The sequence below is a fragment of the Priestia sp. HNGD-A6 genome, from assembly GCF_045784335.1.
In the GTDB taxonomy this organism is placed as follows: domain Bacteria; phylum Bacillota; class Bacilli; order Bacillales; family Bacillaceae_H; genus Priestia; species Priestia zanthoxyli.
The window spans coordinates 2,306,550-2,360,000 of the sequence record NZ_CP138621.1 but is presented as its reverse complement, the minus strand read 5'-3'; the positions used below and the strand labels follow the sequence as shown (position 1 = coordinate 2,360,000).

General features: G+C 39.1%; 42 protein-coding genes, 18 tRNA genes, 5 rRNA genes and 2 riboswitches (2 of these 67 running past the window's edge). Of the genes, 59 read left to right on the top strand and 6 right to left on the bottom strand.

What is annotated here, in order from left to right; translation table 11 throughout:
* From SCI76_RS11940 to SCI76_RS11850, 19 genes are all read left to right on the top strand, one after another.
* Positions 1 to 366, top strand: a 23S ribosomal RNA gene (locus SCI76_RS11940) (it extends 2,570 nt beyond the left edge of the window).
* 111 nt (positions 367 to 477) lie between these two features.
* A 5S ribosomal RNA gene (rrf, locus tag SCI76_RS11935) occupies positions 478 to 593 on the top strand.
* Positions 594 to 602: 9 nt separating this feature from the next.
* Positions 603 to 677 (top strand) — tRNA-Asn (locus SCI76_RS11930).
* A 3-nt stretch (positions 678 to 680) separates the two neighbouring features.
* Positions 681 to 772: transfer RNA gene (locus SCI76_RS11925), tRNA-Ser, on the top strand.
* 21 nt (positions 773 to 793) lie between these two features.
* Positions 794 to 868 (top strand) — tRNA-Glu (locus SCI76_RS11920).
* A 23-nt stretch (positions 869 to 891) separates the two neighbouring features.
* A tRNA-Val gene (locus SCI76_RS11915) sits at positions 892 to 967 on the top strand.
* Between the two features lie 11 nt (positions 968 to 978).
* Positions 979 to 1,055 (top strand) — tRNA-Met (locus SCI76_RS11910).
* Between the two features lie 3 nt (positions 1,056 to 1,058).
* Positions 1,059 to 1,134, top strand: a tRNA-Asp gene (locus tag SCI76_RS11905).
* A 15-nt stretch (positions 1,135 to 1,149) separates the two neighbouring features.
* A tRNA-Phe gene (locus SCI76_RS11900) sits at positions 1,150 to 1,225 on the top strand.
* Positions 1,226 to 1,250: 25 nt separating this feature from the next.
* Positions 1,251 to 1,326: transfer RNA gene (locus SCI76_RS11895), tRNA-Thr, on the top strand.
* Positions 1,327 to 1,336: 10 nt separating this feature from the next.
* Positions 1,337 to 1,420 (top strand) — tRNA-Tyr (locus SCI76_RS11890).
* 5 nt (positions 1,421 to 1,425) lie between these two features.
* Positions 1,426 to 1,499 (top strand) — tRNA-Trp (locus tag SCI76_RS11885).
* Between the two features lie 30 nt (positions 1,500 to 1,529).
* A tRNA-His gene (locus tag SCI76_RS11880) sits at positions 1,530 to 1,605 on the top strand.
* Positions 1,606 to 1,633: 28 nt separating this feature from the next.
* Positions 1,634 to 1,708 (top strand) — tRNA-Gln (locus SCI76_RS11875).
* A 5-nt stretch (positions 1,709 to 1,713) separates the two neighbouring features.
* Positions 1,714 to 1,788 (top strand) — tRNA-Gly (locus SCI76_RS11870).
* Positions 1,789 to 1,825: 37 nt separating this feature from the next.
* A tRNA-Cys gene (locus SCI76_RS11865) sits at positions 1,826 to 1,899 on the top strand.
* A gap of 14 nt (positions 1,900 to 1,913) precedes the next feature.
* Positions 1,914 to 2,002, top strand: a tRNA-Leu gene (locus SCI76_RS11860).
* Positions 2,003 to 2,032: 30 nt separating this feature from the next.
* Positions 2,033 to 2,114, top strand: a tRNA-Leu gene (locus SCI76_RS11855).
* Between the two features lie 72 nt (positions 2,115 to 2,186).
* Positions 2,187 to 2,260, top strand: a tRNA-Gly gene (locus SCI76_RS11850).
* 115 nt (positions 2,261 to 2,375) lie between these two features.
* On the opposite strand, the gene SCI76_RS11845 is transcribed toward SCI76_RS11850, so the two are convergent.
* The gene (locus SCI76_RS11845; RefSeq protein WP_033580874.1) at positions 2,376 to 3,041 is read right to left on the bottom strand and encodes a B3/4 domain-containing protein; all 666 of its coding nucleotides are present in this window, start codon (positions 3,039 to 3,041) and stop codon (positions 2,376 to 2,378) included.
* Between the two features lie 129 nt (positions 3,042 to 3,170).
* Here SCI76_RS11845 and queG point away from each other — a divergent pair, with 129 nt between their 5' ends.
* The 8 genes from queG to SCI76_RS11805 all read left to right on the top strand — a co-directional run bounded on the left by queG (position 3,171) and on the right by SCI76_RS11805 (position 12,553).
* Complete coding sequence (queG, locus tag SCI76_RS11840; RefSeq protein WP_033580873.1) at positions 3,171 to 4,307, top strand: tRNA epoxyqueuosine(34) reductase QueG; 1,137 nt, start codon at positions 3,171 to 3,173, stop codon at positions 4,305 to 4,307.
* A gap of 72 nt (positions 4,308 to 4,379) precedes the next feature.
* On the top strand, positions 4,380 to 5,267 hold the full coding sequence (locus SCI76_RS11835; RefSeq protein WP_028412692.1) for an amidase domain-containing protein: 888 nt from the start codon (positions 4,380 to 4,382) through the stop codon (positions 5,265 to 5,267).
* A gap of 64 nt (positions 5,268 to 5,331) precedes the next feature.
* Complete coding sequence (gene trmL / locus SCI76_RS11830; protein ID WP_016762878.1) at positions 5,332 to 5,805, top strand: tRNA (uridine(34)/cytosine(34)/5-carboxymethylaminomethyluridine(34)-2'-O)-methyltransferase TrmL; 474 nt, start codon at positions 5,332 to 5,334, stop codon at positions 5,803 to 5,805.
* A 458-nt stretch (positions 5,806 to 6,263) separates the two neighbouring features.
* Positions 6,264 to 8,159 (top strand): PrkA family serine protein kinase, encoded by a 1,896-nt coding sequence (locus SCI76_RS11825; protein WP_013055179.1) that lies wholly within the window; start codon positions 6,264 to 6,266, stop codon positions 8,157 to 8,159.
* Positions 8,160 to 8,483: 324 nt separating this feature from the next.
* Positions 8,484 to 9,662 (top strand): sporulation protein YhbH, encoded by a 1,179-nt coding sequence (gene yhbH / locus SCI76_RS11820; RefSeq protein ID WP_028412691.1) that lies wholly within the window; start codon positions 8,484 to 8,486, stop codon positions 9,660 to 9,662.
* Between the two features lie 104 nt (positions 9,663 to 9,766).
* Complete coding sequence (locus tag SCI76_RS11815) at positions 9,767 to 10,798, top strand: DUF3231 family protein (protein WP_028412690.1); 1,032 nt, start codon at positions 9,767 to 9,769, stop codon at positions 10,796 to 10,798.
* A gap of 143 nt (positions 10,799 to 10,941) precedes the next feature.
* The gene (locus SCI76_RS11810) at positions 10,942 to 11,838 is read left to right on the top strand and encodes a cation diffusion facilitator family transporter (protein WP_014461808.1); all 897 of its coding nucleotides are present in this window, start codon (positions 10,942 to 10,944) and stop codon (positions 11,836 to 11,838) included.
* 259 nt (positions 11,839 to 12,097) lie between these two features.
* Positions 12,098 to 12,553: a VanZ family protein gene (locus tag SCI76_RS11805; RefSeq protein ID WP_368078271.1), complete on the top strand. Its 456-nt coding sequence runs from the start codon at positions 12,098 to 12,100 to the stop codon at positions 12,551 to 12,553.
* Positions 12,554 to 12,720: 167 nt separating this feature from the next.
* Here SCI76_RS11805 and thiC read toward each other — a convergent pair whose 3' ends face one another.
* Positions 12,721 to 14,490, bottom strand: a complete 1,770-nt coding sequence (thiC, locus tag SCI76_RS11800) for a phosphomethylpyrimidine synthase ThiC (RefSeq protein ID WP_407545218.1) — start codon at positions 14,488 to 14,490, stop codon at positions 12,721 to 12,723.
* A 114-nt stretch (positions 14,491 to 14,604) separates the two neighbouring features.
* Positions 14,605 to 14,719, bottom strand: a riboswitch (TPP riboswitch).
* Between the two features lie 81 nt (positions 14,720 to 14,800).
* Positions 14,801 to 15,091 (bottom strand): hypothetical protein, encoded by a 291-nt coding sequence (locus tag SCI76_RS11795; RefSeq protein ID WP_014461804.1) that lies wholly within the window; start codon positions 15,089 to 15,091, stop codon positions 14,801 to 14,803.
* 458 nt (positions 15,092 to 15,549) lie between these two features.
* Between SCI76_RS11795 and SCI76_RS11790 the strand changes: the two genes are divergently transcribed.
* The 6 genes from SCI76_RS11790 (at position 15,550) to SCI76_RS11765 (ending at position 21,249) form a co-directional block, all read left to right on the top strand.
* Positions 15,550 to 16,374, top strand: coding sequence for an undecaprenyl-diphosphate phosphatase (locus tag SCI76_RS11790; protein WP_028412683.1), 825 nt, complete (start codon positions 15,550 to 15,552; stop codon positions 16,372 to 16,374).
* 273 nt (positions 16,375 to 16,647) lie between these two features.
* Positions 16,648 to 16,787, top strand: a riboswitch (cyclic di-AMP (ydaO/yuaA leader).
* A 105-nt stretch (positions 16,788 to 16,892) separates the two neighbouring features.
* Positions 16,893 to 18,152: a cation:dicarboxylate symporter family transporter gene (locus tag SCI76_RS11785; protein ID WP_025753247.1), complete on the top strand. Its 1,260-nt coding sequence runs from the start codon at positions 16,893 to 16,895 to the stop codon at positions 18,150 to 18,152.
* A gap of 213 nt (positions 18,153 to 18,365) precedes the next feature.
* Entirely contained in the window at positions 18,366 to 19,397 is a 1,032-nt protein-coding gene (gene ytvI / locus SCI76_RS11780; RefSeq protein WP_407545217.1) for a sporulation integral membrane protein YtvI, read from the top strand.
* A 160-nt stretch (positions 19,398 to 19,557) separates the two neighbouring features.
* A complete protein-coding gene (locus SCI76_RS11775) occupies positions 19,558 to 20,163 on the top strand; it encodes a DedA family protein (protein WP_013055189.1) in 606 nt (201 codons plus the stop codon).
* A gap of 24 nt (positions 20,164 to 20,187) precedes the next feature.
* Positions 20,188 to 20,979 (top strand): EcsC family protein, encoded by a 792-nt coding sequence (locus tag SCI76_RS11770; RefSeq protein ID WP_028412681.1) that lies wholly within the window; start codon positions 20,188 to 20,190, stop codon positions 20,977 to 20,979.
* 123 nt (positions 20,980 to 21,102) lie between these two features.
* On the top strand, positions 21,103 to 21,249 hold the full coding sequence (locus SCI76_RS11765; RefSeq protein ID WP_407545216.1) for a hypothetical protein: 147 nt from the start codon (positions 21,103 to 21,105) through the stop codon (positions 21,247 to 21,249).
* 129 nt (positions 21,250 to 21,378) lie between these two features.
* Here SCI76_RS11765 and SCI76_RS11760 read toward each other — a convergent pair whose 3' ends face one another.
* Positions 21,379 to 22,692, bottom strand: coding sequence for an APC family permease (locus SCI76_RS11760; RefSeq protein WP_028412680.1), 1,314 nt, complete (start codon positions 22,690 to 22,692; stop codon positions 21,379 to 21,381).
* A 321-nt stretch (positions 22,693 to 23,013) separates the two neighbouring features.
* On the opposite strand from SCI76_RS11760, the gene SCI76_RS11755 reads away from it, so the two are divergent.
* The 23 genes from SCI76_RS11755 to SCI76_RS11645 all read left to right on the top strand — a co-directional run bounded on the left by SCI76_RS11755 (position 23,014) and on the right by SCI76_RS11645 (position 49,161).
* Complete coding sequence (locus SCI76_RS11755; protein WP_223546639.1) at positions 23,014 to 23,559, top strand: hypothetical protein; 546 nt, start codon at positions 23,014 to 23,016, stop codon at positions 23,557 to 23,559.
* Positions 23,560 to 23,578: 19 nt separating this feature from the next.
* Positions 23,579 to 25,804, top strand: a complete 2,226-nt coding sequence (locus tag SCI76_RS11750) for an alpha-galactosidase (RefSeq protein WP_407545215.1) — start codon at positions 23,579 to 23,581, stop codon at positions 25,802 to 25,804.
* A 412-nt stretch (positions 25,805 to 26,216) separates the two neighbouring features.
* Complete coding sequence (gene bioB, locus SCI76_RS11745; protein WP_034264346.1) at positions 26,217 to 27,212, top strand: biotin synthase BioB; 996 nt, start codon at positions 26,217 to 26,219, stop codon at positions 27,210 to 27,212.
* A 244-nt stretch (positions 27,213 to 27,456) separates the two neighbouring features.
* Positions 27,457 to 28,035: a glycerol-3-phosphate responsive antiterminator gene (locus tag SCI76_RS11740; RefSeq protein WP_028412676.1), complete on the top strand. Its 579-nt coding sequence runs from the start codon at positions 27,457 to 27,459 to the stop codon at positions 28,033 to 28,035.
* 20 nt (positions 28,036 to 28,055) lie between these two features.
* Positions 28,056 to 29,171, top strand: a complete 1,116-nt coding sequence (locus tag SCI76_RS11735; protein WP_028412675.1) for an ABC transporter ATP-binding protein — start codon at positions 28,056 to 28,058, stop codon at positions 29,169 to 29,171.
* Positions 29,168 to 30,103, top strand: coding sequence for a carbohydrate ABC transporter permease (locus SCI76_RS11730; protein ID WP_028412674.1), 936 nt, complete (start codon positions 29,168 to 29,170; stop codon positions 30,101 to 30,103). Before SCI76_RS11735 ends, SCI76_RS11730 begins: the two co-directional genes overlap by 4 nt.
* Complete coding sequence (locus SCI76_RS11725; RefSeq protein WP_115652986.1) at positions 30,100 to 30,912, top strand: carbohydrate ABC transporter permease; 813 nt, start codon at positions 30,100 to 30,102, stop codon at positions 30,910 to 30,912. Before SCI76_RS11730 ends, SCI76_RS11725 begins: the two co-directional genes overlap by 4 nt.
* Positions 30,913 to 30,925: 13 nt before the next feature.
* The gene (locus tag SCI76_RS11720) at positions 30,926 to 32,266 is read left to right on the top strand and encodes an ABC transporter substrate-binding protein (RefSeq protein ID WP_042992356.1); all 1,341 of its coding nucleotides are present in this window, start codon (positions 30,926 to 30,928) and stop codon (positions 32,264 to 32,266) included.
* 86 nt (positions 32,267 to 32,352) lie between these two features.
* Positions 32,353 to 33,090, top strand: coding sequence for a glycerophosphodiester phosphodiesterase (locus SCI76_RS11715; protein WP_168761576.1), 738 nt, complete (start codon positions 32,353 to 32,355; stop codon positions 33,088 to 33,090).
* A 223-nt stretch (positions 33,091 to 33,313) separates the two neighbouring features.
* Positions 33,314 to 33,637 (top strand): DUF3870 domain-containing protein, encoded by a 324-nt coding sequence (locus tag SCI76_RS11710; protein ID WP_028412670.1) that lies wholly within the window; start codon positions 33,314 to 33,316, stop codon positions 33,635 to 33,637.
* A 93-nt stretch (positions 33,638 to 33,730) separates the two neighbouring features.
* Positions 33,731 to 34,897, top strand: a complete 1,167-nt coding sequence (locus SCI76_RS11705; RefSeq protein WP_063248119.1) for a DUF819 domain-containing protein — start codon at positions 33,731 to 33,733, stop codon at positions 34,895 to 34,897.
* A gap of 59 nt (positions 34,898 to 34,956) precedes the next feature.
* Complete coding sequence (locus tag SCI76_RS11700; protein WP_033580859.1) at positions 34,957 to 36,030, top strand: dipeptide epimerase; 1,074 nt, start codon at positions 34,957 to 34,959, stop codon at positions 36,028 to 36,030.
* A 32-nt stretch (positions 36,031 to 36,062) separates the two neighbouring features.
* Positions 36,063 to 37,076 (top strand): C40 family peptidase, encoded by a 1,014-nt coding sequence (locus SCI76_RS11695; RefSeq protein ID WP_048022256.1) that lies wholly within the window; start codon positions 36,063 to 36,065, stop codon positions 37,074 to 37,076.
* A gap of 373 nt (positions 37,077 to 37,449) precedes the next feature.
* A 16S ribosomal RNA gene (locus SCI76_RS11690) occupies positions 37,450 to 39,001 on the top strand.
* 225 nt (positions 39,002 to 39,226) lie between these two features.
* Positions 39,227 to 42,162 (top strand): 23S ribosomal RNA (locus SCI76_RS11685).
* Between the two features lie 62 nt (positions 42,163 to 42,224).
* Positions 42,225 to 42,340, top strand: a 5S ribosomal RNA gene (gene rrf, locus SCI76_RS11680).
* Together the 16S, 23S and 5S rRNA genes with 1 tRNA gene alongside form the textbook arrangement of a ribosomal RNA operon.
* An 11-nt stretch (positions 42,341 to 42,351) precedes the next feature.
* A tRNA-Met gene (locus tag SCI76_RS11675) sits at positions 42,352 to 42,428 on the top strand.
* Positions 42,429 to 42,566: 138 nt separating this feature from the next.
* The gene (locus SCI76_RS11670; RefSeq protein ID WP_033580913.1) at positions 42,567 to 43,172 is read left to right on the top strand and encodes a hypothetical protein; all 606 of its coding nucleotides are present in this window, start codon (positions 42,567 to 42,569) and stop codon (positions 43,170 to 43,172) included.
* A gap of 584 nt (positions 43,173 to 43,756) precedes the next feature.
* A complete protein-coding gene (locus SCI76_RS11665) occupies positions 43,757 to 44,254 on the top strand; it encodes a GNAT family N-acetyltransferase (protein WP_048020709.1) in 498 nt (165 codons plus the stop codon).
* Positions 44,255 to 44,502: 248 nt separating this feature from the next.
* The gene (locus SCI76_RS11660; RefSeq protein ID WP_048020707.1) at positions 44,503 to 46,275 is read left to right on the top strand and encodes a PHB depolymerase family esterase; all 1,773 of its coding nucleotides are present in this window, start codon (positions 44,503 to 44,505) and stop codon (positions 46,273 to 46,275) included.
* Positions 46,276 to 46,555: 280 nt separating this feature from the next.
* Complete coding sequence (locus SCI76_RS11655) at positions 46,556 to 47,833, top strand: LysM peptidoglycan-binding domain-containing protein (protein WP_407545214.1); 1,278 nt, start codon at positions 46,556 to 46,558, stop codon at positions 47,831 to 47,833.
* 208 nt (positions 47,834 to 48,041) lie between these two features.
* The gene (locus tag SCI76_RS11650; RefSeq protein WP_048020667.1) at positions 48,042 to 48,803 is read left to right on the top strand and encodes a D-alanyl-D-alanine carboxypeptidase family protein; all 762 of its coding nucleotides are present in this window, start codon (positions 48,042 to 48,044) and stop codon (positions 48,801 to 48,803) included.
* 229 nt (positions 48,804 to 49,032) lie between these two features.
* Entirely contained in the window at positions 49,033 to 49,161 is a 129-nt protein-coding gene (locus tag SCI76_RS11645; protein ID WP_013055210.1) for a YjcZ family sporulation protein, read from the top strand.
* 53 nt (positions 49,162 to 49,214) lie between these two features.
* Here SCI76_RS11645 and SCI76_RS11640 read toward each other — a convergent pair whose 3' ends face one another.
* Positions 49,215 to 49,751, bottom strand: coding sequence for an SH3 domain-containing protein (locus SCI76_RS11640; protein ID WP_033580693.1), 537 nt, complete (start codon positions 49,749 to 49,751; stop codon positions 49,215 to 49,217).
* A 161-nt stretch (positions 49,752 to 49,912) separates the two neighbouring features.
* Entirely contained in the window at positions 49,913 to 50,086 is a 174-nt protein-coding gene (locus SCI76_RS11635; RefSeq protein WP_328173920.1) for a hypothetical protein, read from the bottom strand.
* 147 nt (positions 50,087 to 50,233) lie between these two features.
* On the opposite strand from SCI76_RS11635, the gene SCI76_RS11630 reads away from it, so the two are divergent.
* From SCI76_RS11630 to SCI76_RS11620, 3 genes are all read left to right on the top strand, one after another.
* Positions 50,234 to 51,064 (top strand): GNAT family N-acetyltransferase, encoded by an 831-nt coding sequence (locus tag SCI76_RS11630; RefSeq protein WP_034268110.1) that lies wholly within the window; start codon positions 50,234 to 50,236, stop codon positions 51,062 to 51,064.
* A 477-nt stretch (positions 51,065 to 51,541) separates the two neighbouring features.
* Positions 51,542 to 52,993: a cardiolipin synthase gene (gene cls, locus SCI76_RS11625; protein WP_407545213.1), complete on the top strand. Its 1,452-nt coding sequence runs from the start codon at positions 51,542 to 51,544 to the stop codon at positions 52,991 to 52,993.
* A gap of 174 nt (positions 52,994 to 53,167) precedes the next feature.
* Positions 53,168 to 53,451 carry the 5' portion of a general stress protein gene (locus SCI76_RS11620; RefSeq protein ID WP_047751706.1) on the top strand. 208 nt of this gene lie beyond the right edge of the window, so only the first 284 of its 492 coding nucleotides appear in the window; the start codon lies at positions 53,168 to 53,170; its stop codon lies off the right edge, out of view.

The following is a 53,451-nucleotide window of genomic DNA, read 5'->3' as shown; positions in this document are numbered from 1 at the left end:
CGGTCCCAAGGGTTGGGCTGTTCGCCCATTAAAGCGGTACGCGAGCTGGGTTCAGAACGTCGTGAGACAGTTCGGTCCCTATCCGTCGTGGGCGTAGGAAATTTGAGAGGAGCTGTCCTTAGTACGAGAGGACCGGGATGGACACACCGCTGGTGTACCAGTTGTCTTGCCAAAGGCATCGCTGGGTAGCTATGTGTGGACGGGATAAGTGCTGAAAGCATCTAAGCATGAAGCCCCCCTCAAGATGAGATTTCCCATAGCGCAAGCTAGTAAGATCCCTGAAAGATGATCAGGTTGATAGGTCAGAGGTGGAAGCGTGGCGACATGTGTAGCTGACTGATACTAATCGATCGAGGACTTAACCAAACTTTTAAAAGCGTAAGCTTTACTCAGCAACCTGTTATCTAGTTTTGAAAGAACAAAACTTTTTCAAAAAAAGTCTTGCTTTCTTTTTTAAATCATGTATAATATAATATGTCTGGTGGCGATAGCGAAGAGGTCACACCCGTTCCCATACCGAACACGGAAGTTAAGCTCTTTAGCGCCAATGGTAGTTGGGACTTTGTCCCTGTGAGAGTAGGACGTTGCCAGGCTGTTATTATTCCACAGTAGCTCAGTGGTAGAGCTATCGGCTGTTAACCGATCGGTCGTAGGTTCGAGTCCTACCTGTGGAGCCATTTGGAGAGCTGTCCGAGTGGCCGAAGGAGCACGATTGGAAATCGTGTAGGCGGTTAACGCTGTCTCAAGGGTTCAAATCCCTTGCTCTCCGCCATTTTTATTTAATTAGCACAGTGGCCCGTTGGTCAAGCGGTTAAGACACCGCCCTTTCACGGCGGTAACACGGGTTCGAATCCCGTACGGGTCACCATTTATTTTTATATACATAATAGTGGAGGATTAGCTCAGCTGGGAGAGCACCTGCCTTACAAGCAGGGGGTCGGCGGTTCGATCCCGTCATCCTCCACCATATATTATCATCGCGGGGTGGAGCAGTTCGGTAGCTCGTCGGGCTCATAACCCGAAGGTCGCAGGTTCAAATCCTGTCCCCGCAACCAAGTGGTCCCGTGGTGTAGCGGTTAACATGCCTGCCTGTCACGCAGGAGATCGCGGGTTCGATTCCCGTCGGGACCGCCATTTTAAATTTAATAAGGCTCGGTAGCTCAGTTGGTAGAGCAAAGGACTGAAAATCCTTGTGTCGGCGGTTCGATTCCGTCCCGAGCCACCATTTTAAAAACATTTGTTTTTAAAATGCCGGTGTAGCTCAACTGGTAGAGCAACTGACTTGTAATCAGTAGGTTGGGGGTTCAAGTCCTCTTGCCGGCACCACAGTTATTGTGGAGGGGTAGCGAAGTGGCTAAACGCGGCGGACTGTAAATCCGCTCCTTCGGGTTCGGCAGTTCGAATCTGCCCCCCTCCACCATTTACAGGGGCATAGTTTAAAGGTAGAACTACGGTCTCCAAAACCGTCAGTGTGGGTTCGATTCCTACTGCCCCTGCCAATTATAAAATTAACATTGCATATATACGTGGCGATTGTGGCGAAGTGGTTAACGCACCGGATTGTGGTTCCGGCATTCGTGGGTTCGATTCCCATCAGTCGCCCCATTTATAAACGATATGCATATTCCAATATTGGGCTATCGCCAAGCGGTAAGGCAACGGATTTTGATTCCGTCATGCGTTGGTTCGAATCCAGCTAGCCCAGCCATATTTGCGGAAGTAGTTCAGTGGTAGAACACCACCTTGCCAAGGTGGGGGTCGCGAGTTCGAACCTCGTCTTCCGCTCCAATTTAATTTTAATAAAGTTATTTAGTCTTGAGTAAATGGCGGCATAGCCAAGTGGTAAGGCAGAGGTCTGCAAAACCTTTATCACCGGTTCAAATCCGGTTGCCGCCTCCATTTATTTACAAGCTGCCGGGGTGGTGGAATTGGCAGACACACAGGACTTAAAATCCTGCGGTAGGTGACTACCGTGCCGGTTCAAGTCCGGCCCTCGGCACCATTTATAATTTTAACTTGCCTTTTTTATTTTGCCGATGTGGCGGAATTGGCAGACGCGCACGACTCAAAATCGTGTTCCTTCGGGAGTGTCGGTTCGACCCCGACCATCGGTACTTTTGCTTTACTTGACAGGATGATTCCTGTTTTTATTTTTACTTATTGGTCGACAAATTTTGATAATATTTGCGGGTGTAGTTTAGTGGTAAAACCTCAGCCTTCCAAGCTGATGTCGTGAGTTCGATTCTCATCACCCGCTCCATACATATTGTTATCACAACGCAGTGTCTCGCTTTCAAAGCTGAGATGTTGCGTTTTTTATTTTTAGCGTAAATATAGCGTCTATCTTGAAAAGATAGACGCTATATTTACGTACATCAGTTAATGACTTGATAGGTTGCTTCGCCGCCGTGAATTTGAATGAACATGTCACTTAAGGATTTAGTTAGTTTATAAGCCTGTTCTTCTGAAAGTGAAGGTTTTAAATAGATGAACTGTACAGCTTGTGTTGTCTTTTCAGTTACGTACGCTCGGTTAGAATCGACATAAGGGCTTCCGAAAGCTCCTAGGGCATCTTTTGAAATGATTTTATTTTCTAAAGAAATGTTACGTTCATTTAGAGCTTCGTAAGACTCTTCTTTTTTACCGATAGTAAATTCAACGTGGCCCTCTATATTAGAAGAATCATAAATTCCAATTGGTACTTCATATTGCAATGAAAAAAAGTTATTAATGTCCACAGCAGAATTGATAGAAGGAAGATACGTTTGTTTTCCTATCCGTCGAATTAAAGCTTCTATAGAAGGACGGTATTTACTTGGGTCCGTTCCAAATGTTTTGAAAAGCTTTCTCCACTCGCTAACACCTTCAAATTCTGTTACTTTTTTTGACTCAAGGTCAAAATAAATGGATTCTTGAAAAAGGCGCAGACGTCCTTTTAGCATTTGAGGAGAATCGCCAACTTCAATATTTTTATACTGAATGATTCCCATTTTAAAAGAAGGGCAAAGCTGTTTAATAGCGGGTGATAATGTAAAGTTCATTTTTTTGATCCTTTCTATTATAATTAGTATTTGTTCGTTTATAGATACCATCCTATCATTTCATTGAGTGAGAAAACAGTTCAATGCATGAATATATAGAATTTCTTAGAAAGGAGGCTATTACTCACTATGAATGCGTATCAGTTGAAGGAAGAAATTATTTCATACAGCAAAGAGATTGGAATCGATAAGATTGGGTTTGCGAGTGCTTCTATGTTTGATGAGTTAAAGAATCGATTGTTAGCACAGCAAGAGTTAGGTTATGCTTCAGGCTTTGAGGAACCTGATATTGAAAAAAGAGTAGATCCCACATTAGTTGTTCCAAAAGCTAGATCCATTATTTCAATTGCACTTGCGTATCCTTCTAAATTAAAGGATGCACCAAAGAGCACAAAGGAAGATCGCCGAGGGATCTTTTGCCGTGCTTCTTGGGGACAAGATTATCATACGGTTTTACGTGATAGGCTTCAAAAGCTTGAAGCTTTCATAAAAGAAAAAGTACCTGCAGCTATCCTTCAATCGATGGTAGATACAGGTGAGCTGTCGGACCGAGCTGTAGCAGAAAGAGCTGGTATTGGCTGGAGCGGTAAGAACTGTGCCATTATCACACCTGAATTCGGTTCCTACGTGTATTTAGGGGAAATGATTACAGATATCCCGTTTCCTCCTGATAAACCGATAGAAGACGGCTGTGGTACTTGTAATAAGTGCGTGGATGTGTGCCCTACCGGTGCGCTTGTAACAGGCGGTCAGCTGAATTCGCAGCGATGTATTGCCTTTTTAACCCAAACAAAAGGATTTTTAGCTGAAGAATTTCGAAGTAAATTAGGCAATCGTTTATATGGCTGTGATACATGTCAAACTGTGTGTCCTGAAAATAAAGGCAAAGACTTTCATTTTCACCCTGAGATGGAGCCTGACCCAGAACTTGCGAAGCCTAAATTAAAACCGCTTTTAACGATGAGTAATCGTGAGTTCAAAGAGAAATTTGGACATGTTTCAGGGTCATGGAGAGGGAAAAAGCCAATTCAGCGTAATGCCATTATTGCACTTGCCCATTTTAAAGATCAAACCGCTGTTCCAGATTTAATTGAGTTAATTAAAAATGACGTTCGCCCTGTCATTAGAGGAACGGCGGCATGGGCGTTAGGCAAAATTGGTGATAAAGAAGCATTAGATACACTTATGAACTTAAGAGAAAAAGAAAAGGACCAAGAAGTAATTGAAGAAATGTCAAAAGGTATAGAGATGCTTCAAGAGATCTAAACCGTATTTTTATTGATAAAGTTAGCTAATGAGTCATAGCGTATAATAAACGCTTAGAAAAGTGGTGACATTATGCTAACAAAAAGGAATGTATTATATACTTTAATTAAAGCGCGTGCGGACAGCTATGTAAAAGGTGAGCTTCATGAAGACTTTAAGCCTTTCATTGAACAGCAGTGTGAGCTAAAGCGGTCTCTTGTAAAAAAAAGAGAAGTTGATGTTTTAAAATGTAATATGAAAGGTTCTATTCAATCTGCTCATACGGATCAGGAAGAAACAAGAGTATTATATAAGGTGCACATTCAGGCATTTTTAAAACAAAACGATTTTTTCTATATAGAAGAAGAAATTGAAGATCGTTTAGCTCTTTTTTATAAAGATACACTTATTCAAGATGAGCTGCTGGTAAAGGATTTTTCTGAAGATGAGGTTGAAATGGATGTAGAAGAAGTAGAGGAAGACGAAGAAAGAGCCTCTTATTATGATCGTCTTGCAGCTGTTCAGTATGCAGAAAAACATTGGGATAAACCTAATGAAAGTTATAAGCAGTTTGAGGTAAACTGCACCAACTATATCTCACAGTGTTTGCATGCAGGAAAGGCGCCGATGCGGGGGTATCCTAAAAAAGCAAACGGATGGTGGATGAGAGGGAACGCCTGGAGCTATAGCTGGGCCGTTGCTCATTCCATGCACAGCTATTTAAGTAACTCCAAATCAGGACTTCGGGCTGTGAGGAAATCCTCAGCAAGCGAACTTGTCCCGGGAGACGTTATCTGCTACGATTTTGAAGGAGATGGAAGATGGAATCATACGACGATTGTTGTAGCAAAAGACGGTCACGGTATGCCTCTTGTGAATGCGAACACGTATAATAGTCGAATGAGATATTGGGCTTATGAAGATTCAACGGCTTACACGCCAAAGATTAAGTATGATTTTTTCCATATCGTTGATCGGTAAGTCTTTCGTTTTAGCAAGTTAGTGGTATAATGATGAATAGATTTGTTAGCAGAGGTGAAAATTTGTGGGAGTACACGTAGTGTTATTTCAACCAGAAATTCCAGCAAATACAGGAAATATTGCGCGAACATGTGCAGCAACAAATACGACGCTGCATTTAGTTCGGCCGTTAGGCTTTTCAACAGATGATAAAATGTTAAAGCGAGCTGGATTGGATTACTGGGAATTTGTAAATGTGGTGTATCATGATTCATTAGAAGAAGTATTTGAAAAGTATCCTGAAGCAGGCTTTTACTTCATCACAAAATTTGGTCAACAGCCACATACAACATTTGATTATAGTGACTTAGAGCAGGATCATTTCTTCGTATTTGGGAGAGAAACAAAGGGTCTGCCAAAGCACATTATTGAAGAGAACATGGAAAGATGTCTTCGTTTACCGATGACAGAAAATGTTCGTTCTTTAAATTTATCTAATACAGCAGCTATTTTAATCTATGAAGCGCTGCGTCAACAAAATTACGCTGGTTTATCTTAAATAAAAAGCGAGGTTCAATAAAATTTGAACCTCGCTTTTTTATTTATGTCGACGATGATATGTAGTGGTTATTTTTTAACGCCCGGTTTATCATTGTATCCCGCTCTGAAGATGGATGCTAAAAAAGCAATTGTTACTCCTAATACTAAAAGTAAGCGCATTGATTTTCCTCCTCAATCTAATTAAAAGGATTATACAGCTACTGCAGTTAAAACCGACTTCCCATATCTCATGATGATAATAATGACAAAATAACTCTTCTAGAGACGTAAGTTCTCTAATAAAATTTAACCGTTCCTTCTTACTCTTTTATTATAGCTAATAAATACTTCACTGTGAATGCCTAGCAAGGACAAATTTCTGAATTTTACAATTTAAAAAGCATGTTCAAACATTTTGCTGCATAGATTGTATTAATCTTGTTCACTAGCACCATAACTAGTAGGGGAGGTCCTTTAATGGATATATTAAAGAAAGTTGAAAGATACCGCGAAGAAGAGAATCGTCTTAAGTGGGAAGGGACATTTGAAGAGTACCTAAAGCTGATTAAAGATGAGCCTTTAATTGCTCAGCCTGCACACTCTAGAGTATACAACATGATAAAGGATGCAGGAATTGAAGAGGTAAATGGTAAAAGACATTATAAATTTTTCAGTGGACAAATGTTTGGACTTGAAGATTCGCTAGAACGCTTGGTGGAAGAATATTTTCACCCAGCTGCAAAGCGTTTAGATGTTCGTAAACGTATTTTACTTTTAATGGGTCCAGTAAGTGGTGGTAAATCGACGCTAGTGACCATGTTAAAAAGAGGGCTTGAAGCTTATTCGCTTACTGATCGAGGAGCTGTTTACGCTATTAAAGGATGCCCAATGCATGAAGATCCGCTGCATTTAATTCCACATCATTTACGTAAAGACTTCTTTGAAGAGTATGGTATCCGAATTGAAGGAAACTTATCTCCTTTAAATACAATGCGATTAGAGGAAGAGTATGGCGGCAGAATTGAAGACGTCATCATCGAACGCATTTTCTTCTCAGAGGACAAACGAACTGGAATTGGAACGTTCAGTCCTTCTGATCCGAAATCTCAAGACATTGCTGACCTAACAGGAAGCATTGACTTTTCAACAATTGCAGAGTATGGATCTGAGTCAGATCCGCGCGCTTACCGCTTTGACGGAGAGCTTAATAAAGCAAACCGGGGAATGATGGAGTTCCAGGAGATGTTAAAATGTGACGAGAAATTTTTATGGCATTTACTCTCTTTAACCCAAGAAGGAAACTTTAAAGCAGGAAGATTTGCTTTAATTAGTGCAGATGAATTAATTGTAGCTCATACAAATGAAACAGAGTATCGCTCGTTTATTTCCAATAAGAAAAATGAAGCTTTGCATTCACGAATTATTGTAATGCCTGTTCCATATAACTTAAAAGTGAGTGATGAGGAAAAAATTTATGACAAAATGATTCGTGAAAGTGACGTATCAGATGTTCATATTGCCCCTCATACACTACGTATTGCGTCTATTTTTACTACGTTAACAAGATTAAAAGAGCCTAAAAAAGGCGATATCGATTTGTTAAAGAAAATGCGCTTATACGACGGTCAATCTGTAGAAGGCTATAATGATGCAGACGTAGAAGAGTTACAAAAAGAATATACGGATGAAGGAATGAGCGGTATTGATCCTCGTTATGTCATTAACCGCATTTCATCTACCATCATTCGAAAAGATATTAAATCAATCAATGCATTAGATGTACTGCGTTCATTGAAGGAAGGATTAGCACAGCATGCGTCTATTTCTGCTGAGGACCGAGAGCGTTACCTGAATTATATTTCTCTGGCGCGTAAAGAATATGATGAAATTGCTAAAAAAGAAGTGCAAAAAGCGTTCGTTTATTCTTACGAAGAGTCTGCTAAAACATTAATGGATAATTATTTAGATAATGTCGAAGCATACTGCAACAAAAATAAGCTTCGTGATCCGCTAACAGGAGAAGAGCTAAATCCAGATGATAAATTAATGCGTTCAATTGAAGAACAAATTGGTATTTCAGAAAATGCGAAAAAAGCATTCCGCGAAGAAATCTTAATTCGTATTTCCGCTTATGCACGTAAAGGAAAACGATTTGACTATAATTCTCATGAACGCTTACGTGAAGCGATTCAGAAAAAACTGTTTGCAGATTTAAAAGACGTAGTGAAAATTACAACGTCCACTAAAACACCAGATGAGCAGCAGCTGAAGAAAGTAAATGAAGTAGTGGCTCGATTGATTGATGAGCATGGATACAATTCAGTATCTGCTAATGAACTGCTGCGCTATGTAGGAAGTTTGTTAAATCGATAACTCAGTACTAACAAGAAAACATGGCACTTCCGATCTGTGCCATGTTTTTCTTATCTCTTAAAATAAACTCTGTATAATTAGGCTAGTGTGTAGTACGCATTGCACTTAACCATCATATGATAAGTCATAAACATATACATGACACTAGACACTATAAAATGAATAGTTAATAGTAAAAGAATTAGTTAGCAAGTATACCATTCTTGCGCATAGGATAAGAGTAACCAACCTTTGAACTAAAGGTATTTGTCAGAAACTTTCGGTATAGCTTATGCATGCCGAGTAAAAACGTGCAGGTGTTTTTTAAATAAGGAGGGGAATAGCGTGGGAAAAGAAGTAGATAAAAGTTTTGCTGTCTCAAAAGAAGACTGGTCCCTCCATCGTAAAGGCCACGATGATCAAAAAAGACATCAAGAAAAAATTAAAGAAGCCATTAAAAATAATTTACCGGACTTAATTACAGAAGAAAATATCGTGATGTCCAATGGAAGAGAAGTTGTTAAAATCCCGATCAAATCATTGGATGAATATCGAATTCGGTACAATTATGATAAAAACAAACATGTGGGTCAAGGTGATGGAGACAGTAAAGTTGGGGATGTAGTAGCACGTGACGGATCTGCTGGAGATGGTCAAAAAGGAGCAGGAAAAGGTCAAGGAGCAGGTGACCAGGCTGGAGAAGACTACTTTGAAGCGGAAGTGTCCCTCATGGAACTTCAAGAGGCTTTATTTGCTCAATTAGAACTGCCTAATCTTCAGCGAAAAGAATCTGATCAAATTGTTGTGGAACACATTGAATTTAATGATATACGACGTACAGGTTTGATGGGGAATATTGATAAAAAACGAACGATGATGAGCGCTTATAAGCGAAACGCAATGACAGGAAAGCCTGCTTTTCATCCTATTTATCCGGAGGATTTAAAATTTAAAACGTGGAATGAAGTTATAAAGCCAGAATCGAAAGCAGTCGTTTTAGCTATGATGGATACGAGCGGTTCGATGGGCATATGGGAAAAATACATGGCACGAAGCTTTTTCTTTTGGATGACACGCTTTTTACGTACGAAATACGAAACGGTGGAAATTGAATTTATTGCGCATCATACAGAGGCAAAAGTAGTGTCAGAAGAAGACTTCTTCTCCAAAGGAGAAAGTGGAGGAACCATCTGCTCATCTGCTTACCGAAAAGCGCTTGAATTAATTAACCAAAAGTATGATCCGAGCCGTTATAATATTTACCCGTTTCATTTTTCAGATGGTGATAACTTAACTTCAGATAACGCAAGGTGTGTAAAGTTAGTAAATGAATTAATGAAAGTGTCAAATATGTTTGGGTATGGGGAAGTGAATCAGTACAATCGACATTCCACTTTAATGTCTGCGTACAAAAACATTCAAGACGAAAGCTTTAGACACTTTATTTTAAAACAAAAATCAGACGTTTTTCATGCGATGAAAAGCTTTTTTAGAAAAGAGACCGAAGACCAAAAATATGCATAACCTAAAAGGCCTAGACTTGTTATCTAGGTCTTTTTTATGCGGTTTATTCAGCGCTTCTTTGGAGATAGTAAAAGTACGACCTTATCCAAAAGGAGAATAAGTGAATGAACGAAAATATAAAGAGTGAAATGCAAAAACATCAACAAAATCAGCGGTTGAATGCAGCCGAGTTAGGTTACTTATGGGCGCAATATTTAGGCGATACGCTGTATGTATGCGTTCTTGGATATTTTCTATCTGTTGTAAAAGATCCAGAGATTAAGGAACTTTTAAAAAAAGCACATCAGTTTTCACAAACTCATGTAGACGAATTGACGGAATTATTCAGTTCAGAAAAAATTCCAATTCCAGTAGGGTTTGGGGAACAAGATGTGAACAAAGGAGTTCCTGCTTTATTCGATGATATTTTTATGGCTATTTATGTAAACGAAATGGCCATTGGAGGTATGAAGAAATATGCCAGAGCGCTAAGCGCAGTGAGAAGGCAAGATATTTATGACCACCTATCTCGATGTGTAAAAGAAAGCGACATTCTTTTAGAGAATTCTAACCACGTTATTTTAAGAAAAAGCATGCTGATGAGACCTCCGGTTATTCCTTATCCTGTAAAAGTGAATTTTGTGGACGAAAAAACATTTATATCACCATTTTTCTCTCAAATGCATCCTTTAACTTCTTTAGAGGTTACCGCTATTCAAGAAATTGTTAATACAAATGTATTAGGTAAAACGCTGATGCTGGCCTTTAGTCAAGTAGCTACCACACAAAAATTACGCTCTTATTTTTTTGATGGAGTCAAGCTTGCAAGTAAGCAAATCAAGCACTTCACCGAGTTACTGTCTGAAGCTGATTTACCAAGTCCGAGGCTGCTTGATGCATATGTAACCAACTCAACGATTTCACCGTTTTCAGATAAGCTGATGATGTATCATACTTCTACAGCGGTGACGATCGCTATTGATAACTGCGGTGCTGGTTTGTCTATGGCCTTCCGTTCGGATGTCGCAGTAGAATTTTCTCAGCTAATTGGGCGTATAGGGAAGTACGGAAAAGATGGAATTCGAATTATGATTGAGCAAGGGTGGATGGAAGAACCTCCAATGGCAACTGATCGTAAGAAGTTGGCAGAGAAATAAGAAAGATATGTTGTGGATTATCAGTAATTTTGCGGTGCTGAAACATATATAGCTAAATGAAAATAGGTTGCTCTAGACCCACTTGAATGAACAGTGATAAGATAAAAAAGCTGATTTTTCAAGAAGTAAGTCGAGGTGTGCAAATGAATAATAGTATAAGGGAGTCCATTGCGAAAAAAGTAGCATGGATTAGCGTATGGAGCAATATTGCCCTTACGCTAGGAAAAGTAATAGTAGGATGGATTGGAAATAGTGATGCCGTATTTGCTGATGGTATTCACTCTGCAGCGGACGTATTTGCCTCTATTATTGTCTTGTTGGTTATACGAGTAGCAAATAAGCCAGCAGATGATGATCATCCATACGGGCATGGAAAAGCAGAAGTAATTGTCTCAGGAATTGTAGGAATTATTTTATTGCTTGTATCATTTTATGTGGTATTTGAAGGAGTCGTTGGTTTATTCCATCCGGTTGAATCTCCAAATATTTTAGCCATGTGGATTGCTGTTATTTCATACATAGCAAAGGTATTATTGTACCGTTATTCTTTAAACGTAGCCAAGCAGCACCACAGTAAGGCAATTGAGGCAATTGCGTTTGATCATAAAGCAGATATTGTTGCTTCTATTGCAGCGGCAATTGGTGTTTTATTATCCATTATTGGTGATAAAATGGATGTTCAACTGCTGTTATACGGAGATAAAATAGCAAGTATCTTTGTTGCTTATTTAATTTTTAACATTGCCAGACAAATGATGGGAGAGTCTTTTCAAATCTTAATGGAAGGCAATATTGATGAAGAGCTACTGAAAGAACTTGAAGAAAGTATTTATGAATTTGAAGATGTGAAGCGGATTGATCGCGTTCGAGCAAGAGAACATGGCCATTACATATTAGTGGATGTACGTATTTCAATTGACCACTTTAAAACAATTAAGGAAGGTCATGATTTAGGACGAGAAATCAAAGCTACACTTATGAAAAAGCATGATAATATTCAGGAAGTATTAATCCATTTGAATCCTTATTATCCAGATTAAATAAGAAGCAGCGAAGTGTTACTCGCTGCTTCTTATTATTTATATATGTAGAAATTAATGAAATGAGTAGCATAAAATAATGAGGGTTTTTATTTATAAAGAATCAAGTTTAATAAAATTGTATAAAGGGAATTGTATTTATTTATTGATGTGATAGGATAAAAAAGCATATAAATGCATTCACTACGAATGAAAGCAGTGGACGGGTACATATAGATAATAATAAATGGTTTTGGGAGTCAAAGAAGGTGATGTTGAAGTGAATGTAAGCATCGGGTCAATTGTTAAAAAAGTCATGTTCACTCTATTTATTGCGTATACGGCAGTGGTCATTTACGCTACGCTCATACGGGAAAACGAACATGTTTACGGAAAAGCAATGAACTTGGATTTATTTAGTACAATCCGTCTGATGTGGGACAGCGGTAATATAATGCTCACTCTGACAAATATACTGGGAAATATCGTGATGTTTGCGCCGCTTGGAATGTTTATTCCGTTGTTTATGAAGTGGTTTGACGGTTTTATTCAAGTCTTTACGACGGGTTTCTTAATCAGTTTTCTGATTGAAATTTTACAGTACAAGCTAACGGAACGAGTATTTGATATTGATGATATCTTTTTGAATACGCTAGGTACATTTATAGGCTGGGTTATTATTAAAATACTATATTGGATTAAGAACATGCTGAAAGCACGTTTCAAAAAAAGATGAAAGGACTTCTTTACGAAGTCCTTTTTGCATCTTGTTGATAGAAACACTTAATGCAGCGTCTTACGGAAGAATGTGAGGATTCAACGATAATGTGCTGACAATTTTGCTGAACAAATAATAACTTTCCTTCAAGCTGCTTAATTTGTTTTTTAAGCTGTTCTACTTCATTATTGATAGATATTTGAACCACTGTTAACAAACTCTTTAGCTTTTTCTTTCATTCCTTCTTTTCTTACTTCGTTTACATCTTTTTCATTTTCTTGAGCCATGTTACGAATATCTTGAGAAATACGCATCGAACAGAATTTAGGTCCACACATTGAACAGAAATGGGCTGTTTTAGCACCTTCAGCGGGAAGTGTTTCATCGTGATATTCTTTTGCGCGCTCTGGATCTAGTGACAGGTTAAATTGATCATTCCATCTAAATTCAAATCTTGCTTTAGACAGAGCATCATCGCGTTTTTGTGCTCCTGGATGGCCTTTTGCTAGGTCAGCAGCATGCGCAGCAATTTTATAGGTGATAACGCCTTCGCGAACGTCTTCTTTATTTGGGAGTCCTAAATGTTCTTTTGGCGTTACGTAGCAAAGCATAGCTGTCCCAAACCAGCCAATCATTGCAGCACCAATACCTGATGTAATATGGTCATAGCCTGGAGCGATGTCGGTTGTAAGCGGTCCAAGAGTATAGAAGGGAGCTTCCTGGCATATTTCCATTTGTTTATCTACGTTTTCTTTGATGAGATGCATTGGAACATGTCCAGGACCTTCAATCATAACTTGAACATCGTGTTTCCAAGCAATTTTAGTTAATTCACCAAGCGTTTCTAATTCACCGAACTGTGCCTCATCATTAGCATCTGCAATGGAACCAGGACGTAGCCCATCGCCAAGCGAAATAGCAATATCGTATGCTTTACAGATTTCACAGATTTCTTCAAAGCGAGTATATAAAAAGTTCTCTTCATGATGAGCTAAACACCACTGCGCCAAGATGGATCCTCCGCGTGAAACAATACCTGTCGTACGTTTCGCTGTCAGAGGAATATAACGTAAAAGAACACCTGCGTGAATAGTAAAGTAATCAACACCTTGTTCTGCTTGTTCAATTAATGTATCGCGGTATGCTTCCCACGTTAGATCTTCTGCTACGCCTTTTACTTTTTCAAGCGCTTGGTAAATAGGAACGGTCCCTACAGGAACAGGCGAGTTGCGGATAATCCATTCGCGTGTTGTGTGAATATCCTTTCCCGTTGATAGATCCATAATTGTATCGGCTCCCCAACGCGTTGCCCATGTCATTTTTTCTACTTCATCTTCAATAGCTGAACGAATAGCTGAATTTCCGATATTAGCATTAATTTTCACATGGAATTTGCGGCCGATAATCATCGGTTCGCTCTCAGGGTGATTGATATTATTAGGGATAATTGCACGTCCTCTTGCTACTTCTTCACGCACAACTTCAGGATCCATCTGTTCGCGAATAGCGATAAATTCCATTTCGGGCGTGATGATTCCTTTTTTCGCATAGTGCATTTGCGTTACATTTTGATTTTTTTTCGCGCGCAAAGGTAAACGATTAATAATAAAGCGCTCGTACTGATCTCTTGGATCACCATCATAATAACCGTTATCCTGTGGCTGAACCGTACGGCCTTGATATGTTTCTACATCGTTTCGTTCTGCAATCCACTTTTCGCGCAGAGCCGGTAATCCTTTTTGTAAATTAATTTCATAAGAGGGATCTGTATAAACACCGCTCGTGTCGTATACACGTACGGGACTATTTTCTTCTTCACCAAAAGACCCTGTAGTAGGAGACTGATGAATTTCACGCATAGGTACTTTAAGGTCTTGTCTGGATCCTTGGACATATACTTTGTGACTGTTTGGAAAAGGCTTTTTCATAGAAACTGATACATTTTGTTTTGACATTACATATTCCTCCGGTTTCGCATAAAGTGTAGCTATACCGAACCATAAAAAAAATCGGGTTCTGTGATAGACAGAACCCGATGGAATAGGCAAAAAAAGAATAAACATATACTATTCTTTTCAAGACTACTTCCCTCCGCTGGTATAACCCAAATCAGGTTCAAAGGGTTAAAGAGTTTTATTGCACTCTTCTCTCAGTCTGAGCTATCAGACACCCCTAGTAGAAATAACATTCAAATTATTCAATTTACGGCTTAAGTTTACCATCATTCGGTAAAAAATCAACCCTTAAATAAAAAAAGCTAGATAATTAGCGTTGTCTAGCAGCATCGATTGCAATCACAATAGCTGTAATAATATGCATGATAAATCCCAAAAATGGAATCCAAGCAACCAGTGAGGTAACAAGCCCTAGTATGTTTCCATAAGCAGATAACCCTCGTCTATTAGCTAAAATGAGTGTAATAGCATGAAGAATAAATCCAATAAAAAGAGGAGTATAGCTAAAGCCCATAACAATCCCCGCGCCAATTAAAGGAATTCCCAGCAAGGCTTCATACCCAGCAGTGACCCATTTCATTGTACGTACATTTCCATTCATAGTAAAAAGCCTCCTAAAAAAGATACTACTATATACGAGAAAAGAGAGAAAAAAGTTTCAAATTACTTAGGGGATATGTCGTATAAGTCAGCCCTATTGGATTAAAATGATAGATGACAGTAAAGGGGGATGGAAAAAACATAATGATTTAGTCATTTTTTCACACTAAAGAAAAATAGTCTAGATGATTCATTTTTAGCTAAGGGACCAGAATTTATACCGAACATAGTGACTGCTTTTTAAAATAAATAAAAGCTGATATCGTGTTTTTTGGTTGTAGCATGTAAGCTTTTTATTACAAATTATTAAAGATTCTTATCTTTTTGCAAATACACATTGTATTTCATAGTTTTAACAATTATGATAAAAAAGCAAGTGTCAAAATAGGAAAATAGTTGAGCATGTAAAACGAAGCGATAAGCTTATTAATTTGAAAGAAAGGCAAGGTACATAGCTTTATGTGGGAAATTATTGTAGCAATCATTTTAGGGATTGTAGAAGGTTTAACAGAGTTTGCTCCTGTTTCGTCAACTGGGCATATGATTATTGTGGATGACCTGTGGTTAAATTCAAAAGAATTATTTTCATCTCCAGTAGCTAATACATTTAAGATTGTTATTCAGCTAGGGTCGATCTTAGCAGTAGTTGTTATTTTTAAAGATCGTTTTATTAATTTATTAGGATTGGGAAAAAAACCAGCTGCTGCAATTGGACCGACAAATCGCTTAAATTTAATGCAGGTAATTGTTGGTTTGTTACCCGCAGGAGTGTTAGGACTTTTGTTTGATGATTACATTGATGAACATTTGTTTTCTTTAAATACGGTGCTAATTGGCTTAGTGGTCGGAGCTGTATTAATGATTCTAGCAGATTTGTTTGGACCTAAACGTCCGCGTGTAGAGACGGTGGACCAAATGTCTTATGGACAAGCACTAGGTATAGGACTGTTTCAATGTATTGCTCTTTGGCCAGGTTTTTCTCGTTCAGGCTCAACGATTTCAGGAGGGGTTCTTCTTGGAATGAGCCATAAGGCAGCCGCAGATTTTACATTTATTATGGCAGTGCCAATTATGGCAGGAGCAAGTGGACTTTCATTGGTTAAAAACTGGCAATATTTCACATCAGATGCACTACCGTTTTTTATTGCTGGTTTTATCAGCGCCTTTATTTTTGCGCTTATATCGATTCGCTTCTTCTTAAAATTAATCAACCGCATTAAATTAGTTCCGTTTGCCATTTATCGAATTGTCTTAGCGGCTATTCTATATTTTGTATTTTTATAAAATAAATAAGCGTATTTTATAGCCATTTAAACTTCTGATAAAGACTTAAAAAGCAAGAAAAAGCTATTGCAACATTGCAATAGCTTTTTTGCATAAATATATATTATTGTCTTTTGAAAGCGTTTTATAAACATGGGTATTGACAAAACGTGTCGAAAAATAGTAAATTAATATTTGTGCAGTATAAAGTTAAGTAAAAGTAAGACTTCTGTTTAGTTTTATTGACTGTAAAAAACGTATGACAACGTATAGATCGTTTTAATTTTATAAAAATTGAATAATAAGCTTAATCGTATAGAGCGGGGGAATCATTATCGGCAGTAAAGCTGCCTTGGGGTGAATCCTTACAAAAGGTAGGAAACTCTCAATTCCGAATCCGACAGTTAACCTCGTTTGCTTTATTGAGAGAAAGAGCCCAAAATAGCGTAAGTAAAAGGCTGTTCTTTCTTAAGAATAGTCTTTTTTGTTTTTTCAGAAAAGTATATACAAATGTCATACATCTTTGGGGAGGTACATCTATGAAAAAAATTCGTTTTGGTTTGGCTACGCAGATTTTTACCGGTTTAATCCTCGGTGTTCTTGTAGGAGTAATTTGGTTTAACGATCCGCGTGTAGTAACATACCTACAGCCGCTAGGAGACCTATTTTTAAGATTAATTAAGATGATTGTTATTCCAATTGTTATCTCAAGCTTAGTCGTTGGAGTTGCAGGAGCAGGAAGCGGTAAACAGGTCGGAAAGCTCGGCGTTAAAACCATTCTCTATTTTGAAATTATTACGACTTTTGCAATTATAATCGGTGTATTGGTTGCTAATATTTTTCATCCTGGGCAAGGTGTAGACATTCATTCAGCACAGAAGAGTGATATTTCACAATACGTTGAAACATCCAAACAGCAAGAAGGAAAGTCAGTGGCTGAAACATTCTTACACATTGTTCCGACAAACTTTTTCCAGTCAATTGTTGAAGGGGACATGCTAGCAATTATCTTCTTTACAGTATTGTTCGCACTTGGAGTAGCGGCAATTGGAGAAAGAGGAAAGCCTGTTGTTCAATTCTTTGACGGCGTTTCTCACGCAATGTTTCACGTGGTAAACCTAGTAATGAAAGTGGCTCCGATTGGAGTATTTGCTTTAATTGGTGTCACAGTTTCGAAATTCGGTTTAGAGTCACTCCTTTCATTAGGAAAGCTTGTTATCTTAGTTTACTTAGCGTTAATTTTCTTCCTACTTGTTGTATTAGGAGGAATTGCGAAATGGGCAGGAATTAACATTTTCCACTTATTCCGCTATATGAAAGATGAACTGTTGTTAGCATACAGTACATCTAGTTCTGAGACAGTTCTTCCGCGTATTATGGAAAAGCTTGAAAAGATGGGCTGTCCAAAAGCTATCGTATCGTTCGTTGTACCAATTGGTTATACATTTAACCTAGATGGTTCTGTTCTTTATCAAGCGATTGCAGCGTTATTCTTAGCGCAAGTGTATGGTATTGATTTAACGATCGTTCAACAGCTGACGCTCATTCTTGTATTGATGGTTACATCTAAAGGAATGGCTGCAGTGCCAGGAACATCATTTGTTGTATTACTAGCTACTCTTGGAACAATCGGCGTTCCGGCAGAAGGATTAGCCTTCATTGCGGGAGTAGACAGAATCATGGATATGGCACGTACGGTTGTTAACTTAGTAGGAAACACACTAGCAGCAATTGTGATGTCTAAATCTGAAGGTAAATTTGACCCTAAAAAAGGTACAGAGGTCATGAGAGCCGGCTAATTTATAAATTAAAAAGCTACTTATTCTATTCAAAAAATTAGAATAAGTAGCTTTTTTCATAATAATTCCTTTATTATTATGGAAATTGAACCTATAATATGTAACATCAGGTATAAATATATCCAAATTTTATTCTTACATAAAAGCAGTCACTGGTTCCTTTCTTTATCAATAAATATAGAGATAGCTTAGCTAGTTGGGGGATAGTAGAGTATGTGGAAAAAGCGAATATGGGTCATCGCCTCGATAGTAATCGTATGTTTGTTAATCCCTTACAGTTTACCGATTGTGTTTGCTTTATTAACAGCATTAGCACTTGAGGGTATTGTTCAAAAATTATATCAATCTTTTAAAATGAAGAGAGTCTATGCAGTGCTTATGACCTTCATTTTATATGTTGTTTCGCTCATACTTATTGGATTTTTTATTGTTCGGACAATCGTTACGCAAGTGGTAGCTCTTTCAAAAATAGCGCCTTCATTTGTAAAAGAAATCTATGAAACCGCAATTTATCCAACTATTATTAAGTGGAAGTACTATTCAAACGCTCTTCCTACGGAAGTGATTTCTTCTATCGAGCGCACGCTTGAAAAAACCGTAAATTCATTAGATTCTCTATTAAAAAGTACGGTAGAAATCATCATTAGCTTTGCCGCTACTGTTCCTGGGTTTCTATTAGAGTTTCTTATTTATTTAGTAGCGCTTGTATTTATCAGCCTTGAGCTGCCTGCTATTAAAAATAAAATTAAGTCATTTTTAACAGAAGAAACGAAATATAAGCTACAAGTTGTCATCACTCAGCTTATCCAAGCGGGGGTTGGTTTTATTAAGGCACAAATTATTTTAAGTGTCATGACGTTTGTAATGGCTTATGTAGGGCTTTGGCTATTAGATGTTCCGTATACCGCGCTGCTTAGTTTATTAATTGTAATTGTCGATATCTTACCAATCCTTGGGACAGGCTCGGTGCTCGTTCCATGGGGGATTTTTGCTCTTACGCAAGGACATGACTCATTAGCAATCGGCTTATTTATTCTATTTGGAGTCATTACGGTAGTAAGACGTGTAGTAGAACCAAAAGTATTTTCTACAAATATGGGTATTTCACCTTTGGCTGCATTAGTTAGTTTGTACATTGGATTTAAACTTTTAGGTTTTGTCGGGTTGTTTTTAGGACCGGCTTTAGTTATTTTATACGATGCTCTTCGTAAAGTAGGTATTATTCAAATTAACTTTAAACTATAAAAGCGCTGGATAAAACTAGCGCTTTTTTTTATTGAAACTTTTGTAGTACGTCATACGTAAAGAGGGAAAGGAAAAAACTATGTCGCGTTGGTTTTTATCTATCAATCGGCTAAATTATAGTTTTGCAGTCTTAGATTTAATGACATGAGGAGGAGAATTTTTGTTAGAGTCGGTTTTACTTTCTTTAATTGAAGCGCTAAAACAGCTCTCTTATTTTGGCGTAATTTTAGCATTAACGTTTGAGTTTGTCCCCGCAGAGCTTGTTTTACCTTTAGTAGGGTATTGGGTGTACCAAGGTGATATGAACTTGTATCTGGCTATCCTTGCAGGTACAGTAGGCGGTGTGTGTGGACCGTTGACTCTTTATGCACTGGGACGTTACGGTGGACGACCGCTAGTTTTAAAATATGGAAAATATTTTTTGGTGAAAGAAAAAGAAATTGACGCTGCCGATCGCTTTTTTAATAAGTACGGCAGCGGGGTCGCTTTTTTTGGACGGTTTATTCCAGGAGTGCGTACGGCTATCTCTTTTCCATGCGGGATGGCAAAAATGAATGTATGGCTGTTTTCTATTTACACATTTGTTGCGATGCTTCCAGTAACGGCTATTTACGTATATTTAGGATATAAGTTAGGACCTAAGTGGAAAGAGGTGGGTCCGATTGTGTCTCAATACATGCAGCCTATTGGAATCGGAATTGTTGTTTTAATTGCGTTGTTTTTTATCATTAAATATGTGCGGAATAAACAAGTAGGACAGAGCTGATAAATCGAGGAAAAGAGTGAGGATATGTCAGAGCATGAACAATTGAGAATAGAATTACGAAAAATTGAAAAGTGGGAGAAAGACCAAAAAGGACTTTTTTTCTGGGAGCGGCTGGCTCGCTTGCCTTTTTCAGCTTTAGATAAAGTAACGCCAAAGTTCATTCATCAAAAAATAGAAAAATTATTAGATGAAATTGCTAAGTATGTTGATAATGGAGGCCAGTATTTAGCTAATACGTCTGCCACGCTAGAGAAAGCATCAGCCCAATTACAAGAAAATAAGCAGCTGTCAATAGAGGATGTTCAGCATTTATCTCTGCAGGAAATGGATGAGTTGGCGGAGTATTTTATTGAAGTCCGAAAAAAGAATGCGCAGCTGCAAGGAGCTACAACCGGAGTAGGTGGAATTTTCACACTGGCGATTGATATTCCTTTTGTATTGGGACTTACGCTTAAGACACTGCAAGAAGTGGCTGTTTCTTATGGTTACGATCCCACTGAGCAAGAGGAACGCATTTTTATGGTCAAATGCATGCAGTTTTCATCCTCTGATATTGTAGGAAAGCGTGCGATTTTAGAAGAATTAGCAAGCGGCAATCGAACGCAGAGCTTGCAGCAGCTCCAAGGTTGGAGAGAAGTGTTTCTAACCTATAGAGACAACTTGGGATGGAAAAAGCTATTTCAAATGATTCCTATAGCAGGGATGGTGTTTGGGGCGTATATTAACAAACAAGCGATTAGCGATATAGGAGAAGTTGGAATGATGCTTTACCGTAAAAGACGCATTTTAGAAAAAGTCTCACAATCTAAAAAATAAAAATAGGCTGGTATGAAAGTATTTTAGTTGAAGAAAAATCCGAACGAGTTTGATTCTTAGTTGAGAATCAAATACGTTCGGATTTTTTTATTGATATAGTAAATGTAGCTTTCATGTATTTAGTTGCCTCTAGGTGTTGATTGGAGGCAAGGCGAAGACTCCTGCGGAAAAAGCGGAACAGATGAGACCCCGCAGGAGCGCAAGCGACGAGGAGGCTCAACGGCCGCCCGAGGAAAGCGAAGCCTTGCACGGAAATCAACAGCGGTGTAACGAGCGATTCATATTAGATCGTTTACCTTTTTGTGCGTGTGTAGATGGGATTGATTTGTTTATGTCTCGATTACTTTTTTTCGACATTATTTCTGGGGAAATATGTCGAGGTGTGTTAAGCCTATTTCCTTAATCAAAATGAAAAGTAGGAATGGTAATAGTATTTTTTCGTCTGGCAATCAGTAAATAAATAATTCCAATTATACTCCATACAATACCGATAAATAAGGATGTTTTTTCTAAGTTAAGCCACATAAAAAATAAAAATAAACTGCCGAGTAAAGGCATAAGTACATATGAAATATATCCACTGAGAGATCGTTTGTTTTGTTGAATAAAATAATGGATAAAAACCGCTATGTTAACTGAACTGAACGCAATTAAAGCACCAAAATTAATTAAAGAGGTAGCTTTTTCAAGAGACAGACTTAGTGAAATTAAAGAGAGACCACCAATAATGACTACGTTCCAAACAGGCGTCTTTGTTTTAGGGTGAATATAGCCAAAAATTCTCCGTGGCAGATAACCATCTTTCCCAATTGCGTAGAGAAGTCTTGATGCACTCATATGTGAGACAAGTCCAGAAGCAATAGTTGATGTTAAGGCTGCTGCTACAAAAATAGATTGAAACAGCTGGCCGCCAATTTTATAAGCGATTTCAGCCGATGCACCTTCTAAATCATGAAACAAAGAGGCTGAAGGGAAAAGAAGCTGAGCAAAGTAAGAAACCGTAATAAATAAGGCGCCTCCCGTACATGCAATAATGAGAATCCCTTTGGGAATGGTTTTCTCAGGCTTAAGTGTTTCTTCAGCCATGGTGGTTACAGCATCAAACCCTAAAAAAGAAAAGCATAAAATAGCTGCTCCGTTTAATAAAAGAGATATAGAAGCCGATTCACTTATAAACGGTTTAAATGATAGCTCTTGCCCTTGAGTTGTAGCACTTAAAATAATAAAGATGATAGCTACTAAAATTTGAAAAGCAACTAATAGCGTACCAAAAGAAACGGTTAAATGAACGCTAAAAATATTCATTATGGTCATGATGACCACAAAGCTGATAATCCATACGGCTTTTGGAACACCTGGAAACAGAGAGCTTAGGTAAATATTTGTCAAAAGTGCATTAATCATCGGTAGAAATAGATAATCAAGAAGAGCCGTCCATCCTACCAAAAAACCAATGCTTGGATTCATTACTTGCTGTGCGTATGTATAAGAAGAACCAGCTCCAGGAAAAGCTTTTACCATTTTTCCATAACTAATGGCTGTGAATAAAATAGCAATCAACGTGAATGCATAAGCACCTGAAACATGTCCATCTGTGGATTCAGTTACAATGCCAAATGTATCGAAAACGGCCATGGGTGCCATGTAGCCTAATCCTATCACGACGATATGCCATAATTTTAGTTGTTTAAGAAGAGAAGGTCCATGATTCATATTTGTCATCCTTTCTGTGTATAATCATTCTGCAATATTTATTATTATACTATATTGTTAGATTTGTCATCTTTTTTTGAAAAAGAAGAGAAAATTGCGCGCTAAGAGATAAAGAGCGTTTAGTTAATTACTAGATAAAGCAAAAAAATGCTTTTTTTCACTTTGATTTTTACCATTGAGTCTAGAAAGCATTTTACATAAAATGAAAGAAAGTAAAAAAGCTTTCGATTAGTATGATCTACTTGTAATAAATACGAAAACAAACTTTTGAATGCGGTTACATTTTTGCAGGTGTATAAACTTATAATGATGATAAAGGAGATGAAGGAAGTGATTGCTACACCCTATATAAACTTGGAGATAAACAAGGGACCAGGTGTGCATGTTGTATTGGATGAAACAAAAAAAGATGGTGTTTATTTTATTAAATTAACGGTCAAGTCGATTAAAAAAAGAAGTCTTCCAAAAATGGCGTTAAAATGGAGCGTTCCGTTGTTAGATATCCAGCTATATAAATCTATACAAACTAGTCAGGGAGATGTGAGTACCTCTTCTGTTCATTGTTTTATGAATAAAAATGGCTCTAACCGCTACACTATTGCATGTTCAGACATACTTCACCCTATTCGGTGTGCCCCCAATTGGAAGGAAATGTGTCTAGATGTGGAGATGAACTTATTTAGTGAAAGCACTTGGTCTCTTCATAGCTACGAAACTGAACTGCGAGTAGATACAAGAATGATTGAAACAGAAGAGTTATTCAAAGATTTAGCGAAATGGTATGAAAGAAAAGAGATTAATCTAGCATCTGCTGTTGAGCATGCAACGGCAATAGATGAAAAAGGAAATGTCTCGTTAGATATTTGATGGTGAGGAGAGAGATAGAGTGGGGATCTTATTTAATGAACGTACAAAGGAGTTTCACCTGCAGGGCCGCGATGTAAGTTATATCTTTTCAGTGTTGAGAAACGAGCAGCTTGGTCACTTGTACTATGGAAAAAAGCTTAAGCACCGTCCGTCTTTTCAGCATTTTTTACGTGTGGAAACAAGAGGAGCTAGCGCTTCGGTCTATGAAGGAGAACTAGCATTTTCTCTTGAAACAATCAAACAAGAGTATCCTTCTTATGGGACAACAGACTTCAGAGAGCCAGCCTACCAACTTCTTCAGCAAAACGGAAGCCGAGTCACCAATTTTGAATACGATAACCATAAAATTTACAAGGGCAAGAAGCCATTAAACGGCTTACCTGCTACATACGTAGAAGAAGAGAGTGAAGCCACGAGTGTAGAAGTTGAACTGATTGATAAATTGCTCAATGCATCACTTATTTTAACGTATACCGTTTACGAAGACCGAAATATTATTACGCGTCACGCACGATTTGAACATAGAGGAGAAGAACCAGTCGATATTTTGCGTATCATGAGCGGCAGCATTGATTTGCCCACATCAAACTATGAAATGGTTCAGCTTTCCGGTGCTTGGATTCGAGAGAGACACGTGAAAACAAGAATGCTTCAGCCGGGTATTCAAAGTATTTCTAGTGCGAGAGGTACAAGCAGCAGTCAGCAAAACCCGTTTTTAATTTTAAAGAATCCAGCTGCAACTGAACACAGTGGAGAAGCGTATGGTTTTAGTCTTGTATACAGCGGAAACTTTCTTGGACAAGTGGAAGTAGATCACTATAATGTATCAAGAATAACGATGGGTATTCATCCTTTTGATTTTCAGTGGCGACTAGAAAGTGGACAAACTTTTCAATCACCAGAACTAGTATTGGCTTATTCAAATAACGGGCTAAACGGTCTTAGCCAAGAGTATCATAAGCTTTATCGCAAGCGTCTCGCTAGAGGAAAATGGCGGGATTTAGAGCGACCAGTTTTAATTAATAACTGGGAAGCGACGTATTTTGATTTTAACGAAGAGAAAATTGTACACATTGCCAAAGAAGCACAAAAGCTGGGCGTTGAACTTTTTGTATTGGATGACGGCTGGTTTGGTAAACGTAATGATGATACAACTTCTCTTGGAGACTGGTTTGTAGATGAAAATAAGCTTCCGGGCGGTATGAAATCATTGGCTCAAAAAGTAACGGATTTAGGTATGGACTTTGGATTATGGTTTGAACCTGAAATGATTTCAAAGCAAAGCAACTTGTATGAAAAGCATCCAGATTGGTTGATTCATGTGCCAAATCGTCATCAGTCTCATGGACGAAATCAATATGTGCTTGATTTTTCACGAGAAGAAGTAGTGAATTATATTTATGAACGAATGGAAGCTATTTTAAGTGAAGCACCTATCTCGTATATAAAATGGGATATGAACCGAAATATAACGGAGATTGGATCTGTTGGGCTACCCGCGAATCGCCAGTTTGAAGTAGTACATCGCTACATTTTAGGAGTATATGATTTGTATGAGCGACTAACAAAGAAGTTTCCGGATATTTTATTTGAATCGTGTGCAAGCGGGGGCGCTAGATTTGATCCGGGAATGCTTTATTATGCTCCTCAAGCTTGGACGAGCGATAACACGGACGCGATTGAACGTCTGAAAATTCAGTACGGCACGTCTTTTGCTTATCCAATCAGTTCAATGGGAGCACACGTATCAGCCGTACCAAATCATCAAGTACGCAGAGTAACAAGTCTAGAAACAAGAGGAGACGTTGCGTATTTTGGCGCATTCGGTTATGAGTTAGATGTTACGCTGATGACAGAAGATGAAAAAGAAACGGTAAAAAAACAAATTCAGTATTATAAAAAATACCGATCTCTTATTCAAAATGGAAGATTCTATCGATTAAAAAGTCCGTTTGAACAAGATGGAAATGTGACGAGCTGGATGGTTGTTTCATCCGATCAAAAGCAGGCAATCATCGGTTATTATCAAGTATTAGCTAGATCAAATCCTTCTTATGAACGCATTGAGCTAAAAGGGCTTCATCCTGATTATGAATATACAGTGATGGAAACAGACCAAACAGCTTATGGAGATGAGCTCATGTACGCAGGAATTGCTCTAACTCATGAATATCCGGGTGTTGAAGCATACGATAAAAAATCTGGAGACTTTGTATCGGTTATTTACACACTGCAAGCGCAATAAGCAAAGAGGCTGGGACATAACGAACTAAATCCAATCGAAAGATGAACAAATGAGATACATGAGCTGGACTGCTTATGACACCGCAATTGATTTCCGTGCAAGGCTTCGCTTTCGCTCCTGCGGGGTCTCACCTGTTCCGCTTTTCCCGCAGGAGTCTTCGCCTTGCCCTCCAATCAACTTCTAGAAGGAACGAAACAAATAAAACGATATGCATCATCAAAAAAAAACGAACCACTCATCAAACAGGTTGATGAATGGTTCGTTTTTTACTTGGGCTCAACTACTTTTGTCCCAGCCTCTTTAAGTTAACTATTATTTATGAAGTGTTGACATAAAAGGCGTGATAATGGTAACTTTTAGTTATAATTGTTAACTTTATATTTTTTTAGTTTACTAAAGTGGAGGGGAATCGATGGAAACCACAAGTTTAAGAGATTGGAAAGCACTTGCTCAGTCTATTATTAAAGGGAAAGAAATTACATACAAAGAAGCGCTTCAACTTCTTTATGTACCGGATGAAGAAGTGTTAGAGGTCATGAATGCCGCGTACTTAATTCGTCATCATCATTATGGAAAAAAAGTAAAGCTTAATATGATTATTAATACTAAATCGGGTTTATGCCCAGAAGACTGTGGATATTGTTCGCAGTCGATTGTATCAGAAGCGCCGATTGATAAGTATGCGTGGTTAACAAAAGAGAAAATTGTAGAAGGTGCTTTTGAAGCTCAAAAAAGAAAAGCAGGTACATATTGTATCGTAGCGTCAGGCCGCCGCCCTACTGATAAAGAAGTAGCGCACGTAGTGGGAGCGGTAAAGGAAATTCGTCAAAAGACAGACTTGAAAATCTGTGCCTGTCTAGGATTTTTAACAGATGATCAAGCACACGAACTAGTCGAGGCGGGTGTTCATCGCTATAATCATAATTTAAATACTCACGCTGATAACTATGACAATATTTGTTCTACGCATGGCTATGAAGATCGAGTCGATACGGTTACTACATCTAAAAAAGCAGGTTTGTCACCTTGTTCCGGTGCAATTTTTGGAATGGGCGAGACAAATGAACAAGCCGTTGAATTAGCTTTTCAAATTAAAAAGTTAGATGCAGATTCTATTCCATGCAATTTTCTTGTTGCCGTTCCAGGAACGCCTCTAGAAGACAAAAAGGCGTTAAAGCCAATGCAATGCTTAAAGCTGTTAGCGATGATGCGTTTTGTAAATCCAACCAAAGAAATTCGAATTTCAGGAGGCAGAGAAGTTAACCTCAGATCACTTCAGCCGCTTGGTTTGTTTGCTGCAAACTCAATTTTTGTAGGCGATTATTTAACGACTCAAGGTCAAGAACCTACAGCTGACTGGGGATTAATTGAAGATTTAGGATTTGAAATCGAAGAATGTGCACTGTGAAGCCGTTGAGAAATCAACGGCTTTTTTTATCTTCAGCAGATTTACAGGAACTATACGTTTACTTTACAAAACTCAACAGCTTCTTTATATTGCCTTCACAAATAACCATTATTATAAAACATGTGAACGATAAGTGAATAGTTACTAAGGTTATGAAATTGAGAAACCACAAAAAACAATAGGTCTATATAAACATCCTATGCGTTTTTTGTGGTTTTTTTATAAATGAAAGGAAGGAATCGTTTTGAATAAGGAAGCAGATTTCTTACAACAGCTTGGACAAGATCGTTTAATTGCATCCATTAAAAGTCCGAAAAATTTAGAGCAATTTTTAGAAACAGAGATCCAGGCCGCCTTTTTATTAACGGGAAACATCAGTGTAATTAAACGCTATGTAGATTTACTCAAACAGCATAATCGAACGGTTTTCTTACACATTGAAAAAATTCCGGGAATTAGCTATGACCGGGAAGGGCTTAAATTTCTCGCTAAGTTTGTAAAGCCCACAGGTATCGTAACCACTAAAAGTTCACTCATTAATTACGCAAAACAGGAAGGGCTGGTTGCTATTCAGCGGCTGTTTTTAGTGGATACAGACGCAGTAGCACAGGGGTTAAAAACCGTTCAAGATATTAAACCGGATGCATTAGAACTAATGCCAGGATTGATTCCGGAGATGATAGAGAAAATCGTTAAAAAAACAAGTATCCCTATTATTACAGGTGGACTCATTCAAAATGAAAGCCATATCCAAGCTGCTTTAAAAGCAGGGGCTACGGCAGTTTCTACAGGAAAATCATGGCTATGGAAAAAATATGAATGAGCGAGAAAGGAGCGTTTTTAATGAAAAAAGTAGAGTTAGTTAACGTTGGAAAGTCATACGATCAAAAAACAAATGTCATTCAAGATATTAATGTCACAATTGAACCTGGAGAATTCTTCGTATTAGTAGGTCCTTCAGGGTGCGGGAAAAGTACAATGCTGCGAATGATTGCCGGATTAGAAGAAGTCACACAGGGAGAGTTGCTAATCGGGGATGTAAAAGCAAATAAACTGCTTCCAAGTCAGCGCGATTTGTCCATGGTGTTTCAAAACTATGCTTTATATCCGCATTTGACAGTAGAACAAAATATTCTTTTTGGTCTGCATACAAAGAAGATTTCAAAGCAAGAACAGCACAAGCGCTGCAGGGAAGCAGCAGAAATGCTTGGTTTAAGTGAATATTTAAAACGAAAGCCTAGACAGCTTTCGGGAGGACAGCGTCAGCGTGTAGCACTCGCACGTGCTATAGTTACTCATTCACCTATTTGCCTGATGGATGAGCCGTTATCCAACTTGGATGCGAAGCTGCGAGCAAAGATGAGATCAGAAATTCGCCAGATTCAGCGTAAGTTAGGTATTACGATGATTTATGTCACGCATGATCAAACGGAAGCGATGACGATGGCGGATCGAATGATGATTTTAAATGGAGGTAATATTCAGCAGGTTGGGCGTCCGCTCGATATTTACAATGCACCGGCAAACACGTTCGTAGCGTCGTTTATAGGTTCTCCCCCTATGAACTTATCAAACGTTTCTATAGAAAATAACTTACTCGTTTTTGAAGATAGAAGAGCTATTTCTATGAGTGCATCATACAACAACCTTAGCGGTAAAAAGGAAGTTGTGGTTGGAGTAAGACCTGAGCACGTTCAGCTTGCGACAAACGACAACACCAGCTTTATCGTAGAGGTAGATAATGTCGAAATTCTAGGAACGGAAACACTGCTTACATTTCAAATGGGAGACAAACAGTGGATGGCTAAGTGGAACGGTCAATGGAATATAAAAGTGGGAGAGCGCGTCCCTATTTTTATCGATCCAAAACACCTGTTTTTATTTGATAGTGATACAGGTTCATGCTTGCACTATGAACCATCAACGGAAGATTTAACTGTAAAGGGGGCATTTGTATGAGTGCTGTTACCAAAACAGCAAACTCGCCTGTTTCTGTTTCATCAAATCCACAAGAAAAGAAGTCAATGCCTAACCTATTGGTAGGATTATCTTACTTGCTGCCATCATTATTGTTATTTGGTGTATTTCTTTTCTACCCAATGATTAAGACCTTATATTTAAGTCTTTTTATTACAGACACACAGGGAAATCCCTTGAAATTTGTAGGATTACAAAATTTCTTTTATCTATTTACAGATCCAAACTTTTTACAAAGTATGAAAGCCACTTTTTTATTTGTACTATACACGGTGCCTATTGGCTTAATTATTGCATTATTCCTAGCGCTAATCGCAAATGAAAAGCTAAAAGGAATTGGTTTTTTCAGAACAATGTTTTCATCTACGATGGGAATGAGCGTAGCGGCTTCTTCTGTAATTTGGATGTTTATGTATAACCCGACAATCGGTGTTATTAATAAAGTATTAAATCTTGTAGGCATTCATGATGTGCAGTGGTTATTAGATCCTAAGTATGCGCTGATTGCTGTGTCCATCTCTACGATTTGGATGAACATTGGGTTTACCTTTTTAATTTTACTTGGCGGGTTACAAAATATTGATGAAAAGCTGTATGAAAACGCGCGTATTGCTGGAGTTAGTTATTGGTATCAGCTCCGTAAAATTACGCTTCCTATGCTTTCGCCAACGCTGTTTTTTATTATCACCGTTTCGTTTATTAACGCGTTTCAAACGTTTGGACAAATTGACATTTTAACAAAAGGCGGGCCTACAGATTCTACAAATGTCATTGTTTATTCAATCTACAAAGATGCATTTGTAAACTATAATGTTGGCTCTGCAAGTGCTCAAGCTACAATTTTATTTTTCTGTATTCTACTGGTTACCGCTCTTCAATTCAAGCTTGGAGAAAGGAAGGTACATTATCAATGAGCATCACGAGAAAATGGACAACTTATTTGTTACTCATTGCAGCTACTTTAGTATTGATGTTTCCTATTCTATACGCTTTTTCCATTAGTTTTATGAGTGGAGCGGAAGTGTTAGAAGGGAAGATTTGGCCGTCATCTTTTTCATTTGAAAACTATCGGGATGCTTTTGAAAAAGTTCCGCTGCTTCATTATTTAATTAACAGTTTTGCAGTATCTATTTTTGTCATGGCTGGGCAGCTGTTAGTTTCAAGTTTGGCCGCTTTTGCATTTGTATTTATTAAATTTAAAGGAAGAGATACTATTTTCTTTCTCTTTATTTCTACGATGATGATTCCATGGGAAGCAACGATGGTTCCTAACTTTTTAACAGCACAAAAGCTAGGATGGATTAACAATTATTTAGGATTAACGATTCCTTTTTTTGCTTTAGCATTTGGAACCTTTTTATTGCGTCAACAGTTTAAAACCATTCCAAATGAGTTATATGAAGCTTCTCAAGTTGCAGGGATCAGCCGCTTTCGTTTCTTTTGGAACGTGGTGCTTCCTGTGTCTAAAACAAGCTTAGTTACGCTTGGCGTATATAGCTTTTTAACAACATGGAATATGTATTTATGGCCACTATTAGTGACAAATACAGAGGATGTTCGTACCGTTCAGATTGGTTTAAAGCAAATGCAAACGCAGGAGATTTCAACTGATTGGGGAGTGGTTATGGCCGCTGTCGTTGTTGTGATCTTACCGACATTATTACTATTATTCCTAGGTCAAAAACGTCTTCAAAAAGGATTAACACAAGGTGCAATTAAATAGGAGAGTGAATGTGATGAAAAAGATATTGGCTATCGTAACGGCATGCTTGCTAGTCGTTCTAGGTGCTTGCTCAAATTCAACTGGTTCTTCGGAAGCGCAAGAAACTAAAAAAACAGCATCAGGTAAAACAGAAGTCGTTTTTTGGCACGCTATGAGCGGTGACCTTGAAAAATCACTCAATAAAATTGTCGATGAGTACAATAAATCTCAGGACAAAGTGGAAGTAAAGCCCGTTTTTCAAGGAACGTATGAGGAAGCACAAACAAAATTTAATACAGTAGCAGGAACAAAGGATGCACCGGCTATTATGCAGACGTTCGAAGTAGGAACAAAATTCATGATAGACAGTGGTAAGATCCAGCCTGTTCAAAAGTTTATTGATGAAGACCACTACGATACTTCGCAGTGGGAGAAAAACATTTCAAGCTATTACCAAGTAGATGGAAAGCAATATTCAATGCCGTTTAACTCTTCAACACCTGTGTTAGTTTACAACAAAGATGCCTTTAAAAAGGCAGGATTAGATCCTGAAAATCCTCCAAAAACGTATGATGAATTAAAGGCAGCTGCAAAAAAATTAACAGAGAAACAAGGAAATAAAACATCACAATACGGCTTTTCAATTCTAAATTACGGATGGTTCTTTGAAGAGCTAGTTGCTTCTCAAGGCGGTTTGTATGTAGATCACGAAAACGGCCGTAAAGGTGATGCTGAGAAGGCAGTATTTAATGGAAAAGAAGGACAAAACGCATTTAATTTAATCAATGATATGTACAAAGAAGGTACATTCTACAACGTAGGACAAAACTGGGACGATATGCGCGCAGCATTTCAATCTAAAAAAATTGCAATGTTCCTAGACTCATCAGCAGGTATTAAAACACTAGTAGACAATGCGCCATTTGATGTAGGCGTATCAGATCTTCCTGTTCCAAAAGAAGAGGATCGCCAAGGAGTAGCTATCGGGGGAGCATCTTTATGGATGTCTAAAGGAATTAGTGATGAAACATCAAAAGCGGCGTGGGACTTCATGAAATATTTAGCAACACCAGAAGTTCAGGCAAAATGGCACGTAGAAAGCGGCTATTTTGCGGTTAATCCTAAAGCATATGACCAAGACATTGTAAAGAAAGAGTGGGAAAAATACCCGCAGTTAAAAGTGACGGTTGATCAGCTTCATAAAACTAAATCAACTCCGGCAACACAAGGCGCTTTGATTTCGGTATTTCCTGAATCACGTCAAAAGGTAGTAACAGGAATGGAAAGTCTGTATCAAGGAGTAAAGCCGAAAGAAGCACTTGATCAAGCTGCAAAAGAAACAAATAGAGCATTAGAAGTAGCGAATCAAAAATAACCTATGATTACGAAGCTCGTCTTTCAAGTTATTTTGAGGACGAGCTTTTTATTTAGTGAATAACTAGTTAGGGGAGATAGAAGACAATGAACACTTCAATTGATCTTTATGCGCATCGCGGCTTTAGCGGACGGTATCCTGAAAATACAATGATTGCATTTGAAGAAGCAAGAAAAATGCGAGTTTCAGGTATTGAATTGGATGTACAACTAACCAAAGACGGAGAAATAGTAGTGATTCACGATGAACGAATTGACAGAACGACGAATGGAATGGGATATGTTCAAGAATTTTCATATAAACAGCTGCGGTTATTCGATGCTGGAAGCTGGTATGATTCTCGTTTTTCTAAACAATCAATTCCCACGTTAATAGAAGTGTTTGAGTGGATGATGGACAAAAAGACAGAAATGACCGTGAACATTGAATTAAAAAATGACCAAATTTACTATCCAAAACTTGAGGAAAAAGTTCTTCGTCTAATCGATGAGTTTGATTTAGAAGATCAAGTTATTTTGTCATCTTTTAACTATGATAGCTTGGCTAAAGTGAGATCTCTCCATTCATATATCCCAACAGGATTTTTATTTGAAGGGGTGAGTGAAGATGCGATTGGAAAAGCAAAATCGATAGGTGCGCACCTGCACTGTGATATGTCGTTTGCTCTTTCTTCGTACGGGAAAAAAGCAAAGCAAGAAGGATTAGACTTACGAGTATATACAATTAATGAACTGAATGACTTTTTGAAACTCCAGCAGGCTTCAGTAAAAGTAGTGATGACAGATTACCCTAACCGTTTTTCCTCTACAATGTTCAAAGGATGACGCAGAAAGGCCGTATGTATTCGTACGGCCTTTTTTATAGGGTAAATATTATTTTATTCTGAATAGTATAAAAGTTATATTGTGAAATTGTTTTATAGATGATATATTGAGAATAGATTATAATGTTCCTTATGAAAGCGAATACATGTTGCGTAGCTCCGCAAACGTTCATTTGCCGGTCCCTAGCATCGTCTGTTATCTCTTTTAGGAGGAATAAAAAATCATGTATGATCAAGATACTATCTATATTATTGGAGATGCCAAAGCTCCTCAAAGCAATCCGATTACTAAAAAGTTCAATCAGTATTTTCTAGGATTGGTAGTTGATAAAACAAATGGAAAAATTATTGATGTGGAATGCTCAGCGACGATTGAGTTAACCGTTCGATTTGTTCAATCAATTTTTATTGGACGTCATATAAGTGATCCCACCCTTATAGACGACATTAACAGCCGCTACTTCGGGTCTTCCCAAAAAGCGCTGGTGGTAGCGTTTCATGATGCACAGAAAAAATATCAGCAAATAACAGCTGCTTTGTCTACATAGACCTAGACGAAATCCAGCCTGACGTTTTCAAACGTTGGGCTGGATTTTGTTTTGCATAAAAACATTTTCGGGGAGATGAAGGGGGAAGAATAAATGATTCAAGATGGATTTATGTATGTGAGTGTGTTAACTGCCTTTGCTGCGCTCATGGTAGGGATTGAAAAACGATTTAAAGGCAATGGATTTTTTAAGTTTATTCCAGGTATTGTACTTATTTATATAGGAGCGGCTCTTATGCAAACGGCAGGATTATTTGGGGATAGCGAGTCAAATGCCGCCATGTATGCAGGCGTTAAAAATGCACTTCTTCCTGCTATGCTGATGCTTATGCTGTTAAAGTGTGATGTTCGAAGTGTAATTAAACTTGGTCCAAGAATGCTGGGAGGATTCATCGTTGCGGTTTTTAGTATAATGATAGGCTTTATCCTCGTCTATGCCATCTTTAAGAATTTCTATGTAGAGGATACGTGGAAAGCTTTTGGTGCTTTATCAGGAAGTTGGACCGGGGGGTCAGCTAACATGGTTGCCCTTCAAGGGATTTTGGATGTTCCAGAAAATATATTTGGCTACGCTCTTATGATGGATACGATTAACTATGCCGTATGGGTTATGTTTATGTTTTGGCTTGTACCATTTGCATCTAAATTTAATAAATGGACAAAAGCAGACGTCAGCTTTATTGAGAATAGTATAGATGAAGTCGCAGCAACATCTGAAAGCGAAAAAGAAGGTCCTCAGTTTCAGCATCTTCTTTATTTGCTTGGGCTAGGTTTGTTCGTTTCGGCATTGTCTACATTTATCGGAGGGCGTTTGCCTGAAGTGGGAGCCGTTATTAATGCAACGAGCTGGACGATTATGATTGCTTCTGTCGTTGGTTTAGTGCTTGCTGTAACTCCAGCGGCAAAAATTCCAGGTACGCTCGATGTATCAAACGTTATGTTATACATCGTTGTAGCGTTAATTGCTTCTCAATCAGATTTTTCAAATTTAGTTCAGGCTCCTATTTACTTAGTATCTGGTTTTCTCATTATGTTCGTCCACTTAGTGATCATGCTGTTGCTAGCTAAACTATTTAAATATGATTTATTTACGCTCGGGGTAGCCAGTTTAGCTAATATTGGCGGAATGGCGTCTGCTCCAATGCTTGCAGCTGCTTATAACCGTGCACTGATTCCGGTAGGAGTCATTATGGCTCTAATGGGTTCCTTCTTAGGTACTTATTTTGGTATGATGATCGCCAAAATTTTAGGGGCGATCTAAGAATAAACCAAAATAGGTATAAAAGAATATGTGTGCTGAATCGAAAGGAAGCGATTGAAATGATAATTAAAGACATAACTGTAAAGCATCAAACCGTTCCACTGCTCGTTCCGTTTAAAACAGCGCTTCGAACAGCAACAGAGATAGACAGCATAAGTGTAGAGATTCAGTTAGAAAACGGAATAAAAGGAAAAGGAGCGGCTTCGCCAACATATGTTATTACAGGCGATTCTTTAGAAGGCATTCAAGCTGCACTTCAAGGACCTATTAAACTAGCGCTAATAGGGGAGGATATACGTCAGTTTCAAAAACTCTTAAAAAAAATTCAAAGCTGCTGTATTCACAATTCAAGTGCTAAAGCGGCTGCTGATATCGCTTTGCATGATGCTTATACAAAGTTTCTCAACATTCCTTTATATGCTTTCTTGGGCGATAAGCAGCCTATCTCTACGTGTATGACGATAAGTGTCGATACACCTGAAAAAATGGCTGAAGACGCACAAAAAAGTGCAGCGGACGGATTTGACATTTTAAAAGTGAAGGTAGGTTCAATTCCTGAGCTAGACCTTGAGCGTATTAAACATATTCGATCTGTCATTCCGGATCATGTAAAACTTCGGTTGGATGCAAATCAAGGATGGACTCCAAAACAAGCAGTGCAATTAATTAATGAAATGGAAGCTCTCAATTTCGGTATTGAACTGGTAGAACAGCCTGTCGCTGCTCATGATTGGGAAGGGTTAAAGTTTGTGACTGAACGAGTAAACGTACCCATTATGGCAGATGAGAGTCTATTTTCTGCCAAAGATGCATTAAGGCTTGTAAGCGGGCGGTACGTGGATCTTTTAAATATTAAGCTAATGAAGTGCGGAGGCATTAATGAAGCAAGAAAAATCGCGAGTATTGCTGAGGCGAACGGTGTTGCGTGTATGATTGGAAGCATGATGGAACCATCACTTTCCGTGGGAGCAGCTGCTCATCTGGCAGCCGCTCATCCAAATATCACGTATTTTGACTTAGATGCTCCTCTTTGGCTTTCAACTGAACTGGATGTGTTAAAGTACAGCGGTCAAGAGGTTTTCTTATCAGATCTTCCTGGAATAGGAGAAATCACCGTTCCTATCTCAAAATAAAAAGATAGTAATATAGTAGAAGGAGAGAGACGATGAATATAAAACGTTGGGTTTTAACGGTAACAACAGTTGTTTTAGCTACATTTGGAGTCAGTGCAGTTCCTTCTGTTCATGCTTCTGAAGAAAAAGAAACTGCTTATATAGATGTCGCAGCAGCTACTCTTTGGACAGCACCAAACATCTTGCGTGAAGTGGACGCTCCGTCAGCTACTAATCCTGTAGATATGAAGAAGTGGACCACATCGATGAATTTGAAACAGAAGCAGCAGTTATCTAGTGACGGGATGCTTGAGACACAAGCGTTATATGGAAACAAAGTAACGGTTTTAGAGAGACAAGGAGATTGGGTCAAAGTAGCTGTAGACGGACAGCCTACTTCTCGAAATGAATTAGGATATCCCGGGTGGATGCCTACTAAACAATTAACCTATAGCAAAAGGTACGAACAGTATGCAAAGAAGCCTTTTGTAATGGTGACGGCTCCGACTACTTATTTATATCATTCGCCTTCTTTGAAAAAGAAAGGTATTGAAGTTAGCTATAATACGCGCTTACCTCTTTTGGTAAAATCAAAGAGTGCATATAAAGTATTAAAACCAAATGGAAAGACAGCATGGGTTTCTGCAAAAGCAGGAAAAATCTACGCTTCTCAAAAAGATATTCCTGTACCAACTGGCACGGAGCTTGTTGAAAGCGGAAAGGCATTTTTAAATCTTCCATATTTATGGGCTGGCATGAGTGGTTTTGGATTTGACTGCTCTGGATTTACGTTTACGATGTACCAGTCCCATGGTATTACAATTCCACGTGACTCAGGCCCACAGTCTAGAGCAGGGAAACCAGTAGAGATGAACAATCTTCAACCCGGAGACTTATTATTCTTTGCCTATAACCAAGGGAAAGGAAGCGTCCACCATGTAGCAATGTATGCGGGAGATGGTATGATGATTCATTCGCCGAACTCCGAGCGGACAGTAGAGATGATTCCTTTAAACACGAAGGGGTATATTGAAGAGTATGCAGGTGCACGTCGTTATTTACCTTAATTAGTAAGATAAGAAAGAAGCTCTTTTTGTGAAGGGCTTCTTTTTTAATATAGGTATAAATAAAAATTAGAAAATTTAGATTATTTACGTTTAACTACTTCTCAGTAGGGGAAGAAGTAAAGTAAGAAAAAAACATTTTTCTTCTCGAAACATATTGACTTTATGTGCAGGGCGTTATATTATTATAAAGCGTCGTTGAGACATAACAGTAACAACGAAGCTGAAAAAAGAATTTTAAAAAGTTGTTGACATTACGTCGGTAACTTGATAAAATAATAAAGTCGCTTAAGAGCGGCGGTTGAACTTTGAAAACTGAACAAAGCGACAAACGTCAACGTTAATTTTTATTTTTTAATTGAGCAAGTCAAACATTTCTTCGGAGAGTTTGATCCTGGCTCAGGATGAACGCTGGCGGCGTGCCTAATACATGCAAGTCGAGCGAACTGATTAGAAGCTTGCTTCTATGACGTTAGCGGCGGACGGGTGAGTAACACGTGGGCAACCTGCCTGTAAGACTGGGATAACTTCGGGAAACCGAAGCTAATACCGGATAGGATCTTCTCCTTCATGGGAGATGATTGAAAGATGGTTTCGGCTATCACTTACAGATGGGCCCGCGGTGCATTAGCTAGTTGGTGAGGTAACGGCTCACCAAGGCAACGATGCATAGCCGACCTGAGAGGGTGATCGGCCACACTGGGACTGAGACACGGCCCAGACTCCTACGGGAGGCAGCAGTAGGGAATCTTCCGCAATGGACGAAAGTCTGACGGAGCAACGCCGCGTGAGTGATGAAGGCTTTCGGGTCGTAAAACTCTGTTGTTAGGGAAGAACAAGTACGAGAGTAACTGCTCGTACCTTGACGGTACCTAACCAGAAAGCCACGGCTAACTACGTGCCAGCAGCCGCGGTAATACGTAGGTGGCAAGCGTTATCCGGAATTATTGGGCGTAAAGCGCGCGCAGGCGGTTTCTTAAGTCTGATGTGAAAGCCCACGGCTCAACCGTGGAGGGTCATTGGAAACTGGGGAACTTGAGTGCAGAAGAGAAAAGCGGAATTCCACGTGTAGCGGTGAAATGCGTAGAGATGTGGAGGAACACCAGTGGCGAAGGCGGCTTTTTGGTCTGTAACTGACGCTGAGGCGCGAAAGCGTGGGGAGCAAACAGGATTAGATACCCTGGTAGTCCACGCCGTAAACGATGAGTGCTAAGTGTTAGAGGGTTTCCGCCCTTTAGTGCTGCAGCTAACGCATTAAGCACTCCGCCTGGGGAGTACGGTCGCAAGACTGAAACTCAAAGGAATTGACGGGGGCCCGCACAAGCGGTGGAGCATGTGGTTTAATTCGAAGCAACGCGAAGAACCTTACCAGGTCTTGACATCCTCTGACAACTCTAGAGATAGAGCGTTCCCCTTCGGGGGACAGAGTGACAGGTGGTGCATGGTTGTCGTCAGCTCGTGTCGTGAGATGTTGGGTTAAGTCCCGCAACGAGCGCAACCCTTGATCTTAGTTGCCAGCATTTAGTTGGGCACTCTAAGGTGACTGCCGGTGACAAACCGGAGGAAGGTGGGGATGACGTCAAATCATCATGCCCCTTATGACCTGGGCTACACACGTGCTACAATGGATGGTACAAAGGGCTGCAAGACCGCGAGGTCAAGCCAATCCCATAAAACCATTCTCAGTTCGGATTGTAGGCTGCAACTCGCCTACATGAAGCTGGAATCGCTAGTAATCGCGGATCAGCATGCCGCGGTGAATACGTTCCCGGGCCTTGTACACACCGCCCGTCACACCACGAGAGTTTGTAACACCCGAAGTCGGTGGAGTAACCGTAAGGAGCTAGCCGCCTAAGGTGGGACAGATGATTGGGGTGAAGTCGTAACAAGGTAGCCGTATCGGAAGGTGCGGCTGGATCACCTCCTTTCTAAGGATTTTTACATGACGTACGTTTTGACACTTTGTTCAGTTTTGAGAGTTCAATCTCTCAATTATAGAAAGCATACTACTTTCTTCTTATTAGATAAGAAGAATTTTGGTTGCGATTGTTCTTTGAAAACTAGATAACAGTAATTGCTGAGGAAAAGTGAAACTTTTCTTTAATCAAACCAATAAATAACACAACAATATGTTGTACCATTTATTCGCTAATGGTTAAGTTAGAAAGGGCGCACGGTGAATGCCTTGGCACTAGGAGCCGATGAAGGACGGGACTAACACCGATATGCTTCGGGGAGCTGTAAGTGAGCTTTGATCCGGAGATTTCCGAATGGGGAAACCCACTGTTCGTAATGGAACAGTATCTTTATCTGAATACATAGGATATTGAAGGCAGACCCGGGGAACTGAAACATCTAAGTACCCGGAGGAAGAGAAAGCAAATGCGATTTCCTGAGTAGCGGCGAGCGAAACGGAATTAGCCCAAACCAAGAGGCTTGCCTCTTGGGGTTGTAGGACACTCTATACGGAGTTACAAAGGAACGAAGTAAATGAAGCGACCTGGAAAGGTCCGTCGAAGAAGGTAACAACCCTGTAGTTGAAACTTCGTTCCCTCTTGAGTGGATCCTGAGTACGGCGGAACACGTGAAATTCCGTCGGAAGCTGGGAGGACCATCTCCCAAGGCTAAATACTACCTAGTGACCGATAGTGAACCAGTACCGTGAGGGAAAGGTGAAAAGCACCCCGGAAGGGGAGTGAAAGAGATCCTGAAACCGTGTGCCTACAAGTAGTCAGAGCCCGTTAACGGGTGATGGCGTGCCTTTTGTAGAATGAACCGGCGAGTTACGATCCCATGCAAGGTTAAGCTGATAAGGCGGAGCCGTAGCGAAAGCGAGTCTGAATAGGGCGTTTAGTATGTGGTTGTAGACCCGAAACCAGGTGATCTACCCATGTCCAGGGTGAAGTTCAGGTAACACTGAATGGAGGCCCGAACCCACGCACGTTGAAAAGTGCGGGGATGAGGTGTGGGTAGCGGAGAAATTCCAATCGAACCTGGAGATAGCTGGTTCTCTCCGAAATAGCTTTAGGGCTAGCCTCATGTTGTGAGAGTCTTGGAGGTAGAGCACTGATTGGACTAGGGGCCCCCAACGGGTTACCGAATTCAGTCAAACTCCGAATGCCAAAGACTTATCCATGGGAGTCAGACTGCGAGTGATAAGATCCGTAGTCAAAGGGGAAACAGCCCAGACCACCAGCTAAGGTCCCCAAGTATACGTTAAGTGGAAAAGGATGTGGAGTTGCTTAGACAACCAGGATGTTGGCTTAGAAGCAGCCACCATTTAAAGAGTGCGTAATAGCTCACTGGTCGAGTGACTCTGCGCCGAAAATGTACCGGGGCTAAACGTATCACCGAAGCTGTGGATTGACATCTTTGATGTCAGTGGTAGGAGAGCGTTCTAAGTGCAGCGAAGTCAGACCGTAAGGACTGGTGGAGCGCTTAGAAGTGAGAATGCCGGTATGAGTAGCGAAAGACAAGTGAGAATCTTGTCCACCGAATGCCTAAGGTTTCCTGAGGAAGGCTCGTCCGCTCAGGGTTAGTCGGGACCTAAGCCGAGGCTGAAAAGCGTAGGCGATGGCCAACAGGTTGATATTCCTGTACCACCTCCCCGCCGTTTGAGTAATGGGGGGACGCAGTAGGATAGGGTAAGCGCGCTGCTGGATATGCGCGTTCAAGCAGTTAGGCTGATGAGTAGGCAAATCCGCTCATCATAAAGGCTGAGCTGTGATGACGAGGGAATTATAGTACCGAAGTTCCTGATTCCACACTGCCAAGAAAAGCCTCTAGCGAGGCGGGAGGTGCCCGTACCGCAAACCGACACAGGTAGGCGAGGAGAGAATCCTAAGGTGATCGAGAGAACTCTCGTTAAGGAACTCGGCAAAATGACCCCGTAACTTCGGGAGAAGGGGTGCTCTGGTAGGGTGTATAGCCCGAGAGAGCCGCAGTGAATAGGCCCAGGCGACTGTTTAGCAAAAACACAGGTCTCTGCGAAGCCGCAAGGCGAAGTATAGGGGCTGACGCCTGCCCGGTGCTGGAAGGTTAAGAGGAGGGGTTATCCTTTGGGAGAAGCTCTGAATCGAAGCCCCAGTAAACGGCGGCCGTAACTATAACGGTCCTAAGGTAGCGAAATTCCTTGTCGGGTAAGTTCCGACCCGCACGAAAGGCGTAACGATCTGGGCACTGTCTCAACGAGAGACTCGGTGAAATTATAGTACCTGTGAAGATGCAGGTTACCCGCGACAGGACGGAAAGACCCCGTGGAGCTTTACTGTAGCCTGATATTGAATTTTGGTACAGCTTGTACAGGATAGGTAGGAGCCTGAGAAGCCGGAGCGCTAGCTTCGGTGGAGGCGTCGGTGGGATACTACCCTGGCTGTATTGAAATTCTAACCCGCGGCCCTGATCGGGCCGGGAGACAGTGTCAGGTGGGCAGTTTGACTGGGGCGGTCGCCTCCTAAAATGTAACGGAGGCGCCCAAAGGTTCCCTCAGAATGGTTGGAAATCATTCGTAGAGTGTAAAGGCACAAGGGAGCTTGACTGCGAGACCTACAAGTCGAGCAGGGACGAAAGTCGGGCTTAGTGATCCGGTGGTTCCGCATGGAAGGGCCATCGCTCAACGGATAAAAGCTACCCCGGGGATAACAGGCTTATCTCCCCCAAGAGTCCACATCGACGGGGAGGTTTGGCACCTCGATGTCGGCTCATCGCATCCTGGGGCTGTAGTCGGTCCCAAGGGTTGGGCTGTTCGCCCATTAAAGCGGTACGCGAGCTGGGTTCAGAACGTCGTGAGACAGTTCGGTCCCTATCCGTCGTGGGCGTAGGAAATTTGAGAGGAGCTGTCCTTAGTACGAGAGGACCGGGATGGACACACCGCTGGTGTACCAGTTGTCTTGCCAAAGGCATCGCTGGGTAGCTATGTGTGGACGGGATAAGTGCTGAAAGCATCTAAGCATGAAGCCCCCCTCAAGATGAGATTTCCCATAGCGCAAGCTAGTAAGATCCCTGAAAGATGATCAGGTTGATAGGTCAGAGGTGGAAGCGTGGCGACATGTGTAGCTGACTGATACTAATCGATCGAGGACTTAACCAAACTTTAAAAGCGTAAGCTTTACTCAGCAACCTGTTACCTAGTTTTGAGAGAGCAATCTCTTGTCTGGTGGCGATAGCGAAGAGGTCACACCCGTTCCCATACCGAACACGGAAGTTAAGCTCTTTAGCGCCAATGGTAGTTGGGACTTTGTCCCTGTGAGAGTAGGACGTTGCCAGGCATTTTTATTATCGCGGGGTGGAGCAGTTCGGTAGCTCGTCGGGCTCATAACCCGAAGGTCGCAGGTTCAAATCCTGTCCCCGCAACCAAATTATCTTTTATACATACTTGAATATATTATTACTATCCTTAGGCATAGCCTAAGGATTTTTTGTTTGGCTATATTTATAAACACTTGTTTAGGTTATGATATAAGATAGTGATGCAGATTAATCAGGAGGTTTTTTATGTTACAAAGTAATATTCAAACTTATATTGAAAAAGAAATGAACGTTCAAGGTCAATCTTTATCTCTATATCAAGAAGAAAAGGAATATGCGTTGCAAAAAGAGTTGGTGCCGCAAAACCTGATGATAGAAGAAAAAGAGGCATCTTCACGTTTTAAAGATTCTTATATCGAAAGAGTAGACAAAGAAACGGACGAGCTGATCGCAGAAGAATCTCCTCTTTCGTTTTTAGATACTCCTCTTTCTTACTTGAAAGAACACAGAAGTGAATTTCTATATGTAGAATCAAAATGGTTTGAATTTATTAAGCTTGATGGATGTTCTTTTGAAGTGGATGATGTGTTTGGCACATATAAAGTATTAACGGGGTTACATATGCAAAAAAAATTCGGTTCTGTACTAAAACAATTTTTTGCTAAAGAGCTTAATGACGGCCCAACAAGCGTCCAGCTTTTATTTAATGATAAAGATGGATTATGGGATGTGAATATTGAGTTAGATGCTATAAAAGAGTTTGATGAAAAAATGTCAATAGGTGAAGCTCTTGTTCTTACATATCGCTTTTTCTTTCATCTAGTGGAGTATGTAGAGAACGAAAAAGCTTAAAAATGATGATTACTTTTACTATAAAGATGCTGGGACAAAAGCAGTTTAGTTAGCGTTGAACACGAACTATCTATCAAAAATAGATAGTTCGTGTTTTTTAATGGTCATGGTGAACGTAGGTTTCAGTAGGAGGTGCTTCTAGCTGTTGGTTGGAGGGCAAGGCTCCATCGCCCGCTCGCGGAAAGCGAAGCCTTGCACGTAAAGCAACAGCGGCGGAACAAGCATCCCAGGTTATTTATCCGGGTTGTTCGTCTTTAGATTGCATTCATTTCGTTATGGCCCAATCTCTTTTTTGATAGGTGATACATAATGAATGCTAAGTGAAGCTGGAAATATATTTACATCTCTATGTTTTTATGGAATGATAAAGAGTATCTTTACATATATGACTGATATGGGTGAAGAACAACTATCAGGAATCTTTCTAGTTTTTTGAGAAAGCAGCCTACATATTAGCTGTTAATAGTACTCCGAGCAAGAAAGCTTCCGTAGGATGAAGTATAATATATACATACAGGAACTATTTTTAACTCTATAAAAAATGTCTGCTGACGTATGGGATTATAAATAAAGAGGGGATGTTCATGTTATTAAGAAAAATAAAGTCTGAAGAATTGGCAGAAGTCTATCAAATGGGATATGCGGCATGGCCTAAAGGCAGGACGTACAAAGAGTATGTTAGAGATAATCAAAAAGAAGAAACATATGGAATTCGGTATGTATATGTAAATGAAGAGAATCAAATTATTGGTTCATTTATTTTGCTTCTTTTACAAACTCCTCGATTAAAGTTTGCTTTGCATGGTATTGGGTCCGTTGTTGTTCATCAGCTTTATCAACGAATGGGCTATGGCCGAGATATGCTTGAAGACTTTTTTAAAAAGATGAAGATAGAGAAGCGCAGCGCTATTTTTATGCTTTATAGCGATATTCTTCCTGAATATTATCATCAGTTTGGGTTTAAGGAGCTCCCTTCTCATTTACAGCGTTATCCTCAATCCATTGCTATGGTAAATTGCAGCGAGTCACAATATGAATACTTAAGTAAGCAATCCATAGAAGACATACCGGTCTATTTTTAAAAGGTATGTCTTTTTTATAGTATTTATCGACACAATCGTTTACAATTTTATGTAAGCGTTTTCTTTATTTGGAGATGAATGTTTTTATTTGTCCTCATACCTGTAGGCAAATCGCGCAGTCAATATAAATTTTATTACATAAAACCTTGCTATCATCTTACTAGTAACTCTTATTCATTTCCATACCATACCGATATGTACGTTTGCTGCTAAGTATAACCATATCAATATAAGGAGGAAGCAGGAAGATGAAACGATTATTTATAGCAGGGATGATTTTTATGCTTTTTTTATCTTTAGGTGCTGTATCTTCTTCAGCCGCAGGAAGTTTTACCTCTAAAACATATAACGGAAGAACATACAAACTGTACGTACCTAGCAGTTATCAGGGAGGTGCTGCCTTACCTCTAGTAGTTATGCTACATGGCTGTACTCAAGACCCTGATCAATTTGCAGCAGGAACACAAATGAATGCACTGGCAGAAACAGAGAAGTTCTTTGTCCTCTATCCAGAACAGCCCTCTTCTGCTAATTCAAATAAGTGTTGGAACTGGTTTGATACTGCTCATCAATCAAGGGGAAGCGGTGAACCAGCGTTAATTGCTGGAATGGTTAATCAAATAAAAAGCAGTTATTCAATAGATGCCGACCAAGTCTTTGTTGGAGGGCTATCTGCTGGTGCAGCTATGAGTGTTATTATGGGAGCTACTTATCCAGACATATTTGCGGCTATCAGCGTTGGGGCGGGCTTAGAATATAAAGCAGCCACTAGTGTAACAGGTGCTTATACAGCAATGAGCAGTGGAGGTCCTAATCCTATCCAACAAGGAGATTTAGCCTATTCAGCCATGGGAGAGCATAAGCGAGTGGTTCCGGTTATTTTGTTTCATGGGACAGCTGACTACACTGTTGCCCCTATAAATGCGCATCAAATACTATCGCAATGGGCTCAAACAAATGATAGAGCGTCTGATGGACTGGATAATAATAATATTGATGATACGGCAGATCAAACTTTACCAGGTACAGTATCTGGTGGAAGAAGCTATACGCACTATATTTACAAAGATACAGCAGGAAAAACAGTAATGGAAAAGTACATGATAGAAGGAATGGGACATGCTTGGTCAGGGGGAAGTACATCCGGTTCTTATACAGATCCTAAAGGGCCAAATGCAACTAAATTAAGTTGGAACTTTTTTAAAAATCATCCGAAGAATGGTGACGCTCCTAATCCAGGAGATATATCCCCGCCGGTTACAGCTGCTTCACCAGCGGGAGGAACGTATGGAAGTTCTGTTTCTGTCACATTATCACCCAATGAACCTGCCACCACTTACTATACATTAGATGGAAGTACACCAACTGTTAATTCTCTAAAGTATTCTGAGCCTATTAGCATCAACTCTAGCAAAACAATAAAATTTTTTAGTGTAGACGCTGCGGGTAATCAAGAGGGAGTAAAGACGGAAGTTTATCAAATTTCTGGAACTTCAGAGAAATCCTCAGTATTTTCTTCGCTTGCTGCTGAAGATGGATTTATCGGAAATTTATCAGCTGACGGTATGAGTAGTTCCATTCATAAAATTGGGGATAAGGGAATGTACAATACCGACACATACCGAACCATTTTATCTTTTGATACAAGCTCTTTACCTGATGATGCAAGTATTACGGATGTATCTTTGAAAATTTATCGCAAATCTTCAACTGGTAATATTTCATCTTTGAAAGGCGATATTAAAAGCGGTGTATTTGGAACTAGCAGTGCTTTAGAACAAATAGATTACCAGGCCTCACCATCTATTTCAGCGGACTTCCAAATGTCAGTGCCTTCACTCGATAATGGATATACAACTATTCAACTTCCTTCCTCACTTTTGGGATATATGAATAGGAACGGCAAAACTCAGTTTCGCTTGTCAAGCTCAGGTTCAGCGGACTTTTTAAGTGACGTAGTTGAAATTTATGGGGGCGACAATCATGCATATGCTCCAACTTTAACTGTTTCATATAAGTAAAAAAACCTTCTAAAAGCAGTTAGCTTTTAGAAGGTTTTTTTTTGCTGATAAGTTACTTTTATCACCGAATACAACTCCAACTTTTTATAGAGTTTTCTTCAAATTTTGACATGATTTTGATGAAATTTAATCATTATTCAAAAATGAATTGTCAGAAATATTACAAGAAAATGTTTAAAATTAATTAAATCCGTAATAAAAGTAAAATATTCCTGTAATGGAAGTGAAATGAACAGGTGGTATCATTCAGTCATTGAGTAAATAAGGAGGTATTCGGAAAATGAAGAAATTTGTATTTACTCTAGGGACAACGGCAATTCTTTCAGCAGGATTTGTAGGTGCAGCATCTGCCTCTACAAGCGGAACGTATGAAGTGCAAAAAGGTGACACTTTATGGAAAATCGCTCAAAATCATAATGTGAGCGTAGACGAGCTAAAAGATGCTAATAACTTAACATCAACACTAATTTATCCAAATCAGACACTAAACTTATCTAGCATAAAAGAAATCGTACATACTGTAAAACGTGGTGACACTTTGTGGTCAATCGGTCAACATTATGGCGTAACAGTAGAAGAAATTAAAGAATGGAACGGTTTAACATCAGACTTAGTTTTCCCTGGAGAACAATTTAAAATTAAAGCGGCACAAGCAGCTCAATCTCAAACAGCTAGTGCGCCAGTAGCAAAGGCAGCTCCACAAGTGCAGCAGTCTCAAACGGCACAAGCTCAGCAAGAACAAGCAGCCCAAGAACAAACACAAAAAGAACAAGAGCAAGCTCAAGTAGCAGCACAAGAGCAAGCACAAAAAGAACAAGAGCAAGCTCAAGTAGCAGCACAAGAGCAAGCACAAAAAGAACAAGAGCAAGCTCAAGTAGCAGCACAAGAACAAGCACAAAAAGAACAAGAGCAAGCTCAAGTAGCAGCCCAAGAACAAGCACAAAAAGAACAAGAGCAAGCTCAAGTAGCAGCCCAAGAACAAGCACAAAAAGAACAAGAGCAAGCTCAAGTAGCAGCCCAAGAACAAGCACAAAAAGAACAAGAGCAAGCTCAAGCAGCAGCACAAGCACAGGCAGCCCAAGAGCAAGCACAAAAAGAACAAGAGCAAGCTCAAGCAGCAGCACAAGCACAGGCAGCCCAAGAGCAAGCACAAAAAGAACAAGAGCAAGCTCAAGCAGCAGCCCAAGAGCAGGCACAAAAAGAACAAGCAGCTCAACAGCAACAACAACAAGCTCAACAGCAACAGCAGTCTCAACAGCAAGCTAGCGGCAAGTCTATGACTGTTGAAGCAACAGCTTATACAGCTAACTGTGCTGGATGCAGTGGTACGACAGCTACTGGAGTAAATTTAAAATCAAATCCAAATCAACGAGTAATTGCGGTTGATCCTAGCGTTATTCCATTAGGTTCAAAAGTATACGTTGAAGGTTATGGTCAAGCTGTAGCGGCAGATACGGGTGGCGCAATTAAAGGAAATCGAATTGACGTATTCGTTTCTTCAGATAGTGCTGCACAAGACTGGGGCAGAAGATCAGTTAAAATTACAGTTATCGACTAATACTAGTATTATAGAATAGAAGTAAGAAGAGATGTCTTTTAGAAGACATCTCTTTTTTTATGCTTAAAATAAACGTTTGAAAAAAATAGGTCGGGGCATACTGAAATTTATAGTAGGAATTAGTTTGTTATATTAGTAATTATTTCTTAATTTATATACAATGTTTGAGTGTCTTAAAAAGCTTAAATTATGTCAGGAGTATAGAAATATGAAATTTTATAAAAAAATAGCATTACTAATAGTGCTGGGTGTGATCGCAGGATTCTCGTATCTAGGCTATCAGGGATTATTTCGGCACGACGATCATTTGAACACGTCTGATCATAATCCTTTATCTTCTTCTAAACAGAAGCAAAATAGCATAGAAGTTGTTGGGAACCCCGAATCCATTTCCGTGCTAGTAAATAAACAAAATCTTCTTCCTGATCACTATGAACCCGCTGACCTTGTATACCCGGACGTTCGGTTTATATTTAAAGAAAAAATTGAAAAGCGACAAATGCGTACAGAAGCAGCAAAAGCGTTAGAAAGAATGTTTTCAGCTGCTGAACGAGAAGGGATTTACCTAGCCGGTGTTTCCGCTTATCGTTCTCAAATTCGCCAGGAATCTCTTTATCAAGCGTACATAAAGCAAGATGGAGAAGCGGCAGCCAGTCATTATAGCGCCCATCCAGGCAGCAGTGAGCATCAGACTGGTTTAAGTATAGATGTATCAAGCAGCACAGGTAAGTGTGCGGCCCAAGATTGTTTTAAAGATACTCCTGAAGCCAAATGGATTGAAAGAAATTCATATAAATATGGATACATTGTTCGCTATCCAGAGGGAAAGCAGCAGATTACAGGTTATAAATATGAGCCGTGGCATATACGATTTGTCGGAAAAGAACTTGCCTCTAAAGTGTATAAAAAAGGAATTACGTTAGAAGAATATTATAATGACTACATGCAAGTTGATAATCCAGTTCAGTAAAAAAGAAGAGTTATATAAACTCTTCTTTTTTTGTATTGCTGGAATATACCCTTACTTTAAAAGTTGGAACGAGGGAAAGATGTAGAGATGAACCACGGGATGCTATATCCTATGCCTTACTAGTAAAAGAGTTAACGCTTATAAATTATAATGAATTTTGTGATAAAGAATACTCATGTTCGTTTTCATTTCCCTTCACATATTCTACAAAAAAGGGAGGTGAAAGAAAATGAGTTTTTACGGAGGTTATGGTTATGGTTATGGATACGGAGCAGGTCACGGAAGTAGCTTTGCGTTAATCGTTGTGCTATTTATTTTACTAATCATCATCGGTGCTTCATGGGCAGGGCACTATTAATAAGGTGTCCATAAATAAACTCCCTTGAAATAATTCAAGGGAGTTATCTATTTTTATCTATAACTAGGTAACTGTAAGTACGAAGTGCTTACATATCCTTTAAAGCCGTTGTATTCTACAAAAGCCCAATCAAATGAAAGCTTGTTATCTTTTGAGTAGCCCCAAGCTAAGAAGCTGACGCTTTTTCCTTTAGGAACAGTTGTTACAACTTTGTTGCTTGTGCTAGGCCCTGTGCGTAAATTAAGGTTAGCAGCTGTATGAACAGTAGTAGGGACTTTCATTAAATAGGAAGTACTGATATATCCGGTGCCGCCAATTATTTTAATGGCAGCCCAGTCTGCATTTACAAACTTGACTACTTCAATTTGATCTTTTTTTCTTAATGTATCAAGAATTTTTCCCTGAGTGCTAGGTTTTGAACGTATATTGAGTACGTTTGCTGTCACTTCATATACGCTGAACGGTGCGTTTATTTTTTCTGCTGCACTTGCTGTTTGCTCGTGAGTGAATGGCAGTGTTCCAGATAGAGATGAAAAAGTAAAGCCAGCTGCTAATGCAAAAACCGATATAGATTTTGTAATTGTCTTCATGCGAATATCCAACTCCTTAGTGAAATAGGTTATATCTTTTTCTATAACACTAAGAATAAAGAATACTTGTTTCTAAATTGTTACCAACATGCATCCTAGTTGTAAATTTACGAAAGGTCTGTAAAAAGGTTTATTTCACAGACCTTTTAATAGCGCTATTGTTACTCATCCTCGGGATCTTCCGTTGATTTATGAAAAGAAAAATATACAAAAATTGATAATACTGTCCCATAAATACTCCACAAAGCTAAAGCAAAAATAAATTCTTTCTGCAGGCAATAAATAATGGTTAAAGCAACTAGTGCAATAAAACTTATTAAAATGGTCTTTTTCATAAGCACCCCGCCTATTTAGTTTAATTACTCTATACGCTTTTTGATCGTGCTTTACCCTATAATTATTCGGTCATTGCGCTAAAGATGAAAGGAAAAAGTTAAACAAAGCCGAACTTATAATAAAAAGAGAGATGCAGGAGGATACGTATGTTAAAACAACATGTACTAGAAGATATACAAAAGCTACAGTCTATTTGCCAACAAGAAGAAAAAATAGAGCTGAAGCTGAATTTTGACATGTTACGAAGTCGAAAACAAAATGAAGTTAACGATTTTTTTTATTATGAAAATAATCAGCTTGTTGGATTTATTGGTCTTTATGGGTTTGGGAATACAGTAGAAATATGCGGAATGGTCGATCCTAGCTATCGCCGAAAAAAGATTTTTTCAAAGCTGTTTTCTCAAGCTTTACATATGTGTAAGAAGCGTGAGTATACAGAGATTTTATTAAATGCTCCTGGCGATTCGATTTCAGGCAGGGAGTTCTTAAAGAAGATTCCATGTTCATTTACTTTTTCAGAATATCAAATGAAGTGGGTGAAAAAAGAATTAGAAGATGATAATCCCTTTGTTACACTTCGCTCTTCCCTATTAGATACCGATATGAAAATGGAAATGCAAGTTGATATGGAATGCTTTGGTATGTCTTTAACAGAAGCAGCTGCTTATTATGAGCAAATGAAAACGGAAGAACAGCAAAATCATTTTATCGTAGAGTACAATAGTCAGGCGGTTGGAAAGTTAAGGGTATCTTATGATAAAAGCGAAGCATGGATTTATGGATTTGGTATTTTACCTTCCTATCAAAAATTAGGAATAGGAAAGGCTGCTTTAAAACAAGTCGTTTTACAGCAGCATCAGCTAGGATATGATGTATTTCTTGAGGTTGAAGCAAAAAACAAACGCGCTTTGCAACTTTACGAAACATGCGGCTTCGATTCATATCACGTGCAGGATTATTACGTATACAGCTTGTAGATAAAAAACACGGAAATCTTAGATTTTCGTGTTTTTTATTTACATATTAGATGATATGTGCATTTTTGAGTAAATAATGAGAAAGTAGAGAAAAAGTGATATGCCCGTTGATAAAAACAGGGAAGGCCATACAAATAAGATCGGAGCACTGCAAGCAAGGATACACGTAAGAATACCTCCAATAAATGCTTTTCTAAATAATTGATAAGCCGTATACCCCAGGCTAATACTGACAAATACATTGATGAGGCTAAGAAAAATAAACGAAAAAAACAAATTATCTCCCCCCTTGTTTTTAATACACAATAAAAAGAAATATTTCACATTTTTAGTGTAGCAAAAAAGAAAAAACAATAAAATTTGGATCCTAAAGATGAAAAAGAAAGCCATCTGTGTTATGTATAGTAAAGTGAATGAGAACGTTAAAAAAGGGAATGAGTTAATAAAGTGATGTAGTAGAAAGAAAGGAGTAAAAGGATGGAATTTGCCCATATCTTTACACTAAGTGTATCTGTTGTAACAGCTATTAATATTTTATTAGCCGGTATTCTTATTTTCATTGAACGAAGAGATATAGGATCTACATGGGCGTGGCTTCTTATTTTATTTTTTATACCAATTGTCGGTTTTATTGTATATCTTTTCTTTGGAAGACAGCTAAAACAGAAAAACTTTTATAAATTGTCATCTGATGAGCGGGAATATTTAAGATCTTCAGTGGAAGAGCAATTAAAAGAACTTAAAGCGACCCATGAATATCGAAATGATTTATTAATCCAACATAATAAACTGCTGTTCACTAATTTAAATTCTTCTAAGTCACTTGTGCGCATCGACAACGAAATTGATATCTTCAGTGACGGTAATCAAAAATTTGAGGCATTGTTTGAGGATATTCGAAATGCTAAAAAAGAAATTAATATTCAATATTATATTATTCAACGAGATAATCTTGGGAAAAAATTAAGAGATGAGCTAACAAAAAAAGCAAAAGGAGGCATAAAGGTTCGCGTTCTTTATGATGAAGTAGGATCTAGAAAAATGACGCCATCATTCTTTAAGGAGCTTATTTCATATGGCGGCGAAGCACAGGCATTTTTCCCTTCAATTCTTCGCTTAATTAATTTTCGGATTAACAATCGAAATCATCGAAAGCTTTGTATTATCGATGGTGAAGTAGCATACATAGGAGGATTTAACGTAGGAGATGAATATTTAGGGTTAGATCCAAAAATGGGTTATTGGAGAGACACTCATTTTCGCATTAAAGGAGAGTCAGTGAACGATATTCAAGGGCGATTCATTTTAGATTGGCATCAAGCAACAAAGCAGCCAATTGAACTGGAACAATTTTTGCATCGTACAGAAACTCATTCTGGAACAGTTCCTGTACAAATTGTAGCAAGCGGTCCCAATTCGACTACCCAGCACCTGAAAAACATGTATATCTCATTGATTATGTCGGCCAAAGAAAGTGTATACCTTCAAACGCCTTACTTTATTCCTGACGCAAGCTTTATGGATGCTTGTAAAATTGCTTTATTATCTGGAGTAGAGATTCATATTATGATTCCAAACAAACCTGATCATCCTTTTGTTTATTGGGCTACGTGGTCTCATGTAGGGGAACTGCTGGCATACGGTGCGAATATTTATCTCTATGAAAAAGGCTTTTTGCATGCTAAAACGATTGTAGTAGATAATGAAGTGTCTTCTGTAGGAACGACGAATATCGATCCGCGAAGTTTCAGCCTTAATTTTGAAGTGAATGCAGTTGTATATGACCAGCCTATTTCCAAAAAGTTGCAGAACCTGTTTCTTGAAGATGTGCAATGCAGTTCAAAATTAACGTTTGAACGATATAAAGAGCGCTCTCTTCTTATAAAATTTAAAGAAGCGGTATCTCGCTTACTGTCACCAATTTTATAATAAAAATCATTGATATCATGAAACAGACTTGAATTTTTAGATTCAGGTCTGTTGTTTTATTGGTTTCTCCTTGTAAGGAGAGCTAGAGATAAAGTTAAAAAGTTTTACCAAAAAATCCAAGGGTATTAATACTATAACAAGCTAAAAAATGATAATACCTAGGAGGAATAGAAAATGACAAAAAATGTAGTAGGTACGTATGATTCAGAAGAGGCCGTTATTACAGCGATTCGAAATTTAAAAACACAGGGATATCCGGACAGTGCACTTTCTGTTTTGACAAACAGTGGTCCGCATCATGAAAATACAGAAGTGATTGAGCGTTCTGCAGGAATCGATGTGCAAACAGTTGATACAGATCAACACTCAAAGCACCATCAATCCTTTATGGAGAAAATAAAAAATGCTTTTACTTCGTCTGAAGAAAAAATGGATCAAGATGTTAATCGAATCGAAAA

Excerpts from the sequence above, each read along its gene's own strand:
- SCI76_RS11845 (WP_033580874.1), bottom strand. The coding sequence starts at position 3,041 with ATGAACTTTACATTATCACCCGCTATTAAACAGCTTTGCCCTTCTTTT.
- queG (WP_033580873.1), top strand. The coding sequence starts at position 3,171 with ATGAATGCGTATCAGTTGAAGGAAGAAATTATTTCATACAGCAAAGAG.
- SCI76_RS11835 (WP_028412692.1), top strand. The coding sequence starts at position 4,380 with ATGCTAACAAAAAGGAATGTATTATATACTTTAATTAAAGCGCGTGCG.
- SCI76_RS11825 (WP_013055179.1), top strand. The coding sequence starts at position 6,264 with ATGGATATATTAAAGAAAGTTGAAAGATACCGCGAAGAAGAGAATCGT.
- SCI76_RS11815 (WP_028412690.1), top strand. The coding sequence starts at position 9,767 with ATGAACGAAAATATAAAGAGTGAAATGCAAAAACATCAACAAAATCAG.
- SCI76_RS11810 (WP_014461808.1), top strand. The coding sequence starts at position 10,942 with ATGAATAATAGTATAAGGGAGTCCATTGCGAAAAAAGTAGCATGGATT.
- thiC (WP_407545218.1), bottom strand. The coding sequence starts at position 14,490 with ATGTCAAAACAAAATGTATCAGTTTCTATGAAAAAGCCTTTTCCAAAC.
- SCI76_RS11795 (WP_014461804.1), bottom strand. The coding sequence starts at position 15,091 with ATGAATGGAAATGTACGTACAATGAAATGGGTCACTGCTGGGTATGAA.
- SCI76_RS11790 (WP_028412683.1), top strand. The coding sequence starts at position 15,550 with ATGTGGGAAATTATTGTAGCAATCATTTTAGGGATTGTAGAAGGTTTA.
- SCI76_RS11785 (WP_025753247.1), top strand. The coding sequence starts at position 16,893 with ATGAAAAAAATTCGTTTTGGTTTGGCTACGCAGATTTTTACCGGTTTA.
- ytvI (WP_407545217.1), top strand. The coding sequence starts at position 18,366 with ATGTGGAAAAAGCGAATATGGGTCATCGCCTCGATAGTAATCGTATGT.
- SCI76_RS11770 (WP_028412681.1), top strand. The coding sequence starts at position 20,188 with ATGTCAGAGCATGAACAATTGAGAATAGAATTACGAAAAATTGAAAAG.
- SCI76_RS11760 (WP_028412680.1), bottom strand. The coding sequence starts at position 22,692 with ATGAATCATGGACCTTCTCTTCTTAAACAACTAAAATTATGGCATATC.
- SCI76_RS11755 (WP_223546639.1), top strand. The coding sequence starts at position 23,014 with ATGAAGGAAGTGATTGCTACACCCTATATAAACTTGGAGATAAACAAG.
- bioB (WP_034264346.1), top strand. The coding sequence starts at position 26,217 with ATGGAAACCACAAGTTTAAGAGATTGGAAAGCACTTGCTCAGTCTATT.
- SCI76_RS11735 (WP_028412675.1), top strand. The coding sequence starts at position 28,056 with ATGAAAAAAGTAGAGTTAGTTAACGTTGGAAAGTCATACGATCAAAAA.
- SCI76_RS11730 (WP_028412674.1), top strand. The coding sequence starts at position 29,168 with ATGAGTGCTGTTACCAAAACAGCAAACTCGCCTGTTTCTGTTTCATCA.
- SCI76_RS11725 (WP_115652986.1), top strand. The coding sequence starts at position 30,100 with ATGAGCATCACGAGAAAATGGACAACTTATTTGTTACTCATTGCAGCT.
- SCI76_RS11720 (WP_042992356.1), top strand. The coding sequence starts at position 30,926 with ATGAAAAAGATATTGGCTATCGTAACGGCATGCTTGCTAGTCGTTCTA.
- SCI76_RS11715 (WP_168761576.1), top strand. The coding sequence starts at position 32,353 with ATGAACACTTCAATTGATCTTTATGCGCATCGCGGCTTTAGCGGACGG.
- SCI76_RS11710 (WP_028412670.1), top strand. The coding sequence starts at position 33,314 with ATGTATGATCAAGATACTATCTATATTATTGGAGATGCCAAAGCTCCT.
- SCI76_RS11705 (WP_063248119.1), top strand. The coding sequence starts at position 33,731 with ATGATTCAAGATGGATTTATGTATGTGAGTGTGTTAACTGCCTTTGCT.
- SCI76_RS11700 (WP_033580859.1), top strand. The coding sequence starts at position 34,957 with ATGATAATTAAAGACATAACTGTAAAGCATCAAACCGTTCCACTGCTC.
- SCI76_RS11695 (WP_048022256.1), top strand. The coding sequence starts at position 36,063 with ATGAATATAAAACGTTGGGTTTTAACGGTAACAACAGTTGTTTTAGCT.
- SCI76_RS11670 (WP_033580913.1), top strand. The coding sequence starts at position 42,567 with ATGTTACAAAGTAATATTCAAACTTATATTGAAAAAGAAATGAACGTT.
- SCI76_RS11665 (WP_048020709.1), top strand. The coding sequence starts at position 43,757 with ATGTTATTAAGAAAAATAAAGTCTGAAGAATTGGCAGAAGTCTATCAA.
- SCI76_RS11660 (WP_048020707.1), top strand. The coding sequence starts at position 44,503 with ATGAAACGATTATTTATAGCAGGGATGATTTTTATGCTTTTTTTATCT.
- SCI76_RS11655 (WP_407545214.1), top strand. The coding sequence starts at position 46,556 with ATGAAGAAATTTGTATTTACTCTAGGGACAACGGCAATTCTTTCAGCA.
- SCI76_RS11650 (WP_048020667.1), top strand. The coding sequence starts at position 48,042 with ATGAAATTTTATAAAAAAATAGCATTACTAATAGTGCTGGGTGTGATC.
- SCI76_RS11645 (WP_013055210.1), top strand. The coding sequence starts at position 49,033 with ATGAGTTTTTACGGAGGTTATGGTTATGGTTATGGATACGGAGCAGGT.
- SCI76_RS11640 (WP_033580693.1), bottom strand. The coding sequence starts at position 49,751 with ATGAAGACAATTACAAAATCTATATCGGTTTTTGCATTAGCAGCTGGC.
- SCI76_RS11635 (WP_328173920.1), bottom strand. The coding sequence starts at position 50,086 with ATGAAAAAGACCATTTTAATAAGTTTTATTGCACTAGTTGCTTTAACC.
- SCI76_RS11630 (WP_034268110.1), top strand. The coding sequence starts at position 50,234 with ATGTTAAAACAACATGTACTAGAAGATATACAAAAGCTACAGTCTATT.
- cls (WP_407545213.1), top strand. The coding sequence starts at position 51,542 with ATGGAATTTGCCCATATCTTTACACTAAGTGTATCTGTTGTAACAGCT.